The following is a 55,636-nucleotide window of genomic DNA, read 5'->3' as shown; positions in this document are numbered from 1 at the left end:
CGACGCGGAGTACGAGCGCCACTACCAGGGAGAGCTCGTCCGCACGCTCGGGGAGATCGAGAAGGCCGAAGGAGAGGCGTCGCTGTACACGATCGTCGATCAAACCCAGAAGCGCGCGCGGATGGCGGAGCTCGAGGCGCTGGCGAAGAACGTCAAGGAGCGCCTCATCGAGCGCGCCAAGTCGCTCGGTCTGGAGAAGGCCGAGTCGATCTTGTCGGCGCTCCCCTTCGGCAAGCAGATCGTCTCCGGGATCAAGGCGGTGAAGGCGCTCGTCACCGGGCACCCGCGCGAGGCGCTCGCCGCCGCGATCGACGCCGTGCCGCCGGGTCCGATCCAGGAGGGCATGAAGAGCGCCGTCAACATCGGCTTCGCGATCGAGAAGCGCCTCCGGTAAGCGGTCGCTGGTCGCGGGCGCCGCGCGAGCGTAAAGGTGTAGCCATGAACAAGCCCCAAGAGATCGAGCTCTGCGGTGTGTGCGGCGGGGACGGGACGATCGACAACGCTTGGGGGCAGCGCGCGAAGTGCCCGAGCTGTCACGGGAACGGGAAGCGCCGGGTGGACACCGGGTTCCACGACGTGACGAAGACCAAGCCTTCGCACCACGGCGTCCCGACGAATCGTCAGGGCGTCGTCGTGAAGGAGACGAAGCCGACGACGCCGATGGGCATCCTCTTGATGAACGAGGTCGAGAAGACGGCGCTCAGCGCGGACGCGAAGGCCAAGCTCGTGCTCGAGATCTACGAGCACGAGGCGAGTCACGGTCAGGTGACGAAGACGTTCGTGAAGAAGCTGCGCAAGGGCGCCGGCATCAAGGCCGGCGGCTGAGCCTCACCCGCCGTCGGCGCGGACGGCGCGCCCGTCGGCCCAGGCGCGGAGCGCGCCGATGCGCTCGGCCATCGTGACCGAGAGCGGCGTCGTCGCGCGGCTCTCCGCGAGCAGGTGCTCCGCGCCGAGCTCGACGTTCGCCGAGAACGCGGCGTGGAGCGCGGCGATGACCGCCTGCTCGATCTCGGCGCCGCTCCACCCCTCCGTCGCGAGGACGACCTCGCGCACCGTCCCTTCGTCGACGATCCTCCCGCGCGACGCGAGGTGGATCCGAAAGAGCTCCGAGCGCGCGTGAGGATCGGGGAGGTCGACGAAGAACAGCTCGTCGAAGCGTCCCTTGCGGAGGAGCTCGGGCGGCAGCGCGGCGACGTCGTTCGCCGTCGCGACGACGAAGACGCGCGCGCGGTGCTCCTGGAGCCAGGCCAGGAGCGAGCCCATGAGCCGCGCCGACACGCCGCCGTCGTTCTCGCGCGAGCTCGCGAACGCCTTCTCGAGCTCGTCGATCCAGACGACGAGCGGCGCCATCGACTCGATCGTCGCGAGCGTGCGCCGGAGCGTCTTCTCCGTCTCGCCGATGTACTTCGAGAACAGGTTCGCCGGGTCGAGGCGGACGATCGGGAGACGCCACTCGCCGGCGACCGCCTTCGCGGCGAGGCTCTTGCCGCAGCCTTGCACGCCGATGAGCAGGACGCCGCGCGCGGGCGTGAGGCCGAACGCCTTGGCCGCGTCGGGCTCCTGGAAGGCGCGCGACCGCGTCCGGATCCACTCCTTGAAGGTCGCGAGGCCGGCGACCTGCGAGAGATCGGTCGGCGACGCGACGTAGGAGAGGACGCCCGTGCGCTCGAGGATCTCGCGCTTCGCCTGGCGGATCTCCTCGATGTCGTCGGCGTTCAGCTTGCCGTCGCGGACGATCCCGCGCGCGACGATGCGCCTCGTGTCGGCGAGGGAGAGGCCGCGGAGGTGCTCGTAGAGGTCGCGCGTGTCGTCGGCGTCGAGCTCCACCTGCACCTCGCGCCGCATGCGGAGCTCGTTGATGACGCCGTGGATGATCTGGCGATACTCGGTGAGGCTCGGCGGCGGGAGGCGGAGGTGCGTCGCGAACGACTCCAGATCGCGCGGGAGCTCGATGCTCGCGCCGGACACGATGAGGGCGCCGTGGTGCTGCAAAAGCTTCCGGCAGACGTCCTTGAGCCGCGACACGACGCGCGCGTCCCGGAGCGGCTCGTCGAACCCGCGCAGGTGGTAGAGCGACGGCCGGTTCGCGCGCTCGATGAGGGCGAGGCACTCGAGGGGATCGTCGCTCTTGTCGGCGGGGCGATCGCTGTCGGCCGGGGTCAAGCCGACGTGTGCGCGCCACGCGAGGACGGGGAGCCGGAGGCGCATCGCGGCGGTGTCGATCACGGAGATGAGGCGGTCCTCCTCGACGTCCTCGCAGACGATGAGCGAGTCGTGCGACTCGAGCAAGAGCGTCAGCGCCTGCACGTTGGCCTCGTCCGGCGGCACGCCCCAGCGCATCGACCCTGAAAGCTACCACGCGCGCTAGCTTCGTTTCGGGCGGGTTGTGATAGCCCTAAAGGGTGGCAGCTTCGCGCTTTCGCACGCTCTTTGGTGCGCTCTTCGTCTTGCTCGTCGCCTCTTGCAGCGGCGGGGGGTGCAGCGGGTGCGGCGCCGGTTGCGGAGGGATGACGCCGCTGCCGGGCGGGTTCCCGGCGAACCGGTCGGTCGAGAACGCGGCGACGGTGCGCATCTCGAAGCCCGGGCTCGCCTTCGTCGAGCAGAACCTCGCCGGCATCGCGTCGACCGCGCTCGAGGCGCCGGGCGGCATCGTCGACTTCCCGGTCCCGACGTTCGACTTCGACAGCACGGTCTCCGGTCGCGCCTGCCCCGACGGGCCCGATCCCACCGCGAGGCCGCCCCGCTGCATCGCGCAGGCGAACGTCGGCGCGGCGAAGTTCCAGATCGACGCCGTCACCCCGAACGCGCTCCGCGTGAAGGCGACGCTCCCGCTCAAGCTCGACGACATCCCGGTCGCGATCACCTCGCCGTCGATCGGGACGGTGCACATCGGCTACGGCGCGAACACGAGCTGCGACGCCGAGAAGCCCAACGTCACGCCGAAGGACCTGCCGCTCACGATCACGATCCCGATCGCGGCCGAGACCGTGTCGCCGCGGCAGGGCTACTCGAAGGTCGACGTCGACGGCGCCGTCGTCGACCTCAGCGAGCTGAAGAGCGACGACGTCCGGATCTGCGCGACGTGCGGCATCTTCCCCGCCAGCTTCTGCAACTCGGTCCTCAACTCCGCGTTCCTCAAGGGCGCCATCGTCGACCGGATCAAGGGCAGCCTCGACGAGCAGCTCAAGACCGCGCTCAAGGACTACCTCTGCACCGCGCCGAACCCCACCCTCGTGCCGGCGTGCCCGCTCGACTCCGCGCCCGACGCCGAGAGCAAGTACTGCGTCTACGACGCCGACAAGACCAAGTGCGTTCCGACGCTGCTCGGGACCGACGCCCACGTCGACCTCGGCGGCTTCCTCGCCTCCGTGTCGCCGACGACGGCGGGCGGCATCGACTTCGGCGTCGCCTCGTTCGGGCCGATGAAGCCCCTCCCCTCCCTGCCCGAGGCGGCCGGGCGCACGCCGAACGGCATCACGCTCGGCATGGTCGGCGGCGTCCTCCCGCAGCCGCTCTCGAAGTGCGTGCCGCAAGCGCTCGCCCTCCCGCCGACCGGGATCCCCGTCCCCGACGAGCTCGCCCCCGCGGCTGCGGAGCCGGCCGGGACCCCGCACGTCGGCGTCGCGCTCTCCGGGCGCTTCCTCGAGTACGCGTTCACCAACGTCTACAACGCCGGCCTCCTCTGCCTCGGCGTGTCGACCGAGCAGTTCGATCTCCTGAAGAGCGGCATCCTCTCGATCCTGATCCCGTCGATGAAGACGCTCACCTTCGACCAGGCCGACGCCGCCGCCGCGATCGCGACGCGCCCGCAGAAGCCGCCGGTCGTGAAGCTCGGCGGCGGAACCGATCCGAAGACGGATCCGCTGCTCACGCTGGTCGTCCCGAGCCTGGCGATCGACTTCTACGTCTGGAGCTTCGATCGCTACGCCCGCGTCTTCACGTACACCGCGGACCTCACCGTGCCGGTGACGCTCATGACCGCGAGCGGCGGCATCGTCCCCTCGATCGGCGAGGTCACCGTCACGAACGGCGTCGTCACGAACGGCGACACGCTCCTCCTCGACAACCCGGCGACGGTGGCGGAGTCGGTGTCCGCGATCGTCGGATCGCTCTCGCAGCAGCTCGTCGGCGCCGGGCTCGCGCCGATCAGTCTGTCGGGCGCGGTCTCGAGCCTCGGGCTCGACCTCGCGGTCGACAAGATCGCGCGGCTCCAGAAGGGCAGCGACGAGTTCGTCGGCGTCTTCGCGACCTTCACGAAGCCCGCGCCGAAGCTCGTCCCCGACACGAGAGGGAAGCTCATCGGCAAGGAGGTCGATCCGAAGGGCCTCGACGGGAGCCACCTCCCCGCCCTCGCCCTCGCCTTCGAGTCGTCGATCGCGGATCGGCCGATCGAGTACTCGTGGTGGATCGACAACGGCACCCGCTCGCCGTGGTCGCGCGAGGCGAACCCGGTGCTCCGCACGCAGCAGCTCCTCCTCCAAGGACGCCACGTGCTTCGGGTCACGTCGCGCATCGTCGGCGACGTCGCGAGCGAGGACCCCACCCCCGCGGAGATCCCGTTCACGATCGACGGGCTCGCCCCGATCGCGAAGCTGACGCACGAGGACGGCGCGCGCCGCGTCGAGGCGTGGGACCTCGTCAGCACGAACGACGCGCTCCGCGCCCGCGTCCGTACCGGCGACGGCGCGTTCGGCGCGTGGCAGCCGCTCGCCGCGCTGAGCCTTCCGGCCGGCGACGCGATCGAGGTCGAGGTCGCGGACGAGGAAGGCAACGTCGCGGCGCTGCGCGACGCCGCCCCCGCGCCGCGCGCCGCGAGCGGGTGCTCCTCGTCCGGCGGCTCCGCGTCCGCCGGCGGCGTGCTCCTCCTCGCGGCCGCGCTCGCCCTCGCGCTCCGGCGCCGCCGCGTCGCGCTCGCGCTCGCGGTCGCGGGGTGCGGGAGCGACGCCGAGACGAAGACGCAGTGCGGCTCCGATTGCAACCAGGCGTGCCTCACCGGGCTCGCGACCGGACAGCCGGGCGCGTTCCTCTCCGTCGCGAAGGCGAACGACGGCGCGGTCTGGGCGGCGGGCTACAACGACTCCGCGATCACGAACGGCGAGGCGATGCCGTTCGGCGATCTCGTCGTCGGGAAATACGACCCCGGCACGAAGGCGGTCGCGTGGCAGACCGTCGACGGCGTGCCGGCCCGCAGCGACGGGACGTGCGCGACCTACGGGCGCGGCGAGTGGCGCGGCGGCGAGACCGCGGCCGGCGACAACGTCGGGCGCTGGGCCTCGCTCCAGATCGGCGCCGCGGGGCAGCCGCTCGTCGCGTACTACGACGACACGAACCATCGCCTGAAGCTCGCCCTCTTCGAAGAGAACGCGTGGAGGACGTTCGTGCTCGCGGAGGACAAGGGCGCCGACGTCGGGCGCTACGTGAAGATGGTGATCGACCAGGACAAGCCGGTCATCGCCTTCATGCGGACGGAGGAAGGTGTCGGCGGCAACACGCGATCGAAGGTCGTCCTCGCGCGATCGAAGACGAGCACGCCGCGCGAGCGCGTCGACTTCACGTTCGAGGACATCGCGGTCGACGAGGACGGGCCGTGCGGGCCGTCGACCTGCGGGAGCGGCAGCGTGTGCATCAAGTCGACGGGCACGTGCCTCCCGGTGTCGAACGGCTGCGATCGCTGCGAGGACGGCGAGGCCTGCGTCGAGGACGTGACGCCGGTGTGCCTCGGCAAGGCCTCCGAGGTCGAGGCGTACCCGAAGGGCATCGGCGCCGGGATCAGCCTCGCGGCCGGACCGTTCGGGCTCGGGCTCGTCGCCTACGACGGCCACCACGGCAACCTCGTCGCGCTCATCGATCGCGGCGCGGTGCCGTGGGATCGCGTCATCCTCGACGGCGAGACGGGCTCGCGCGCGGACAAGACCCAGATCGACACCGGCAACGCGGGGGCGTCGGCCTCGCTCGCGATCGACGACGGCGGCAAGTGGAGCGTCAGCTACGTCGACGCGACGAGCCAGACGCTCCGCTACTTCGAGGTCGTCGGCGGCAAGCCGGGGCGCCCCGAGATCGTCGACGACGGGAGCTCGGTCGACGGCCAGGCGTTCGGCGACGGGCGTCACGTCATCGGCGCGGACTCGCAGGTGCGCGCGCAGGGCGACACGATCACGATCCTCTACGCCGACTCGACGTCGCTCGGCGCGCGCCGAGCGGTCGGCCGCGGCGACGCCGCGAGCCGCACGTGGGAGCTGTACTCGATCAAGAAGCCCGACACGCGCTGGATCGCCTTCCCGCGCTTCGCGGGCGACGACCTCATGCTCGCGTGGTGGCGCAAGAGCTCGGCCGAGACCCGCTCCGTCGAAGGCAACGTGTTCGCGATCGAACCCTGAGCTCAGAAATGGACGCGGTGCGTGCGCGCCGCTTCCATCACGTTCGTCTGGAGCGCCATGAGCTCCTCGTCGCGCGCGACGATGCGGTCGTACTCGTCGACATCGACGCCGCAGCGGCCGCAGGCGAGCTCGATCGCGCGGCGGCGGCCGTCCTCGGTGCCGCCGTCGGGGTTGCCGCTCGCCATCAGCTCCTCGGCCTTGCGCAAGACCGACACAGCCTTGGCGCGTTCGGCCACGCCGTGGCCGATGTCGGCCGAGACGTTGGCTCGACCGTACACGCCCTCGGTCATGTCGCCGCCGAACGGGTCGGCGCGCTCGATCACGCCTTGTCCGAGCGGACGGCGCGGATCGGTGAAGTCACGGCCGGGCTGGCGCTCCGGCGTCGGCTGGCTCTCGGGGCTCTTGTTCATGCGGCCTTTCGCAGCAAGGCCCGTGCACAAGAATAGTGGTCTCAGGCGAGTCGTTCAGGTAGACGAATGGGGGCGCGGCAGGATGGCAGACCCCGAGAAGACCGCTGAGAAAACGTCGGAGAAGGAGCTGCCCGTCGCGGCCCCTTCCAAGCCCGCGTCCGTGAAGCACCTCCCGGTCGGCCCGCCGTCGGAGCCGTTCTTCGAGGCGCAGCGGAAGGCGGCCGAGAGCGCGCCCTCGCTCGACGAGCTCAAGGTGAAGGCCGAGGCCGAGCTCGCCGCGGCGGAGAAGGAAGCCGCCGCCCACGCCGCCGATCCCGTCGTGCGCGAGTCGGCGCGCGACGTCGCGGCCGGGCTCCCGAAGAGCAGCCCGCACCTCGAAGCCGCGGTCGCGAAGGTCACGTCGCAGCCGCCCGCGTCGACGCCGGCGGTCCCGGCGAAGCCGCCTGAGGACACGCGCCCGCTCGCAGCGTACGAGCTCGTCGCGCGATCGGCGCGGCTCGCGGACCTCGTCGCGCTCACGACCAGGATCGTCGGCGACGCGGCGCGCGCGCGCGCGAGCGACTGGGTCTTCACCTCCAAGGTGTCCGCCTCCGCCGGCGAGATGAAGCTCACGCGCGAGGACGCGGACACGCGCTTCGGCAACGCGCTCGACGTGCTCGGCACCGGCGGCGAAGGCGAGGCCGAGCGCGCGCTCGCCTGCGCGCTCTGGGCGCACGCGGTCGCGGAGTCGCCGCGAAAGGAGGCGGCCGACGAGGACCGCCTCGCCGGCGACATCCTCTGGCTCGCGACGCACAGCACGTTCGACGCGACGCCGTTGCTCGACCGCGCCCTCGGCGACGAGGCGGCCGACCTCTGGGTCGCGATCGCGGACCGCGTCCGCCGGATCGACGCCGGTCGCCCGGGCGCGATCGGACGCGGCGAGGCCGTCGTCGGCGCGGCCGCGCTCGCGGCGTCGGGGTCGGCGAAGGCCAAGGCGCTGTGCGAGTCGCTCGCGAAGGACCTCAAAGATCCCGTGCTGCTACGGGTGCTGGCGACCGGAGATCACGCGACACCGGAAGAGGTCCGGCTCGAAGGTGAGTGGTTGCCCGCACCGCGCGGGCTGGTGGCGACGACCTTGCTCGCGTTCACCGGGATCCTCTTCGCGCTGTATACTGCAAGGATGGTCGCGCGCTTCGCCCTCGCGTATCGGCGGCCGACGGAGATCTCGCTCTCCGAGTCCGGCGTGCGCGTGAAGACGCGCATCGAGATGCTCGGCCGCGTGCTCCGCGAGCGCGAGCACGTCATCCTCCGCTCCGGCCTCGTGCGCGTCGTGCGCGAGGTCCGCTTCCCGCGCGCCGCGTTCTACGCCGGCCTCCTCGCGCTCGCGATCGGCAGCTGGATCGGCGTGCGCACGTTCGTCGACGGCGTGCGCGCGGCCTCACCGTCGCTCCTCCTCGTCGGCCTCGCCGTCGTCGCGGTCGGCGTCGGTCTCGACTTCGTGCTCGGCTCCGTCCTCCCCGGCGCGCGCGGTCGCGTCCGCCTCGCCTTCGTCCCGCGGACGGGCGCCACCGTGTGCGTCGGCGACATCGACGCGCGTCGCGCCGACGACGCGCTCGCCCGCTCCCTCGGGCGGCGCTGATGCTACGGCGTGCGGCGCAGTTGGCCGCGCTCACGACGACGTTCGCGGCGTGCAACGCGCTGACCGGTGTCGGCGATCTCGCGGAGGACCCGTTCACCGAGGCGGGCAGCGACGCGCCCGCGCCGGTCCCGACGACGACCGCGACGGGGACCACGACGACGGAGCCGCCGCCTCCGCCGCCGCCCGACGACGGCGGCTCGGACGCGGTCGCGGACGTGGTGGCCGACACCGGCGCGGACACGGGGCCGGCCGACACCGGAGCCGATACGCAAGCGCCGGTCTGCACGCCGACCGCGACGCCGGTCCGCTACCCGCTCCAGACCGCGAGCGACGAGGTCGGGTCTCCGAGCTGGTCCGAGCGCAACGGCGCGCGCGCGCCGAACGACGACACGCGCGCCCACACGAACGGGGACAACCCGAACACGCTCTCGCTCCGGGTCTACGGCTTCGGGCTCCCCGCGAACGCGCGCATCCTGGGCCTGGTCGTCGAGATCCACCGGACGACGGACGGCCCGACGAGCGACTCCGCGGTCACGCTCTCGAAGGGCACCGCGAAGAACAACGGCCCGTGGCCGGAAGGTCCGCACGACGGACCCTACATCAAGACGACCTACGGCAGCGCGACCGATCTCTGGGGCACGACCTGGAGCGCGGACGACCTCAACTCGGCCTCGTTCAGCGTCAACCTGAAGACGACCGGCGACGGCGACGGCCACGTCGACGCGGTCGGCGTCATCGTCCACTACTGCTTGCCGCAGTAGGCGGTCGATGGGTCAACGCGCGCCGAGGCGCTCGCCGAGGACGGCGTCGAGGCGCCCCGCCGTCGCGCGCGCCTCGATGCGGAGCCCCAGCGCCGAGGCGCCCGCGCAGGCGCGCGCGCTCGCGGCGTTCTGGCCGTGCCCGCGATCGAGCTCCTCCCCGCTCCCCGCGTCGAAGATGCGGAGCTCGAGGCCGGTCCCCTCCCCCTCGACGCCCGCCGCGACGCGGAGGCAGGCGCCCGCCGGGATGTTTGCATCCTGCACGTAACGCTTCGCCGCGTCGAGGGAGGCGGCGCGCACGCGGCCGGGCGCGCCGTCGAACACGGGGCCGAAGCGGCCGAGCATGCGGGAGGCCGCGAGGGGGTGGGCGGCGAAGGCGGCGTCCTTCCAGCGCTCGGGGCGCAGCATCACGGCGTAGGGGCCGGGCCGCCCGCGCGTGCCGAGGTCGAGCCGCGCCTTGCCCTTGCCGCACGCGAACAGGGTCGCGCCGTCGGCGCCGTCGCCGCTCGCGAGCAGGTTGCCGGCGCCGTCCCAGATCGCGCCGTCGACGAGCGCGAGCGGGGCGCCCGCGACGACGTCGACGCGCGTGCAGGCGTTGGGATCGAGGTCGATCGGCAGCGTCGCGCGGCGCCCGAGCTGGAGCTGGCCGCTCTGCGTCGAGGTCGCCGCGCCGTAGCCGGCCTTCACGAGCGCCTTGTCGCGCGCGGTCTTCGCGGCGTCGAGCGGCTGGCCGGCGCTCGCCCACGCGACCTCGGGGCGCGCGGTCATCTCCTTCGGATCGCCCTTGCTCTTCGAGACGACGACCGCGACGAGGCCGCGCCCGACGTGCGGGCGCACCTGCATCGAGCCCGCGACGGGGGCCTGCGAGCACACCGTCACGCTGCGGATCGGGAGCGTCTCCTTCGCGCGGGCGACGAGGCGACCGTCGGCGTCGAGGACGTCCACGTCGACGACGGCGACGTCCTCGTCCGGCACCACGAGCGCGTCGGTGCAGCCGTTCTCTTCGATCGTGAAGCCGACGGTGGACACGGCGCGGGAGTCGACGGCGACGGCGACTCGGCGGAGCTCCTCCCACGTGCCGCCGAGCGCGGCGCGATGCTGGCGGACGCGATCGTCGAGGCCGGGCCAGGTCTCGGGCGATTTGGGCGACGCGCCGTGGGCGTTCGCGGCGCGCGCGACGGCGTCGGCCTTGTCGCGCGGGACGAGCTGGGCCGCGATCACGCAGAGCCCCTCTCCCGCCGCCGCGTGCGCCGCGACGTACACGCGGTCGGGGTGGGGCGGGCAGATCATCACGGTGGGCTTCGGGTCCGGGCCTTCGTCGACCGCGACCGGATTGCCCTCCTCCGCGAAGGCGGCGAGGTCGATGTCCTCGAGCGAGGCCGACGAGCGCGCGTACGCGAGGAGGCACGCGTCCTTGGGGATCTCGACGAACGCGCCGACGCGCTCGCCCTCCGCCATCGGCGATGACGCGACGATCGCGAGCGCGCCGGCGCCGAGCTGCGACGCGCGGGCGGGGAGATCGCCGAGGAGCGGCCTCGCCTCGAGCGGCCCCGCGACCACGCGCGGCGGCTCGCGGTACGGTTCGACCGGCGGCCGCGCGACCGGCCGCGCGCACGCGGAGAGGACGAGGAGCACGAGCGCCCGCTTCATCGGCCGCCTCGCTTCATCGCGGCGCCTCCAGCCCGGTCCGTCGCGCGCTTCATCGCGGCGCCTCCAGCCCGGTCCGTCGCGCGCGTCATCGGCCCGCCTCCCATTGCGCGCTCTGTACGCGGAAGAGGGCGAGGCCCCACGCGACGCCGGTGCCGCGCGCGAGGACCTCGAGCCGCGCCGATTCGTTCGCGCGGACGCAGAACGCGCCGAGGGCCGCCTCCTCCGTCGCGCCGCGCTCGTCGGTCGACTCGCGCGCGCCCACGATCGCGCGGAGCTGGAGCTGACGCGCGTGCCCGCGCGCGACGCCGACGACGGCGACGTAACAGCCGCCCGTCTCGACCGCGAGCGGGATCGGCGTCGACCCGGTCGAGCCCTGCGTCATGAACACGGGAGCGTCGGGCGGCGTCGCGACGTGGCGGAGGAACATCGCGCGCGCCATCTTGCTCCGGGTCGCTGCGCCCCAGAGCGAGGGCAGCTTCTCGGGGAGCGGCCACGTCGCGCGGTTGACGAGGACCTCGGCGTGGGGCGGCGAGCCGACGAACACGAGCGTCACCGTCGTCTTGCTGCCCACGCACGTCTCGAGACGCGCGTCGGGGGCCTCGGTGCGGTCGCGCGCGAGGACGCGCTCGGAGTCGCGGAGCTCGGCGTCGACGTCGAGGCGGAAGCGACGGCCGGGGCGCTCGCGCCCGAGCTCCTTCCCGAACACCTCGATGCGATGGCACCCCGCCTCGAGCTCGAGGTCGGACTCGCCGGTCCCCTCGTCGCCGGCGCGGACCTTCGCGCGCGCGCCGCTCGTCGCGCCGTCGCGCCGGGCGCGGACCTCGGCCGCGTCCGCCCGCACCGCGGGATCGCCCAGCGCCGGGAGCGCCCCCGCCTCCGGCGGCGCCGGCACCGCGCCGCCCGCGCGCTCGGGGAGGAGCGTCGCGAGGGCCGGGAGCGGCCTGCCTCCGCGGCCGACGACGACCTCGAGGCTCCCGCGCCCCGCCTCGGCCGTGACGACGACGTGGCGCACGGCGGGGCGGTCGGGATCGCAGCGCCGTAGCGCGAGCATGCCCGCCGCGCTCGCGGCGCGCGCGTTCGGCTCGGGCGGCAGGAGCGGATCGACCGGCGCGTCGGAGAGGCGCGCGCGGAAGCTCAGGCCTCGCGCGCCGACGACGGCGATCTCCGTGCACTCGGAGGCGCCTTCGGCGGCGGGGATCGGGATGACGACGGTCTCCTCGTCGAAGATGAAGCGCGACGGCAGCGAGGTCACGCGCGCGCCCGCGCTCTTCCACTCGCTCTCGACGCGCGCGGCGACGGTCCGCGCGCCGGCGTGCTCGATCGGATCGGCGGCGGCGGCCGCCCGCGGCAAGGCGAGCGCGAGCGCGAGGGCAAGGGCGCGACGCATGCCGCAAGAACGTAGCACTACGCGATCGTCAGGTTCGTTTCGACGAACCGCTTCGCGGCCGGATCCCAGATGAAGAGCTTGCGATCGTCGACCGCCCCCGCGCGGACCGACGTGACGAGGTACGCGAGGTCGTAGGCCGGCGCTTCGCCGCCCATCGTCGCGGCCGCGGCGTCGGTGTCCGAGAAGTACGCGCCGACGTCGAGGTGCGAGTGATAGAGGACCTTCACCGGCCTCCCGTTCGTCGCTCCGGCGCGGACGGCGCGCTCGAACTTGAGCGGATCGACGTCGAAGTACATGCGCCCGGTGCGCGGGTAGGTCTCGGGATCGAGCGCGTGGAGCTTGTTCGCGCGGTTCTCGAGCGGGACGACCTCGTCGACGCCGAGCGGGTCGTCCTCCGGTCCGAGCAGGAGGCCGCAGCTCTCTTCGTCGCGGGCGTAGGCCGCGCGCGCCTCCTCGTCGACCTTGTCGATGACGGCCTGCGCGATGCGGAGGTTGCCCTGGATCCAAGGGTTCTTCATCGAGTCACCAGACGTACTTCTTCTCCCACCGGAGCGGCGAGAAATAGCGGTCGCCGCGATCGGGCACGATGACGACGACGCAGCCGGGCTGGCCTTCCTGCTGCAGCCGCTCCGCGATCTTCACCGCGCAGAATACGTTCGCGCCGGCGGAGTGCCCGACGTGGAGGCCCTCTTCGCGCGCGAGGGCGTCGGCCATGTCCCAGCCGTCTTCGGTCGTCACGTGCACCGTCTCGTCGTGCACGGCGCGGTCGTAGATGGCGGGGACGAGGCTCGACGCCATGTGCTTCAGGCCCTCGAGCCCGTGGAGCGGCGAGTCGGGCTCGACCGCGACGCAGCGGATGGGACGATGGTGCTCCTTGAGCCGCCGCGCGGTCCCCATCATCGTGCCGCTCGTGCCGAGGCCGGCGACGAAGTGGGTGATGCTGTCGCCGACGTCGCGCAAGATCTCGGCGCCGGTGCCGTGGTAGTGCGCGAGCGGGTTCCCCGGGTTCGCGTACTGGTCGGGGTAAAACCACTTCTCCGGGTCTTCGTCGACGATCTTCTTCGCGAGGACGATCGCGCCGTCGGAGCCCTCGAGCGGGTCCGAGTAGATGATCTCGGTGCCGAACGCGCGCGCGATGTCTTTACGCGCTTTCGATACGTTCGACGGCATCACCAGTTTTACCGGAATGCCGAGCGCGGCGCCGAAGAGCGAATACGCGACGCCGGTGTTGCCGCTCGTGGAGTCGATGAGGGTCTTGCCCTTCGTGAGGCGCCCGTCCGCGAGCGCGTCCTGGATCATCCGCAGCGCGGCGCGGTCCTTCACGCTGCCGCCCGGGTTTTCGAACTCGAGCTTCGCGTAGACCGGCACGTCCGGCGCGTTCTTCGTCACGACGCGGAGGCGGAGGAGCGGCGTGTCGCCGACCGCCTCGGTGACGGACTCCATCCGGCGCGTGCGAAGCCAGCCGCTCATCCTTCGTCCCGAACGGCGCGGCGGAGGACGAGGAGCGCGGCGTAGGCGCCGGCCGCGACGTCGCGCGCGGCGTCGTGGCGGAGGCCGAGGTCCGGGATCGCGGCCGCGGCGGGCGCGTCTTCGACCTGCGCGCCCGCCGCGCGGAGGTAGCGCTCCTCGATCGCGCGCGCGAAGCCGTGCGTCGCGAGGCCCGTCCGCGTGGCCTCGATGCGCGCCTGGCCCGCCGCGCCGACGTCGGCGAGCCGGACCTGCCGGCCGTAGCGACCTGCGTGCGTCACGCGGCTCAGCCCCCCGCGATCGCAGGGATGATGCTGATCTGGTCGCCGGCCTTGAGCTCGGTCGCGAGGCCGCCGCTGAAGCGCACGTCCTCCTCGCCGACGTAGATGTTGATGAAGCGGCGGACGCCCTTGTCGTCGAGGAGGCGGTCCTTGAAGCCGGGGTGCTTCTTGTCGAGGTCGGCGATGACGTCGCCGACGGTCGCGCCGTCGGCGCTCACTTCGTCGGCGCCGCCGGTCAACGTCCTCAGGGCGGCGGGGATCCTCACGATGGTAGGCATGCGTTCACTCCTTCGACGTAGCGCGTCGGTTGGATGTCGGTGATGCGCTCGGCGTCGCCGCAGAGCGGACAGTCGGGGCGGCGGCCGATGCGGCGGCGCCGGTGGGCGAGGGATTTCCCGTCGAACGTGAAGAGCTCGCCGCCGGCGTCTTCCCCCGCGAGGAGGCGGAGCGCCAGGTCGGCCTGCGCCGCCGCGACGACGCCGACGACGGGGCCGATGACGCCGGCCTCGGCGCAGTTCGGGGCGTCCTCGAGCGGGACGTCCTCGAAGAGGCAGCGGTAGCAAGGCCGCGCTTCGGCCCCGACCGCGAGCGCGGTGCCGTGCCAGCGCACCGCGGCGGCGTGGACGACGGGCCGCCGCGCGATCCGGCACGCGTCCGCGGTCAGGAACTTCGTCGCGAAGTTGTCGCTGCCCTCGACGACGAGGTCGTAGCGGCGCACGAGCTCGACCGCGTTGTGCGGGAGGAGCCTCGTCTCGTGGCGCTCGACGTCCGCGCCGTCGGCTCCGAGGCGCTCCGCGGCGACATCGACTTTGGACTTTCCCACGTCTTCGTCGGAAAAGAGGATCTGGCGATGGAGGTTCGTGACGTCGACGGCGTCGTCGTCCGCGATGCCGAGCGTGCCCACGCCGGCGCGCGCGAGCGCCATCGCGGCGGGGCAGCCGAGCCCTCCGATCCCGACGACGAGCACGCGGCTCCTCCCGCTCATTCGGGGAAGTACTCCTCGAGGCTGAAGTAGCGCTCGCCGGTGTCGGGGAGGATCGTCACGACGTTCTTCTCGGGGTCGCCGAGCTCGCGCGCGACGCGCATCGCGACCGCGACCGCGGCGCCGGCGCTGATGCCGACGAGGAGGCCTTCTTTCCTCGCGAGCAGCGTCTTCGTCCGCCACGCGTCCTCGTCGGTCACGGTGCGCACCTCGGTCACCGCGCTCGGGTGGTAGTTGCGCGGGACGAAGCCCGCCGCGAGGCCCTGGATCTTGGTCGGGCCGCGCTCGCCGCGCGAGATCGTCGCGCACGCGTCGGGCTCGACCGCGACGACGCGCACCTGCGGGAAGCACTTCGTGAGCTCGGGGCCGACGCCGGAGACGGTGCCGCCGGTGCCGACGCCGGCGACGAACGCGTCGATCGTGAGGCCGCTCATCGCCTGGAGGATCTCGAACGCGGTCGTCCGCGCGTGCACGCTCGGGTTCGCGGCGCTCTCGAACTGCTGGGGCATGAACGCGCCCGGCGTCTCTGCGACGATCTCCTTCGCCCGCGCGATCGCGCCTTCCATCTGGTCTTCGGCGGGCGTCAGCACGATCTCGGCGCCGTAGGCCTCGAGCAGCTGCCGCCGTTCGAGGCTCATGCTCTCGGGCATCGTGAGGATGCAGCGGTACCCCTTCACCGCGCACACGAGCGCGAGGCCGATGCCGGTGTTGCCGCTCGTCGGCTCGACGATCGGCCCCGGCTTCGAGACGAGCCCGCGCGCCTCGGCGTCCTCGATCATCGCGCGGCAGATGCGGTCCTTCACGCTGCCGCCCGGGTTGAGGTTCTCCATCTTCGCCCAGACCGCGGCGCGCGGCTCGGCGTCGAGGCCGTCGCCCCACGCGCCGCGGAGGCGCACGAGCGGCGTCTGGCCGACGAGGTCGAGCATCGACTGGGCGATCACCCCTCGTTTTTATGCGTACGGACGGGCGGCGCCAAGCACGTTGGGCTTGCCCATCGCATAGGACGGCTGCACGCTGGTGGGCGATGCAGGGCTCCGACGCCGCCCGCTCGCTCCACGACGAGCATCCTGCGATCGACCTGCACGCCGACACGCTGATGTGGTCGCGCTGGATCGGCTACGACATGCACAAGGCGCACGAGCCGCCGCTCCCGTTCGCCGCCCTCGGCGGCCACGTCGACCTCCCGCGCATGCGCGAGGGCGGCATGGGCGCCCAGTTCTTCGGGCTCGTCTCGCTCCCGCTCGCGGACCGCCCGCGCGGGATGGCGCGCACGTGCATGGAGCAGATCGACGCGCTCGATCGGCAGATCGCGCATCGACCGGGGGCGATGCGCCTCGTCAAGACGGCGGCCGAGATCCAGGAGTGCAACGAGGACGGCGTCATCGCCGCGCTCCTGGGGATCGAGGGCGCGCACGCGCTCGAGGGCGACCTCGACAACGTGGGCGTCTTCGCGCGCCGCGGCGTCCGCTACATCGGGTTCCTCCACTTCAGCTCGAACGAGGCGGGCTTCCCGGCCTACGGGCGCGGCCAGCGCGACGAGGGGCTCACGCGCTGGGGCCACCAGCTCGTCGAGCGCTGCGAGGCGGAGGGCGTGATCGTGGACCTCGCGCACATCAACAAGCGAGGCTTCATCGACGCCTGCCGCGTCGCGCACAAGCCCCCGATCGTGAGCCACACCGGCGTGCTCGGCGCGTTCGAGCACTGGCGCAACGTGGACGACGCGCAGCTCCGCGCGGTCGCGGACAAGGGCGGCGTCGTCGGGGTCATCTTCTGCCCGCGCTTCGTCGGGGGCGACGGGCTCGAGCCGGTCGTGAAGCACCTGAAGCACATCGTCGACGTCGTCGGCGAGGACGCGCCCGCGCTCGGGAGCGACTGGGACGGCTTCATCATCCCGACCAAGCCGCTCAAGGACCCGCGCGGCCTCCCGCTGCTCACGGACGCGCTCCTCGAAGCGGGCTTCTCGCGCCGCGCGGTCGGCAAGATCCTGCGCGACAACGCGCTGCGCGTCCTCGCCGAAGCATGACGCACGACCTCACGGCCGACCTCGCGGCGACGAGCATCCTCACCCTCGGCGCGAAGGGCACGCTCGAAGGCCGGCCGTTCGAGCTCACCGGCCGTCGCTGCTTCCGCGGGCGGCGCGGGAACCTCTGGAACGAGTGGACGCTCTCGGACGTCCCGTGTTTCCTCTCGGAGGCGGCGGGCTCGTTCACGCTCTTCCGCGAGGGCTCGCTCGTGTCGGCCGCGGACGCGCTCCTCCCCGGCGATCGCCTGCCGTGGATCGTCGTCGAGCGCGGGACCGCGACGCGGCTCGCGGACTGGGGCGAGGTCGAGCCGCCGCCCGAGCCGTACGACTTCCTCGACCTCTGCGAGGTCGCCCCCGCGCCGCGGCGCGCCTCGGTCGCGCAGGGCCGCACGTTCCTCGGCCGCGCGATCGACCCGCGCGCGCTGGGCCTCGCGCTCGCGCCACATCCACCCCGCCTCGTCGCGGTCCCCGACGTCTCGCCGCCGAGCGGGATCGAGCCGTGGCTCGTCCCCGGCGATCGCGGCGCTCTCGACGGCGTCGAGTACACGGTCCTCGGCCTCGTCGCGCGCGTCAACGAGGAGGGCGAACGGTGGCAGGAGTACTGCATGTACAGTGCAGGCATCGGCCTGCGCTGGCTCGTGGCGGGGGCGGACGGCCGCTGGTCTTACGTCGCGCCGGTGGAGGCGGGGACGATCGCGGAGGACCTGACGGACCCGCCGTTCTTCACGAAGCTCGAGTGGGCGAGCGGCGAGCTCCCCTGGCGCGCCGAGCGCGGCGAGCTCACGTGGCAACAGGAGCATGGCGACCTCACGCTAGAACGCGTCCTCGGCACCGAGCTCTCCTGGTCCCGCGCGACCCCCCTCCCCTCCAACACCATCGCCCGAGCCTTCGACAAACGCGCGCTCCCGCGCCCCCGGTGACGTCAGCGCTCCACGTGGAAGCCGCGCGCCTCGAGGCGGCGTTGGAGGGTGCCGGCGTCGTCGCCGTGGAGCTCGATGCGGACGTGTCCGTCGTCGGCGTGCACGGTGACGACGGTGCCGGCGTGGGGGCCGGCGCCGAGCTCCATCTGCACCGAGCCGCGCCGGCGATCGCCCGCCCACGCGATGCGCTTCACGAGCTGCGGGAGGAGCTCCTCCATCGACACGCGCGCGCGCGGCGCGATCTCGTCGGCCGCTGCGACCGGCGCCGCCGCGACCGGCGTGAACGCCGGCGGCGCGAGCTGCGCGAAGCGGCGCGTGTCCGGATCGAGCGGGTCCGCCTCCGGCGGCCTCCGCTTCCCGTCATCGACGAGGAGATCCGCATCTTTCGCGTCCTTCGGGGCAGCGACCTTCGGCGCGGCGACCTTCGGCGCGGCCCCCATCTCCGGACCCTTCTTCGGCGCCGGCCCGCTCCGAGCCGGGCAAGCCTTCATCGTCTTGGCAAAAAGCTGCGCGAAAGGATTCGAAATGACGTTTGAAATCGGCCTCGAAGCAGGCGTCTTGGTCACAGGGCGAGCTCGAGCGGATGTTCGGGTCGGAGGCGCGGACATGGCCACCACCTTCGACCGAGCGCCCGCCAGGTTGCGCCCAATCCGATGCGGCACCCCGCCCAGCTCGTCACCGGGGCCGCTCCAGCGGCGCGCAGCGCCCCCGTCTTCGGGGGCCCTGGTGACGAGCGGGGGTGTCGGGGGCGCAGCCCCTGACCGGGAAAGATTGAAGCGGTGGACCCCTCGGGCTACCGTCTCTCCCGTCTGGGGACACCTGTGCTCCCTGGGCACGACGATTTGGCGCCCCCCCTCGGACCGATAGCTCTGGCCGTCACCGCGGCCGCCGTCGGCTCGCTCTTCGCCGCTGCGGATGCGGCGCTGACCTCGCTGCCCGAGGCGCGCCTGCAGACCCTCGTCGAGGACAAGGACCCGGCGTTCACGCGCTACGCGGAGTCGCGGCTCCGCCTCCTCTCGCGCTGGCTCGTCGTCCGCGTCACCGCGATCAGCCTCGCCGCGGTCGTCCTCGCCGACACCTTCAACCCGTTCGCGCGGCCCGCGATCTCCGCGCTCGTCGCGGTCGTCGTCTCGGTCCTCACCTACGCGACGTTCGCCGAGATCTTCGGGACGATCGCGCGCCGCCGCCCGGAGGAGGTCGGCCGCCTCGCGCTGCGACTCCTGAAGCCGTTCGAGCTCGTCGTCCTCCCCGTCGCCGAGCCGCTCGCGATGCTCGCCCGCTTCGTCGGCACGAAGGTCCCCGACGCGCCGACCAACGCCGACGCGCGGCTCACCGAGACGGAGGTGGAGTGGATCGTCGCCCAGGGCGAGAAGGCGGGCGCGCTCGAGAAAGAGCCGGCGACGATGATCCGCAACGTGCTCGACTTCAAGAACCTGATGGCACGCGAGGTCATGGTCCCGCGCCGGCACATGTCCACGATCCACATCGACCTCTCGCTCGACCAGGTGCTCGAGCACGTCATCAAGGACGGCCACTCGCGCTACCCCGTCTACCGCGACACGCCCGACAACGTGATCGGCCTCCTCTACGTGAAGGACCTGTTCGACGTCGTCCGCGCGGGCATGCTCACCGCGAAGAAGCTCGACGACCTCATCCGGAAGCCGGTCCTCTTCGTGACCGAGGGGCAGGGCGCGCTCAGCGTGCTGCGGGAGATGCGGAGCCGCCGCCTCCACCTCGCGATCGTCACCGACGAGTTCGGCGGCACCGGCGGCCTCGTGACGCTCGAGGACATCATCGAGGAGATCGTCGGCGACATCCGCGACGAGTACGACACGGACGAGGCGAACATCACGAAGCTCGCCGACGGCCGCTTCGTCGCCGACGCGGCGATGCCGATCGAGGAGCTCGAGAAGGCGATCGGGACCAAGCTCCCCGAGGAGGGCGACTTCGAGTCGATCGGCGGCCTCGTCGTCCACCGCGTCGGCCGCGTGCCCGAGGTCGGGGCGACGGTGCAGCTCGACGGGTACAAGCTGATCGTGCGCGAGGCGAACGAGACGCACGTGATGAAGGTCGAGATCGTCCGCGCCGAGCCCGAGCTCGCCCCTCCCGCCGAGACCTCCGCGCCATGAGCGAGGACCCCACGAGCGAGGACCCGTGAGCGGCGACCGTATCCCCGCGCCGAAGGCGAGCCGGCCCGCGGTCGGCGTGCGCGCGCGCACCGCCGCGACGCCGCTCTCCGCCGCCGACATCGACTCCGCGAGGCTCGTCGTGCTCTCGGAGGCCGACGCGTCGTCGCTCGAGTCCGCCGTCGCCGCGCTCCCCGATCCGGACGAGCTCGATCCCGGGAGCCTGGTCGTCATCCCGGCCCAGGTCGAGGAGCCGAAGTCGCTCGCGCGGAGCGTCCTCGCCGTGTTCGGGCGCGCGAAGACGGTCGCGCGCACGCGACGTTGCACCGCCCTCGTCGCGCGCGGCTACGTCGAGGTCGGCGCCGCGGTGAGCGACGACGGCGACCTCGCGTGGGGCCGCGCCCCTTCTACTGAACCTTGTTGAGACCGGTGACGAGCCGGTCGGCGCGCTCGAGGAGGCCCGGCTTGGGCTCCACCACCGAGCCGCCCTCGGGCCCCTGGACGGGCTGCTCGCCGCGGATCGCGTTGATCATGTTCGTGAGCTGACTGACGAGCTGGCCGATCTGGCCCGACGTCTCGCTCGGCATCGCCGCCTCGATCGAGCGCGGCACGACGTACGCCGCGCCGGGCTTGTCGAAGCTGGTCGCCTTCGGGGCGGTGACGCCGCCCTTGCTGATCGGATCGATCGCCGTGAACTCGGCCGGCATGTTCGCGGTGAGCTCGATCGGCGTCTTGAGCGGGGCGAGCACCGCGTACGGGTTCTTCGCGCCGTCCCGGTTGAGGAGGACGATGAAGGTGACCTGCGGCGGCTTGTTCGCGGCCGCGTTCGCGAGCTGCTCCGTCATCGGCTTCTGCAGCTTCGTGAGGAGGCCGATGAGCGCGTTCCGGCGGTCGTTGAGCGACTGGACGCCGGTGATGTACTCGATGAGGCCCGACGTCGTCTCGGTGCTGAACCCGCTGAAGCGGACGCCGGCGAGCTTCGATCCGTCGAAGTCGACGTTGAGGGCGCCGAGCTCCTTCGCGAGCGTGTCGGGGAACTTCTTGTCGCGCCCGAGCGTGTTGCGGCCCGCCTCGACCTTGTCCGCGATCGTCTTCAGCGTCTCGCGCGACGTGTTCACGTCGGCGGCGAGCGACTTCGCGTGCGCGGTGGACTGCGTGCGGCCCTTGTTCGTCTCTTGCGCGCCGCCGGCGATGTAGCCGACCGCGCCGAGCACGACGCCGACGACGAGGCCGGCGACGAGGCCCTGCTTCCGCGCGCCCTTCCGCGCCTCCTGCACCGTGAGCTCGTCGACCTCGATGCGCTGCGGCTGCGGCGGCGGCACCGACTTCGCGCGCGCCGGATGCGCCGGCGCCATCGCGGCGGCGAGCGGGTTCGAAGGGTCGAGCTTGATGCCCGGAGCCTGGAACGCGGGTGGCGGACCGACGGGGATGCCGGGCGGAACCGGCAGGCCTCCCCCGACGCGCGGCGCGGTGGGTGTCGGCGCGGGGATCCCGGCCGGTCCGGGCCCGAGGTTTGCGGTCGTCTGACCGATGCCCGCCGCGACGCCGCCGGGGACGGGCGCCGGCACGGGCATGCCGCCGGGCATACCGCCGGCTTGGGGCGGCGGCGGCGTGGCTCCGCCGGCGGCACCTTTGCCGAGACGTGCCTTGAGATCGATCTTCGGCTTCTTTTCGTCGGCCATCGAGCCCCCAGGGAGGGATGTGAAAGCGCGCGTCACGATAATCTTTTTTCCTCCCGCTCCGCAACTAAGGAGGAGCCGGCCGGTTGGACGCGCGACGGACGTTCCACTTTGGACGGACTCTCGCCACAGGCGAAAGTTTCAACAAGTGTACAATTCAGGCCCGGATGAGGGTGCTCGTCATCGACAACTACGACTCGTTCACCTTCAACCTGGTCCAGTACCTGGGCGAGCTCGGGGCCGAGTCGAGGGTGGTGAAGAACGACGAGGTCGACGCGGCGGCCGTCGCGGCGGCGGCGGTGGACGGGGTCCTCGTCTCCCCCGGGCCGTGCACGCCGTCCGACGCCGGTGTGTCCCTCGCCGCGATCACGCACGCGAAGGTCCCGCTCTTCGGCGTGTGCCTCGGCCACCAGTCGATCGGCCAGGCCTTCGGCGGCAAGGTGGTCCGCGCCGAGCGCCTGATGCACGGGCGCACGTCGCCGATCCTCCACGAGGGCAAGGGCGTCTTCGCGGGCCTCCCCTCGCCCTTCGAGGCGACGCGTTATCACTCCCTCCTCGTCGAGCGGAGCTCCCTCCCCGACTGCCTCGAGGTCACGGCCTGGACGGCGGAGGGCGAGATCATGGGCCTCGCGCACAAGACGCAGCCGATCGAGGGCGTGCAGTTCCACCCCGAGAGCGTCCTGACTACGCACGGCAAGCAGCTCGTCGCGAACTGGGTCGCCCGGCTCGCGCGCGCATGACGACCTTCGCCGAGACCTTCGCGCTGATCGAGCGCGGCGCGCTGGGCCCGGCCGAGGTCCGCGCCGCCTTCGCGGCGATCCTAGCGGGCGCGTGGACCCCGGTGCAGATCGGCGCCTTCGCGACGGCGCTCCGCCTCCGCGGCGAGGGCGCCGACGTCATCGTCGCCGCCGCCGAGGCGCTCCGCGAGGTGATGACCCCGGTCGCGCACGAGCACGAGGTCGTCCTCGACACGTGCGGCACCGGCGGCGACGGCGCGCACACGATCAACGTCTCCACCGGCGCGGCCGTCGTCGTCGCGGCGTGCGGCGTGCGCGTCGCGAAGCACGGCAACCGCTCCGTCTCGAGCCGCTGCGGGAGCGCGGACGTGCTCGAGGCGCTCGGCATCCCGACCGATCTCGCGCCCGAGCGGCAGGCGGCGGTCCTCCGCGACGCCGGCATCGCGTTCCTGATGGCGCCGGCGCACCACCCCGCCCTCCGCCACGCCGCCGCCGCGCGTCGCGAGCTCGGCGTCCGCACGATCTTCAACGCGCTGGGCCCGCTCGTGAACCCCGCTCGCGCGACGCACCAGCTCGTCGGCGTCTACGACGACGCGCTCCGCCCGGTCGTCGCCGCCGCGCTCGGCCGCCTCGGCGTCACGCGCGCGTGGGCGGTGCGGAGCGAGGACGGCCTCGACGAGGTCTCCCCCGCCGCCCCGACGCGCGTGAGCGTCCTCGACGGCGGAGCGGTCGAGGAGCGCGTCGTCACGCCGGCGGACTTCGGCGTCGAGCCGGTCGATCTCCGCGCCCTCGGCGGCGGCGACGCGGCCGAGAACGCGAAGGCGCTCGAGGCGATCCTCTCCGGCGCGGCGCACCCGGCCGCCGGCGCGGTCGTCCTCAACGCGGCGGCGGCCCTCGTCGTCGCGACCGGCGCGAAGCCGCGCGACGCGACGGACGAGGCGCGCACCGCGATCCACGAGGGCCGCGCGCGCGAGAAGCTCGAGGCGTGGCGAGCCGCGGTCCGGAGCCCATGAGCGGCGTGCTCGAGGCGATCCTCGCGCAGAAGGCCGTCGAGATCGCGGAGCTGCGCGCGCGCGAGCCGCGAGCCCGCGCGGAGCCGCGCGGCGCGGAGGTGCTCGCGCGCCTGCGGCGTGCGCCCGGCGAGCCGCTGCGGCTCGTCACCGAGATCAAGCGGCGGAGCCCGAGCGCCGGCGCGCTCTCCACCGCCCTCACCGTCGCCGCGCGCGCGCGCGTCTACGCCGCCGGCGGCGCGGCGATGATCTCCGTCCTCGCCGACGCGAAGTTCTTCGACGGCGGGTGGCCTTTCGTCGCCGAGACGCGCGCCGCCGCGCCGGACGCGCTCGTCCTCGCGAAGGAGTTCGTCCTCGACGAGCGGCAGATCGACGAGGCCGCGGCGTGCGGCGCGGACGCGGTGCTCTTGATCGTGCGCATCGTCTCGCCGCCGCGCCTCGCCGCGCTCGTCCGCCACGCCCGCGCGCGCGGGCTCGAGCCGCTCGTCGAGATCGTCGACGAGCCCGAGCTCGCCGCCGCGCTCGCGGCGGACGCGACCGTGATCGGCGTCAACGCGCGCGACCTCGACACGCTGCAGATGGACGCCGCGCGCGCCGAGCGCGTGCTCGCCCAGATACCTGCAAAATGCATCAAGCTGCACCTCTCCGGCCTGAAGGACGCCGCCGGCGTGGCGGCGGTGGCGCGGAGCGGGGTCGACGCGGCGCTCATCGGAGAGGCCTTGATGCGGCTCGACGATCCGGCGCCGCTTCTTCGCGCGATGCGGGGCGCGACGGTAAGCTGAGCGCGTGGACGTCCTCTCGTGGATCGACGCGTACCTCGACCACCTCCGGGTCGAGCGCGCGCTCGCGCGGAACACGCTGGAGGCCTACGCGCGCGACCTCGGCGAGCTCGCGAAGCACGTCGACGGCGAGGGCGACCCGAAGGCGATCGATCCGGCGCAGGTGCTCGACTTCGTCCTCGCCGCCAGCCGGCGCGGGAAATCGGCGCGCTCGAGCGCGCGGCAGCTCTCCGCGGTGCGCGGCTTCTTCAAGTTCCTCGTCCGCGAGAAGGCGATCGCGGCCGATCCGAGCGAGCTCGTCGAGCGGCCGAAGCTCGGGCGGAAGCTCCCGCGCGTGCTCTCGTACGACGAGGTCGACCGCCTCCTCGCCGCGCCACCGAACGACAGCCCGAAGGGGATCCGCGACAGCGCGATGATCCACCTCATGTACGCCTCCGGCCTCCGCGTCTCGGAGCTGTGCGGCCTCGCCCTCGGCGAGCTCGATCGGCGCGTCGGCACCGTCTCGCCGCTGGGCAAGGGCGGCAAGCGGCGCGTGGTGCCGGTGGGCCAGGTGGCGCTCGAGCGCATCGAGCGGTACCTCGAGCTCGTTCGCCCGCTCAACAAGGGCGCGACGAAGGACAAACACCTCTTCCTCTCGCCGCGGGGGACGCGCCTCACCCGGCAAGGCCTCTGGAAGCTCCTCAAGGCGTACGCCCGCGCGTGCGGGATCGTCACGCCGATCTCCCCGCACAAGCTCCGTCACTCCTTCGCGACCCACCTCCTCCGCGGAGGCGCCGACCTCCGCGCGGTGCAGGCGATGCTCGGGCACGCCGACCTCGGGACGACCGAGATCTACACGCGCGTGGCGCAAGATCACGTCCGCGCCGCCTTCGAACGCGCGCACCCGCGCGCCTGACCCGCAGCAGTGATAGCGTCATCATCAGCGTGAAGACGCCGTTCGAAGTCATCGAACCGACCGTGGAGGAGACTCCCGTCATCGTCGAGATCCCGCACGCGGGACTCACGCTCGACGGCGTCGCCCTCGCCACGCTCGCCGCCCCCGCCCGCTCGATCGGGCGCGACGCCGACCTCTGGGTCGACGAGCTCTACCAAGACGCCCCCACCCGCGGCGCGACCACGCTCGTCGCGCGCACCTCGCGCTACCTCGTCGACCTCAACCGGAGCGAGAAGGACGTCGACTCCGAGTCGGTCGAGGGCGCGCCGGCCAACGCGCGCGCGACGCGCGGCATCGTGTGGCGCCTCACGAGCGAGGGCTTCCGCGTCCTCGACGCCCCGCTCTCGCGCCGCGAGCTCGATCGGCGCCTCGAGGCGTACTACCGGCCCTACCACCGGACGCTCGCCGATCTCATCGATCGCAAGCGCGCCCGCTTCGGCCACGCCGTCGTCGTCGCGGCGCACTCGATGCCGAGCATGGGCCGCGGGCCGAACGGCGACGCGCCGACCGCCCGCGCCGACGTCGTCCCCGGCACGCGCGGACGCACGAGCGCCGCCCCCTCTTTCATCGAGGTGGTCGACCGCCACGCGCGGGCGTCGGGCTTCTCCGTCGCGCACGACGATCCCTACCAGGGCGGCTACACGACGGCGTACTACGGCCGGCCGTCGGCCGACGTCCACGTCGTCCAGGTGGAGCTCGCGCGCCGGCTCTACATGGATGAGGTGTCGCTCCAGAAGACGGCCGGCTTCGAGCGCGTCCGCGCCTTCTGCCGCGAGCTCGTCGCGCAGCTTGGAGGATTGAAAGCATGAGCCGTCTCCTCCCTCTCGTCCTCGGCGCCTTCGCCCTCGCCGCTTGCGGTCTCCTCACGGACCTCGACGGCTTCACCGGCGGCTCCGGCGCCGATGCCGGTCCTCCCGACGCGACCGGCGACGCGCCCGACCCGGGCGGGCCGATCGCCGACGGCGGCGACGGCGACGCGGTGGACGCCGAGGCCGGGCCGGCGACACCGCCCGCGCCGCCCACGCTCGTCGTCGCGGGCGGCTACGACTCGATCGGCGACAAGGACCTCGACACGGTCTACAGCGCCGTCCTCCATGCCGACGGCGGTCTCGGTCCGTGGCGGCCGGGCCCGACGCTCCCGAGGCCAGCCAAGCTGTACACGCGCCTCGCCGCCGTGGGCGACACGTTCTTCGTCCTGGACCCGGCGCAGGTCGTGAGCTCGAAGCGCACCGACGACGGCGTCGGCTCGCTCACGATCGAGGCGACGCACCCCGATCAATACAACGCGTGCGCCGCGGCGATGGGCGATACCCTCCTCGTCACGGGTGGCGTGAGCGATGGCGTTCCCACCGCGAAAGTGCGCGCCGCGCGGCGCGGCTCGCCGCTCGAGTGGAAGGACGCGACGTCGTTGCCGGTGGAGCGTCAGCTCCATGGGTGCGCCGCGAGCGCGGGCTTCGCGTACGTCGTCGGCGGCAAGAACAAGGACGGCCAGCATCAGGACTCCGTGTTCATGGCGCGGCGCGGCGAGAACGGCGTCCTCGGCGCGTGGACGGCGACGACGCCTCTCCCCGCCACCAACTACTGGCCGCGCGCGGTCGTCATGGGGAATTTCCTCTACGTCGTCGGCGCCGACTGGGACGCGCCGATCGCGCGCGCGGCGGTGATCTTCGCGCCGATCGGGCAGGACGGCACGCTCGGTTCGTGGAAGCTCACCACGCCGCTCCCGAAGTACGTGAGCACGGCGGCCGTGGCCGCGCACGGAACCCGCATCGTCATCGCGGGCGGCTGGGATGACAAGTCCTTGACAGACGTGCTCATCGCCACGGCCGATCCGGCGACTGGTGACCTGTCCGGCTGGACGCCGGTGACGCCGCTCCCCGTCGGGGCGAGCGAGCTTGGGGGCGCCTTCGTCGCCCCGCCGTAGCGCTTGACACTGTGCGCCTTTTCAGCCATTTTGCGCGCCGTTATGGCGAAGAGCGACATCACCGGTAAGCGCAAGCTCAAGGCGCAGAACGTCTCGCACTCCAACATCAAGACGAAGCGCTGGCAGAACGTGAACATCCAGCAGCGCCGCGTCTGGGTGCCCGAGCTCAACCGCTTCGTCTCGCTCAAGCTGACGACGCGCGACATCCGCACGATCGACAAGATCGGCGTCCTCGCGTACGCGAAGCGCCACGGCGTCAAGCTCTAGCCGCGCCCCCGCCGCCCTTTCGAAGCCGCGTCCGAGACGCGGCTTTTGGCGTTTGTGCGACCCAGCCTTAGCTTCGGAGGATCGAGGCGGTCTGGTTGGCGTGGGTCAGGGCGACGAGGCGGGCTTCGCCGTGGGCGTCGATGACGCGGCGCTCGAGGTAGCCCTCGATCGCCTGCGCGAGCATGTCGTAGGCGTCGGACGCGCCGTAGGAAGCGAACGCGATCTCCGGGGCCGCGCCGGCGATCATCGCGATGGGGGCGGCGGCGGGGCGGACGTCGCCCGGCTTCACGCGCGTCTCGCCGCGGCGGACGGGCTCCGCGAAGAACGGCGCGCGGAGGCCGAGCTCCTCCAGGTAGCGGCCGTCGGTCGCCTCGTCCCAGCACGCGAGCGCGAACGTCGCGTTCCGGTCCACCGCCGCGACGGCGCGCACGCGGGCGACGTCGACCTCGCCCGCCGGCGCCGCGAGCCTCCGGTCCTCGACGTGCGCCCACGGCACCGTGACGATGCCGGCGTCGCCGCGCGCGACGCGGATCGCCTTCTGCACGTCGGGCTGCGCCGAAGCGAGGTCCTCCGGCGTGAGGAGGCCGCCGTTCGTGCGCCCGAACGCGTAGACGAGCTCGCCGCCGAGCGCCTTGTCCTCGAAGGCGCGCTGGCCGCGGCTCTGGATGCGCGCGAGGACGTCGGCGCGCGCGGTCCCCTTCGCGAGCGCGACCGCCGGCGCGACGACGGCGTGGAAGGTCGCGCTCCCCATCGTCGCGAGGGCGACCGACATCGCGGCCGGGAGCCAGGGCACGCCGACGCGGGCCGCGTCCGGGATCTCCTCCGCCGATTGGAAGCCGCGCGGACGCGGCGCGCCGAGGCCCGGCTGGCGCACGCGCCCGTCGACCGCGAGGAGCCCCGCGCCCGCGCCGCCGACGAGGAGCTGCACCGGACCGAGCAGCGTGCCGGGCGAGAGCGCGCACGCCGCGAAGACGCCGGCGATGACCGCGTCCACCGCGTTGCCCTTGCCGAGGAGCTCGTTCGTGACCGCCTCGACCTCCGGCGACGGACCGACCGCTGCGCGAGCCTTCCTGAGCGCCATTCGCTATTCCTCGTCGTCGTCGTCGTCGTCGTCGCGAGCCGCGGCGCCGCGCGGGCGGATCAGGCGGCCCATCCCGCCTCGAGTCTTCGAGCCCGCCGCGCGGACCAGCGCCCGGAGCGTCTTGGCTTCCTTGAGCGCGCCGTCGGTCTCGATCACGACGTACGCGTCGCGCCGCTCGCCGATCGCGCGCGCGACCTTCTCGAGCGCGGCGGTGCTGTAGGCGCGGGTTTGACCGAGCGCGCGGAGGCGGCAGAAGGCGACCGGGCCGACCGGCACGACGTCGCGCACCGGATCGCACGCGAGGACGACGCCCCATTGCTTGGCCTGCACCGCCGCGTCTTCGTGCTCCCAGAGGCCGCTCGGCTCCCAGACCACAGTCGACGCGTCGCGCGGGATGCGCTCGAGCAGCTTCGCGACGCGGTCGCGCGAGACCTTCGACGGCGTCACGTCGCTGTGGGTCGGGAGGACGATGACGCGCGACTCGAGCACCTTCGCCGTCGCGAGCATCGCCTCGAGCTCCGCCTCGAGCGCGTCGGAGGCCTTCACCTTTCCGACGGCGGGGCCGGCGACGACGACGAAGTCGAAGTGCGGCGGCACGCTCTTGCGCCACTTCTTGAGCGTGGCGGACAGAGGCGCGCGCTTCAGCGTCGCGGCGCTCTCGCCCTTGATCTCGAGCAGGTCGAAGCGCTTCGCGTAGGCCGTGAGCGCACCGCGCAGCTCTTTCGTTCCGATGTGAAGGCGCGTCGCCATGGCGAAAGGGCGGCGACCATATCACTAGCCGTTGCCGAACTGGAACCACTGCGTCGGATGCGCGCGAAGGAACCGGGTCATCGCGGCGGCGACCGTCGCCGCCGCGCGGTCGACGTCGGCCTCCGGCGCGCGCCGCGCGATCCATTGCGGCTCGAACGCCTCGACGAGGTACGAGCGATGCCCGCGCCGCGCGCAGAAGACCGGGAGGACCGGCGCGCCCGACGCCGCCGCGAGCCGGAACGGCCCCTCCGGCAGCTCCCCCTCCCTCCCGAGCAGCGGCACGCGGCGGGTCCTCATGCCGGGCACGACGCGATCGAGCTGGAGCGCGACCACGCCGCCGCCGCGGAGGTGGCGGAGGAGCGGGAGCGAGGCGAGCGGATCGTCGCCCACGCGCGCGATCTTCACGCCGCTCCGGCGCCGCGCCTCGTCCTGGATGTCGCCCGCGCGCGCGTCGGGCTCGGCGTGGGTGACGAGCACGAGGTCGAGCTGGAAGTCGGCGCCGAGGAGCGGCCCGACGATGTCCCATCCCGCCGTGTGCGCGGTGACGAGCACGACCCCGCGCCGCGCCGCGATCGCCGCGCGGACGTGGCGTTCGCCGTGGATCAGCGCGCGCGGGCGCTTCGGTCCGCCCGGCGCCTCGTTCGAGAGCACCTCCGCGACGCACGACGCGAACGTCCCGAACGTCGCGAGCACGTCCCGCGCGTCGCGGAGCGGCGACGTCGGACCACGCACGCGATGGAGGTTCGCGCGCACCGATCGCCGCGCGGACGGGACGATCGCCGCCATCGCCCAGCCGATGAAGGGCGGACCGTGACGCAGCCACCACTCGGGGCCGCTCGACCCCCAGCGCGCGGCCTTGCGCCAGAACTCCCGCTCGTGCGGGGCGGCGCGATCATGCGTTCGCTCGGTCTCCACGCGCGAGCCTCCAGTTTGCGCCGGCTTCGAGCGCGGGCACAGACGCGCGGTGCACTTTTTTAGAAAAACCAATGATTATCGAGAAATAGAACGGCTCGAGGCCGCGGCGCGCCGATCGGATAGGCTCCGACGGCCGATGATGATGCGACCGCGCTCCGGGCTCGCCGTCCTCGCGGTCGCGACCGCGCTCGGGACCACGTTCGCTTTCATCAACGCGCGTCTCTTCGCGCGCGCAGCGGAGCAAGGGCACTACGAGCTCGCGACGAAGGTCGCCTCCGTCCTCCACTGGCTGTGGTGGGGCCTCGTCATCCTCTCGGCTCTCGGCGCGGTCGCGGCCGCAGGGACGTGGGCGCGCACGGCGGGGCGCGTGGCGGCGGGGGCGTTCGCGGCGAACCTCGTCGCGCGCGGTCTGCAGGAGATCGCGATCCACCGCATGCGCACGACCGGAGACTTCGAGTCGTCCTTCCTGCGCGTCGCCGGCAGCGCGGGCATGGTGGCGCGCGGAGCGGCGTTCGGCGCGCTCGTGTTGATCATGCTCGCCGCCGGTCGCGCGGCCCGCGCGCGCGCTCCGTCGCTCGTCGGCGCGGTCGCGGCTGGTCTGCTCGCCGTCCTCGACCTGCTCGCCGCGGTCGAGTGGCTCGTGCGCGCCGACTCTGCGACCTACAACGCGATCTGGACGGGGCTCAGCCGCGTCGCCTCGCTCGCGTTCGTGGTCGGCGCGGGATGGCTCGCGGTCGCGATCGGGCGCGCGACGCCGGAGGAGCCGGGCGCGCCGGCGTCCGACTCGCGGCTCGGACGGGAGTGGCGGACGGTGGCGGACGGCATCACCCTCTACCTCGGCGCGGTGGCCGTCCGTGTCCTGTGCGCCCTCGCGTCGTACGGCGCGCTCGCCGAAGCGAAGTCCATGGCGGGCTCCTACGGAGCGCTCCGCGGCGTCGGCGACTCGATCGTCGGCATCGCGTTCGTGAGCGCCATCGCGACGTTCGCGGCGATCGGCGGACTCGTGATGATCGGCCGCGCGCCCGCGCCGTCCGCGGACACGCGCATGTACACGTCGGGCGCGAGCGTCTGCCTGGTCTTCGCGCTGCTCCTCGACGCCGCCGGCACGAGCCTGACGGCGAAGGCGCTCGGCGGCAGCCTCTCCGCCGCCTTCACCGCGATGGACGCGCTCCCCATCTTCGCCGCGGTGAGCACTGGCCTCGGCGTCATCACGGCGAGCTGCATCCTCCTCGCGCTCGCCCGCATCGCGGACGACCTGACGCTGAGCGCCGTCGCCGCCCGCGCCCGCCAGGCGGTGCGGGTGGCGGTCATCGCGGGCAGCGCCGGCACGCTGCTCCAGCTCGCGATGAAGGCGATCCCGAGCGAGCTCTTCATCATGGGCGCGCTCGTCGTCGCGCCGGCGCTCCTCTTCGCCGCGATCCAGCTCCTTCGCGTCATGCTCGCCGTCGGCGGCGCGATTCGAGCGCGCACAGCGCCGTGACCGCGAGCGCGCCGGCGACGTAACACGCGACGTCGTGCCAGGCGAACGTCGTCCCGAGGACGAAGCGAAAGAAGCGCGGCAGCTTCCCCGCGACGCCGGTGAGCTGGAACACCTCGAGCGCGAAGCAGATCGCGAACGCCGCGAGGCCGACCGCGCGCGGGCCGAGCCCGGGCCGCGCGGCGAGCACGAGGAAGCCGATCATCACCGCGTAGATCGCGTCGCCGAAGCTCTTGTCCCAGAGCGCGAGCCCGATCGGCGCCCTCCGCGAGAGGAGCCCGAGCCCGATCGAGAGGGCCGCGCCGGCGATCGCGAACCGACGCACGCCGTCACTCCGTCAGGCACTCGCGGAGCGAGGCCTTCGCGCGGTGCAGGAGCACGTCGACGTAGCCGCGGGTGATGCCGAGCTCCGCCGCGACGTCTTCGCCCGCGCGCTCCTCGAGGAGGCGCAGCATCACGACCGAGCGCTGCGTCCCGCACAGGCGCTCGACGCACGCGTGGAGGCGGACGTGCTCCTCGGCCGCGGCGACGAGGTCCTCCGGCGAGGCTGCCTCCGACGCCGTGTCGTGCTCGGCCTCGTGCGGTCGCGCGACGTGGTGGCGGCGGCGGCGGTTCCGCGCCGTGTTCCGCGCGATGGTGGTGACGTACGGGAGCCACTCCGCCGCCCGGACCGGCGCGTCGCCGCGATGGAGGAGCTGGAGGTGGGTCGCGAAGGCCTCTTGCGCGCACTCGACCGCGTCCTCGGCGGAGAGCCCCTCGCGCCGGGCGGCGGAGACGACGTCGCCGCGATGCGCACGGATGAAATCGGTCAGGGCGTCGAGGGGTTCCATGGCTCGCACGAGGCAGAGGTGCCAGGCTCCTCCGATCTTACAGCGCGCTTTCATGAAAGATGCCGCTCGCTCGCGACCTGTCTCGGCATGAGCAAGATCCCTTTCGTCACGGCAGAGTCCTTCGAGCGTGAGGTCCTCCGGTCCCCGGTCCCTGTCCTCCTCGACTTCGGGGCGGCGTGGTGCGGCCCCTGCCGCGTGCTCGAACCGATCGTCGAGAAGCTCGCCGCGCGGGAGGGCGCCCGCGTGAAGGTCCTCGCGATCGACGCCGACGCCGACGCCGCGATCGCCTCGAGGTACCGCGTCCGCGCGCTCCCCACCGTCATCACGTTCGTCGGCGGCGAGGAGCACAAGCGGCACACCGGCACCGCGAGCCTCGACACGCTCGCCGCGCTGCTCCCGACCTGACGCTCCCATCGTACGGGTGGGAGCGACGAGGGCGGCCTCGTCGTGCGGCGTGCCCGGCGCGAGCACGAGGTAGGCGACGATGTCGTCCTCGCCGAGCTCCGACGGCACGCCGACGACGGCGGCCTCGACGACGCCGGGGTACGCCGCGAGCACGTCCTCGATCTCCGCCGCCGCGATGTTCTCGCCGCGGCGGCGGAGCATGTCCTTCTTCCGCGAGACGAACGTGAAGACGCCGTCTTCTTCACGGACGACGTCGCCGGTGTGGAGCCAGCCTTCGTCGTCGATCGCGGCCGCGGTCTGCGCGGGATCGCGGAAGTAGCCCGCCATGATCGCGGGGTTCCGGAGCCACGTAGGGATCGTCTCCGGGAACGCGGTCACGCGTCCTTCACGCGAAGGTGACGAACTCCTTGCCCTTCATCGACGCGGCGAAGCCGTCCGTCGCCTCGTTCGTCGTCTTCCAGCCCGGGAGCGCGCGCATGGTGCTCATCCAGCGCTCGACGTTCGGCCACTTCTTGTAGCTCACGCCGATGATGTCGCCGGCGGCGAGGATCTCCGCGCCGAAGTAGTCCGCGATCGTGATCTCGTCGCCGCAGAGGAACTTCTTCGCGCCGAGGACGTGTTTGTCGAGGCGCTCCATCCACGTCTCCGCCTGCGTCTTGCCCCACTGGAGCGTCTCCGCCTGGCCCGCGTCGGTCGGGCGCTTGTGGTGCGGGAAGAGCTGCGGGTACACGAGGTGGTAGGCGAACTCGCGGTAGTGGCCGGTGTTGAACCAGTCCATCACCTCGTTCACGCGCGCGCGCTTCTTGAGGTCCTTCGGGTAGGCGGGCGAGTCGATCTTGTCGGCGAGGTACTTCAGGATCGCCGAGGACTCCGTGAGCACGAAGTCGCCGTCCTCGAGGACGGGCACCTGGCAGTTCGGGTTCAACGTGGAAAACGGCGGTTTCACGTGTGCGCCGGTCATGAGGTCCACGACGACGGGCTCGTATTTGATGCCCGCCTCCGCGCAGAAGAGGACGACGGGACGGGACGCGGTCGACACGGGATGGAAATGAAGTTTCATGGCAGGTCTCCCAACGAAGCGCGGATGCTAAGCTCGGTCTCCGCTTGCAACAAGGGACGCGCTTCTCGGTCCGCCGCGGTGCGGCAAAGGTCGTCTTCGGGGCCGGCGTCTCGCTCGACCCTCGCGCCGAGCTCGAGGCCCTCGGCGCGAAGAAGGTCCTCGTCGTCTGCACGCCCGGCCGCGCCGCCGACGCGGCCGCGCTCGCGAAGAACCTCGGCGCGCTCGGCGCGACCGTCTACGCGAAGGCGCGCGAGCACGTGCCGCGCGCGACGGTCGACGACGCCCACGCGGCGGCGGAGGGCGCCGACGTCCTCCTCGCGCTCGGCGGCGGCTCCGCGATCGGCCTCGCGAAGGCGCTCGCCCTCCGCGGCGCCGCGCGCGTCGTCGCGATCCCGACGACGTACTCGGGCTCGGAGATGACCCCGGTCTACGGCATCACCGAGGACGGCGCGAAGAAGACCGGACGCGACGAGCGCGTGCGCCCCGTCCTCGTCCTCTACGATCCCGATCGCCTCGCGAGCCTCCCCCGCCCCGTCGCGGTCGCGAGCCTCTGGAACGCAGCGGCGCACGCGGTCGAGGCGCTGTGGAACGATCCCTCCGACCGCGGAACCCACGCCCTCGCCGAGGAGGCGCTCACCCTCATCGTCCGCGCTCTCCGCGGCGCGACCAGCACGAGCGGCACCATCGGCGCGAGCGGCACCATCGGCGAGGAGGCGCTCGAAGGGGCGTACCTCGCGGGGCTCGCGTTTGCGGATGCGGGGGCGGGCATCCATCACAAGCTGTGTCACGAGCTCGGCGGCGCCTTCGGGTTGCCGCATGCGCGGACGCATGCCGTGCTCCTTCCGCACGTCGTCCGCTACCAGCGCGAGCGCGCCCCTGCCGCGATGGCGGCCCTCGCGCGTGTGCTCGGCGTCGTCGACCCCGCCGCGGAGCTCACGCGGCTCGCGCGCGCGACCGGCGCGCCGACGAGCCTCGAGGAGCTCGGGCTCCCGCGCGGCGCGATGGAGGACCCGATCGTCGAGGCCGCGTGGCCCAAGACACCGAGCCCGATCAAGGAGACGAGCTTGCGCGGACCCGAGGACGTACGAGGCCGGGGCGGCTACGGCGGCGCGCACGAATCGGAGGCGCTCCCGGGCGCGATCCCGGAGACGCAGAACGCCCCGCGCCTCTCGCCGTATGGCCTCGTCCCCGAGCTCGTGAACGGGATGCCGTTCACCGTTCGCAACGTCGAGAACTCGCGCGTCTGGCTCTACCGCGTGCGCGCCTCGTTCGATCACGGCGAGCTCGTCGAGCTCCCGCCGGGCCCGTTCCTCTCCCCGCTCGATCGCGTGGAGCCGAACCGCACGCGCTGGCGCCCTCCGCCGATCCCGTCCGCGCCAGCGCGCGTGGACTTCGTCGACGGCCTCGCCACCCTGGGCGGCGCCGGCGATCCGACGTCGGGCTCGGGCTACCTCGTCCACCTCTACGCCGCGAACGCCGACATGACCGATCGCGCGTTCTCGTCCGCCGACGGCGATCTCCTCCTCGCGCCGCAGACCGGCACCCTCGAGTGCCGGACCGAGCTCGGGTGGCTCCGCGTGCCGCCGGGATCGATCGCGGTGATCCCGCGCGGGATCCGGTTCGCGATCGGCTTCGCCGAGGGCGAGGGGCGCGGCTGGATGCTCGAGGTCTTCGGCCGCCGGCTCCGGCTCCCGGAGCGCGGCCTCATCGGCTCGAACGGCCTCGCCGACGCGCGTCACTTCTACGCGCCGGTCGCCTCGTACGAAGATCGCGCGTGCGACTTCCAGATCGTGACGAAGCTCGGCGGGCGCCTCTACGCCGCGACGCAGAAGCACTCCGCCTTCGACGTCGTCGGGTGGCACGGCACGCACGTCCCGTTCTCGTACGATCTGTCGCTCTTCAGCCCGATGGGGTCCGTCCGGTTCGATCACCAGGACCCGTCGATCTTCACCGTCCTCACCGCGCCGCTCGACGATCACGGCCGCGCGATCTGCGACTTCGTCGTGTTCCCTCCGCGCTGGGACGTCCTCGAGCACAGCTTCCGCCCGCCGTTCGCGCACCGCAACGCCGCGAGCGAGATCAACTGCGTCGTGAAGACCCCGGAGCCGGAGCACGGCTACGAGCCGGGGGTGACCTTCCTCTCGCCGCTCCTCACGTCCCACGGCGTGACGACGGAGACCTACGACGAGACCTGGTCGCTCGCCGAAGCCGACGCGGAGGGCCCGCGCCGACTCTCGGACGACTCGGTGTGGATCATGTTCGAGTCCGCGCTCCCGTTCCGCCTCACGGAGTGGGCGCGGAGGACCGAGCTCGTCGATCGCGACTTCGGCAAGCTCTTCGAAGGCATGCGCTCGCGCTTCGATCCCGCGAAGCGCTGAGCCCCGAGCTAAGGCTCCGCGTAAGGGACCGCCTTCTCCGCCGCGTCCCAGATCGCGCCCATCGCGGGGGCGCGCATCTCCTCGAGCACGTGCCCGACGAGGCCCGCGCAGCGCGCGAGCACCGCGAAGCCGCGCATGATCTCGGCGGGGACGCCGACGTCGAGGAGCGCGGCCGCGACCGCGCCGGTCGCGTTGATCGTGATGTGCTTGCCGTACTCGGCGTCGACCGCGCGCCCGAGCGCGAGGAGCGCGTCGACGTGCTTCTTCGGGAGCCCGTGCGCGTCGAGCACGGCGAAGATGCGCGGCGGACGCGGATCGTCCGGCTTGTGCTCGGGGTGCCCGAAGCCCGGGAGCGGCCGCTTCGCCGCGCGGTGCTCCTTCGCGATCCGAGCCGGGTCCTCGCCCGCCGCGACGCGCGCGACGAGCGCCGCCGCGCCCTCGACCGTGCCGACGAACACGCTGCCGACCGCGAGGAGCCCCGCCGCGACCGCGGACTGCAGCGCCTCCGGCGCGCTCGACGCCACGAGCCGCGTCGCGAGCACGCTCGGGGTGAGGCCGTGCTCCATGAGCGTGACGAGACACGCGTCGAGCACGGCCGCCTCGGCCTTGGTCGGAACGCGCCCGACGACGTGGAAGTACGTCATCTCCGTGAACGTCAGCTTGCCGATCAGGTCCTCGCACAAGCTCTTGCCGCGGATCGTGATGTCCTTCGCGTCGTGCGTCGCGATGCTCGTCGTGACCGGTCTCTCGCTCATGGCCGCTTCTCCCGCTTCTCCAGCTTTTCCAGCTTCTCGAGCTCGTGGCGCTGCACCTTGCCCGACGCGCTGCGCGGGAACTCCTCGAGCGCGATGAAGACGATGTCCTTCGGTTGCTTGTATCCTGCAAGCTCCGCGCGGCACCGCGCGTAGAGCTCCTCCGCCGTGAGCGCGGCGTCGCTCCGCGCCACGAACGCGACCGGCACCTCGCCCCACTTCGCGTCGGGCCGGCGCACGACCGCGGCCTCCGCCACGCGCGGATCGGCGAGCAGCACGCGCTCGATCTCGGCGGGGTACACGTTCTCGCCGCCGGACTTGATCAGGTATTTCACGCGATCGACGAAGTCGAGCGTGCCGTCCGCGTTGCGCTGGAACACGTCGCCCATGTGGAACCAGCCGCCCGCGAACGACGCCGCGTTCGCCTCCGGGTTCCGGAAGTACCCGCTGAACAGCGTCGGCCCGCGCATCCACAGCTCCCCCGGCGTCCCGTCCGGCACGTCGTCGCCGTCCGCGTCGACGAGGCGGACCTCGCAGTATGGGCTCTGCTCCTTCGAGAGGCGCTCCGGCACGACGCCGATCGGGATCAGGTTCGAGGAGCACGGCGGGCAGCCGGTCTCCGTCGCGCCGAAGGTGTTGCCGTACGGCGCGCGGAGGAGCGTCGTGATCTCCGCGAGCTCGTGCGGCGGCACGAGGTCCGCCATCACGCCGGCGATCTTGATCCCGCGCGGCACGATCGCGCGGCGGCGGAGCTCCTCCGCGAACGAGGCGATCATCCCCGGCATGAGCAGCAGCCAGCCGAGCTTCTTCGTCGCGACGATGTCCGCGAGCCTCGCCGCGTCGTAGCCGGGCAAGACGTAGACGGCGCCGCCGGACATGAGCGTGCCGAGCGACCACTCCGTCGCGCCCATGTGATAGAGCGGCGGCCACGCGACGGTGTCGTCGTCGCTCGCGAGCCCGAGCTCCGCGCGCATGGTGAGGTTCCGCACGATCTCGGCGCGATGGCTGAGGACCGCGCCCTTCGGGAGCCCGGTCGTGCCGCTCGTGTAGAGGATGATCAGCGGGTCCTCGGGATCGACCGCGTCGTCGATCGGCGCCGGCGTCGCGGCGGCGAGGGCGGCCTCGTAGGCGTCGCCGAGCACGAGGTCGGCGGCGAGCTTTTCTGCGTGGAGCGGCGACGCGAACGTGACCTTGGGCTCCACGAGCTCGAGGCAGTGGCGGAGCTCGGCGGGCGCGAGGCGCCAGCTCTGGCACGCCGTGATCGCCCCGATGCGCGCGGCGGCGAGGTGGACCTCGAGGTACTCGAGGCGGTTCTCGGAGAGCACGGCGAGCCGATCGCCGCGCTGGACGCCGCGGCCGCGGAGGAAGCCCGCGAGCCGCGCGCTCCGCTCCAGCACCTCGCCGTAGGTCAGCGCCCGCGTCCCGTCGTCGAGCGCGACGCGCCCGGGATGCACGCGCGCCCGCGCCGCGAACAGGCTCGCGACGGTGCTCTTTGCTGCGCGCTGGACGGCGTCCACCGGCGTACCATAATCGCAGCGTGCTCCTCCCTACCACCGTCGTCGGCAGCTACGTGCAGCCGGAGTGGCTCGTCGACCGCGCCAACCTGAAGTCGCGTCTCCCGCCGCGCGTCCGCGCGAGGGAGGTCTGGAAGATCCCGCCCGCGCACCTCCTCGAGGCGCAGGACGCGGCGACGCCCTCGAAGACGTTCATGATCGGCGTGCTCGATCTCGGGGACGCGAACGTCGAGACGCCGGAGGTGGTCGCGACGCGGATCCGCCGCGCGCTCGACGTGCTGCCGCCCGAGCGCGTCATCGTCGCGCCCGACTGCGGGATGAAGTACCTGTCGAGGGAGACGGCCTTCGGCAAGCTCTCCGCGATGGTGAAAGGCGCCGCCGTGGTCCGTCGAGAGGTGGTCCCTTCGTGAAACGTCTGCTGCCGTTCGTCGCTCTCCTCGTCGCGGCTTGCGAGGATCCCTACGTCCCGCCGCCGCCGCCTTCGGGCGCGCGCCCGTGCGATCCGCTCGCGGCCTCGCCCGAGCCGCTGGCGCTCGCGACGGTGATCGCGGCCGGCAGCGCCGCCGACGGCACGATCTACGTCGTCGACAAGACGCCGGCGCCCTCCGCCGGGGTGGCCGGCGAGCGGCGCGCGTTCGTCTCCGCCGGCACGGCGCTGAAGCGCGTGAAGGTCGCGGCGGTGCACGAATCGGAGGAGGAGCTCCTCCTCTCGCTGAACGACGCCGCGGACCTCCAGCTGAAGGTCGAGCACGAGGGCTTCGACGGCCCGGCGACGCGGATGGCCGTCTTCCGCGGCGTCCTCGGCGAGGCGACGACCTTCAACCCCGAGATCGACGGCGAGGTGCTCACGCCCGTCGCCGCCGACGCGTACGCGGGCCTCACCCTCGAAGACCTCCCCGCCGTCGACGTGCTCTACGCCGCGACCGCGAGCGACGGACGCCGCTTCCTCGTCCTCCATCCCACCGGCGTGGTCACGACGGAGACGCTGCGCGTGTTCCTCGGGCCGCCGGACCGCATGGTCGAGTACACCGTCCTGAGCGCGGCGTTCGCGACGTTCACGACCGTCGTGTTCGACGTCGACGGCATCCAGACGGTCGCGACGCTGACGACGGCGGAGAGCAACCCGATGTCCGGCGCCGCGCGCCTCGAGGACGGCGCCGGCATCATCGCGACGCTGACGCCGCTCCCCGGCTCCCCCGGCGAGGTCGTCGACGGCGCCGCGCCCCCGAAGGCCCCCGCCGCGACCTTCACCACCGGCCTCTCGTTCCTCTGCTTCTGATCGGACGCGAACGTCGCGTCTGGCCCACTCTGGCACGCCGCGACCTTCCCGAAATCCGCGGAATTCCTCGGAACGACGATCGGTCCGATTTTTGCTTTCGAGGATTCGATCATGCTTCGCACGCTCGCGGCTGCGCTCGTCCTCGTGGCCCTCGCCGCGTCCGCCTGCACCAGCGGCGGCTCGGACGAAGCCCGCGGCCTTCATGCATGCAACCCGCTGGTTGCGGATACGAAGCCGATCGCCCTCGGCGCCGTCGTCGCGGGCGGACGCGCCGGCGACGGGACGGTGTACCTCGTCGATCGCGGGCCGGCGGGGCCGTCGGAGCAGCTCCGCGTCTTCATCGGCGGCGCCGGCGGCGTGCGCCGCGAGAAGGTCGCGGGCTCCGGCGGAGGTTCCGACTTCATCGCGCTGATGGTCGGCGACGCGACCTCGGACCTGCAGGTTCGGATCGACCTCGCCGGCGGCGCCGCCACGACGATGGCCGTCTTCCGCGGCGCCCCCGATCCAGCGACGAAGTCGTTCGATCCGAGCTCGCAGGGCGAGACGTTGACGCTCCTCTCGCCGAGCGAGATCGCGGCGCTCGCGGTCGAGAACATCCCGGCGCAGGTCACGGTGGAGTACGACGCGACGACGCCGGACGGCCGCCGCTTCGTGCTCCTGCGCCCCGACGTCGACTGGTCGTACGAGGACTTCCGCGTCTTCTTCGGCCCCCCGTCCGCCGCGATCGAGCGGAAGGTCACGAACGCCTCGCGCGGCTCGTCGACCTACCTCACGTTCGACGTCGACGGCGTGCCCCACCATGCCTACCTGCCGACCCAGTTCTCGAGCCGAAACCTCGGCGCGCCGAACCTCGCCGCGGACGACGGCAGCCGCCACGAGCTCCGCTACCTCGTCCCGAACGTCGAGTTCGACCCCGCCGCCGAGGGCGTCGCGCCGTGGGCGCACCAGCGCACGACGCCCGCCCCCGAGCCGGCCGCGGGCGTCACGTTCCAGTGCCTCTGACGTCGATCAGATCCGGAGGAGCTCCGGGTTCTTCTCGAGCAGCCGATCGAGCCAGGCGTTCGCGACCTTCTCCTGCATCGAGTTGGCGCGCAGGCGGTCGTGGAGGTGCTTGAAGTCGACCGCGTCGAGCTCCTGGTCCTGGTTGTAACAGGAGAAGACCAACGTCTCCTTCCCCGTCTTCGGATCGGTGTGCTTCTGGAGGCACTGCGCGCAGACCTCCTTCATCATGCACTGCATCGGCGAGTTGATGCTGCCGATCGCGACGTGGAGCGGATCGAGGAACGGCTGGAGGACGCCGTGGCGCGCCTCCTTCACCGCCGCCATCATGCGGTCGGAGCCGATCGCGATGATGCGGTTCACCTTCGGCAGCTTCACGAGCCGCTCGCCGAGCTCGCCCTTGCCGTACGCCACGCACGCCTGGACGATGTTGCCGCGGAAGTGCCGGTCCTGCGGGCGCCGCGGCGCGATCTCCGCGCCCGTGTCCGTGCACCAGATGACCTGGTCCGTGTACGCCTCGATGTCGTCCTGCTTGAAGAGGTCCTCGCCCTTCTTGTAGCCGGCGAAGTAGAGCACCTCGTTGCCGAGCGCCTTCATCGCGCGCGCGATCGAGAAGAGGACCGCGTTGCCGAGGCCACCGCCGAGGAGGAGGCTCGTCTCGCTCTTCTGCACGTGCGTCGGCGTGCCGGTCGGGCCCATCAGGACGATCGGCTCGCCGGGGCGGAGCGCGGCGCAGAGGCGCGAGCTGCCGCCCATCTCGAGCACGATCGTGCCGAGGAGGCCTTTCTCTTCGTCGATCCACGCGCCGGTGAGGGCGAGGCCCTCCATCCCGAGGCGCGTGCCCGCGACGACGGGCGCGAACGACTCGAAGTTCTGGAGGCGATAGAACTGCCCCGGCTTGAACTTCCGCGCCGCCATCGGCGCCTTCACCACCACCTCGACGATCGTCTTCGTGAGGCGGTTCACCTCGACCACGCGCGCGACGAGCGCATCGTCGAGCGAGGCGAAGAAGTCGGCGAGCCGCGCGTTGCGCGCGGGCTGCCCCACCGTGTCGTTCGCGAGCGCCTCCACCTCCGGGAAGAGCCGCCCCACGTGGAGGAAGCCGTGCTTCGCGCTCGCCATCGCCTTCACGACGCTGCCGGCGTAGAACGGGTGGTTGTCGCCGTAGAACGAGACGAGCTTCCGCCCGTCCTTCGCGTAGCTCGTGAAGAACGCCTCCGACGACGAGCGGCCGTCGACCTTCGCCAACGTCGCGACGTCACCCTCGACCGTCGCGGAGAAGGCCTGGAAGTACTGCTTCTTCGCGTCGAGCGCGAACGTGCCCTCGTACTCCTTCTCGTACATCGTGTTCGGCGAGGTGCCGGCCGCGACGCAGACCGTGCGCGCGGGGAGCTCCACCTCTTCGGGGAGCGTGCCGTCGTCGCTCTCGACCGGCGCGTGCGCGCGGCGGAACTTCACCGCCTTCACGTGGCCGTACGGGTCGAGCACCGCCTCCGTCGGGGAGAGGTTCTCGACGTAGCGCACCCCCTCCTCGAGGCTCTTCTGCACCTCCTCGTGGTTCAGGCGGTACGCCGGCGACTCGAGGACGGAGCGGCGGTAGACGAGCCAGACCCCGCCCCATTTGTCGAGCAGCGGCTGGAGGAGCGGGTCACGTCCCTCCTTCGCCGCGAGGGCGCGCTCCTCCTCGAGCTCCTTCGCGTGCTGGAGCTGGACCTCGAGCTCGGCCCACTCCTCCTCGTCGAACATCGCGCGCACCGCCTCGGGCCCCTGGGTCGCGACGAGGTCGTGCACGCGCTGGGCGACCTTCTCGACCTGGATCGGGTAGTACGCGAGGAGCTCCGTCGCGGTGTCGATCGCGGTGAGGCCGCCGCCGATGACGATCGCGGGGAGCTGGATCTGCAGGTTCGCGATCGAGCTCCGCTTGTAAGCGCCGGTGAGCTGGAGCGCCATCAGGAAGTCGGAGGCCTTGCGGATCCCCTTCGCCAGGTTGTTCTTGATGTCGATGATGGTGGGGCGGCCCGCGCCCGCCGCGAGGGCGACGTGGTCGAACCCGAGCGACCACGCGTCGTCGAGCGTCATCGTGCCGCCGAAGCGGATCCCGCCGTAGATGCGGAGGAGCTGCTTCCGCGCGAGCGTGATGTAGAGGAGGGTGAGGAAGTTCTTGTCCCAGCGGACGGTGATCCCGTATTCGCTGACTCCGCCGAATCCGAGCAAGACGCGCTCGTCGAGCTCTTCGTACAAAGTGCCGAAGTCCTTGATCGGCAGCGGCGGCGTCCACGTCGCCCCGCTCCACGAGCCGGTGAGCTCGGCCGGGAGCGGCTCGATCTTGAGCCCGTCGATCGCGCTGACGCCGAAGCCCTCGCGCGTGAGGTGGTGCGCGAGGGTGTAGCCGGCGGGGCCGAGCCCGACCACGAGGACGTTCTTGCCGTTGTACGGGAGCGCGTACGGACGCCGGACGTCGAGCGGGTTCCAGCGCGTGAGGAGGCCGTAGATCTCGAGGCCCCACGGGAGCGAGAGCACCTCGGTGAGCACGCGCGTCTCGATCTGCGGGATGTTGACCGGCTCCTGCTTCTGGAAGACGCAGGCCTTCATGCAGTCGTTGCAGATGCGGTGACCAGTGCCGGGGCACATCGGGTTGTCGATCGCGACGATCGCGAGCGCGCCGAGGGCGTCGCCGCCGCGGCGGACGACGTGCATCTCGCTGATCTTCTCGTCGAGCGGACACCCGTCGAGCGCGACGCCGAGGGGGTTCTTCTTGATCTCGTTCGTTTTGTTGTCGCGGAGGCCCTTGCTGCACGAGTCCTTGTCGCGCTCGTGGCAGTAGAGGCAGTAGTCGATCTCCTGCTCGATCTGGCGCGGATCCCCGCGGCGATCGGTGAGCGGGAAGCCGTCGCGCTCGCGGCGCTCGTGGTCGGGGCCGACGAAGAGCTCCTGCAGCTTCGGCTCCGGCCGCCGCAGCTCGACGAGGTGCTGGTGATCGACCGTCTTCGCGACGCGGAGCGACGGCCAGTGAAACGCGTGGTCGTGGTGGTCCTTGCGGCGATGCGCGAGCCACGCCTCGATCGCGTCGAGCGCGAACGCGACGACCTTGTGCTGCTCGGCGTCGGTCGGCGCGCCCTCCTCCGCCACCGCGCACGCCTCCTCGCTCACGCGCGACGCGCTGAAGCTGCTCGCGAGCGCCCTCCGCACGATCGAGGCACGCTCGCGGAGCTCGTCCGTCCACGCCGCGCCGCCGGCCTTCGCCGCCTTGCGCGCGGTGTCGTCGACCTGGACGAGCATGATGACCGCCTTCGCGACCGCGAGCTCCTCGTCGGGGTAGCTCTGCGTGCCGCGGAGGATCGCCTCCGGCCGCTGCGGGAACATCGCCGTGATCGCCGCGGTCGCGACCGCGCCCGCCTCCGCGAGCGTGCCCTTCCAGGCCTTGCCCGCGCTGTCCTTCAGCACGCGCTTCTTCGCGAAGTCCGCCTTGAAGACCCAGAGCGGCTCCCGGTCCTTCACCTCGGACGCGAGCTCCGCGATCTCCTTCTCGACGCCGAAGAGGCGGCCGACGAAGCGGCTCACGTGCGGAGCCACCGCGAGGATCGCGGTCGAGATCTCCTCCGGCTTCGCGAACGCGCCCGCGCGCCACGAGGCGTAGAGCTTCGCGTCCTCGGGCGCGGTCTGCTCGAGCTCGGTGCAGAAGGCGCCGTAGAGGTCCTTGAGGCGCTCGGGGACGAAGAGATCGGAGAAGCGGAAGCCCGCGATGCCCATCGGCATGTCGGACGACGGCAGCCCCTCCGGCGGCGGGAACGACTTGCGGGTGACGCGGAAGCTCGTGGCGGCGGACACGGTGGCGCTCTCTCAGTCTTCGTTCTTGTCGTCGGCGCCGGGCTGCGCCGGCACGAACGCGGTGTCGGCCAGCTTTCCGCCCTTGAAGCCGAAGTAGACCTCGGCCTGATCGAACATGAACTTCTGGCCCTCGGGCGACGTGAGGTCGACGCGGTACGTGTTGATGTACTTGACCGAGTCCTTGATCCACATGTCCCAGGCCTCCTTCGAGACCTCCTCGTAGATCCGCTTCCCGAGCTCGTTTTTGTACGGGGGCTTCGCGAGGCCGGGCAGGTCTTTCCCGAGCTTCCGGCAGTGGACGATGCGTTCTTCGCTCATGGCTGAACGCGCATTTAGTCCCATGCCGCGCCGAGCGCCAGCCCATGCCGCTCACGGGACCTCGAAGCAGAGGAGGTGCTGCTCGGTGGAGCACTCGACCGTGCCCGCGTTCGTCCAGTTGTAGTCGACGTGGCCGAGCTTGCCCGCGCTCGCCTTGCGGCCGCTCTCCTTGCTCTCGAAGCCGTTGCAGGTCTCTCCCACCGAGCCGCTCCCGTTCGTGCCCGTCCACGCGGTCGGGCCGGTCGCGGCGGCGCCCGACTCATCGAGCGTGAGCTCGGACCGAAGCGACGACGGGTTCGAGGTCAGCCCCGCCGACGTCGCGACCTCCACGCCGGTCGCCGAGTACCAGGTCTTCTCCGCGGGGACCCACTCGTACGCCTTGCGCTCGCTCGTCGAGATCCACGCGCGGAACGTCCCGCTCCGCCGGAGCGTCTGCCCGAGGTCCCCGCAGATCTTGTCTGCGCCGGCGGCGCCTCCGAGGGCGCCGGTGTGCCGGCTGCTCGACACGAACGCGTAGAGCCCGCCCGCCGGCAGCGGCGAGCCGGTCCCCGACGCGTCCGCGCCTCCTCCGGAGGAGGAGGACGACGACGACGAGCCGGAGGACGAGGACGACGACGAGCCGGAGGAGCCACCGGAGGAGGAGGACGACGACGATGCTCCACCGTCGAGGACGACGACCGCCGTGGGGCGCAGGTCCTCGCCGACGCAGTGAACGAGACCGATCGCCAGGACGACGAGGGCGGGCCGCTGAACCATGCGCCCGATGTTACCCGAACGGCAGCCCGAGCTGGTGCGGACGCGTCGTGTGGACGTCGAGGGCGATCGGCGTCGCGTCCGGGAGCACGCTCACGTCGATCCGGCGCGCGCGGGCGGCGACGACGTCGAGGGCGCGCGCGGGGCTGTTGTTCGTGCGGGAGAGGTGGCCGAGCCAGAGGCGGGCGAGCCGCGACCCGACGAGGCGCGCGGCGAGCTCCGCCGCCTGCGCGTTCGAGAGGTGCCCGAGCCCGCCGCCGACGCGCCGCTTCACGACGTCGGGATAGTCGCTGAATGCGAGCATTTCGGCGCAGTGGTTCGCCTCCAGCAGCGCGGCGTCGCACTCGGCGAGCAGCGCGACGAGGTCGTTCGTGACGCGCCCGACGTCGGTCGCGACGCCGAGCGCGCGGACGCCGTCGTCGACGCGGAGCGCGACCTGCATCACGTCGTGCGGCACGTGGACCGACGCGAAGGCGAGCCCGCCGACGCGGAAGGCGCGTCCGATCGGGTAGCGATGGACCGTGACGTCGGCGGCGGGGGCGTCGATGCCGGCGTGGAGGTACAGCGGCGCGCCGAACGCCGCAGCGAGCTGCGCGGCGTGTCCGAAGTGATCGCCGTGCTCGTGCGTCGCGACGATGCCGTCGAGCTCGCCGGGGGCGAGGTCGACCCCGAGCTCCGCGAGCCGCGCGGCGACGATCCGCGGCCCGAGGCCCGCCTCGACGAGGACACGCGTGCCGTTCGCGTCGACGAGGAGCGCGTTGCCGCCCGATCCGCTCCCGAGCACGTAGACGCGCATCGCGATCGCGGCGCAGCGTAGCAGCTGCCCGACCTTGGATACACGCGCGGCCTGTGCTTTTCTGCGGCCCCGCGTGACGACGAAGCCATGCCCCCACTGCGGCTCAGCCGTACCTGTCGAATCACGGTTCTGCGGGCAGTGCGGGACCACGATCGACCCGGAGGTCACGCGCCGCGTGCCGATCACGGTCGACGAGGCGACGGCCGATCCGCCGGCGGCGGCGGAGACGCAGAAGACGACGAAGGTCGGCAACCCCGGCGACTTCGCGAAGACGATCACCGACAAGGACATGTCGTCGGTCGACTCGATGCTCGCGAGCCTCGAGTGGAACCCTCCGGCCTCGGACCCGAAGCTGCCCGCGGCGCCGGAGCCCACGGCGCCGGAGCCCGCGCCCGCGCCGGCCCCGTCCGAGCCGCGCGGGCCGATGTTCGGCAAGACGATGATCGGCGGCTCGATCACCGCCGCCGACGTCATGGCCGAGGCCGAGCGCACGCGGAAGGTCTCGCCCGACAAGCCCACCGTCGTCGGCACGCCGGTCCTCGACCAGCCCGCCTTCGAAGACGCGCCCGCGCCCGAGGCTCCCCCCCGCGCCGGCGCGCCGACGCAGCTCGGCGTGGCGGTCTCTCCGCAGCCGGCCTTCGACGCGCCCGCGCCCGCCCCCGATCCGCAGGCGTATCGCCCCGCCTTCAAGACGATGCTCGGCGTCGCGCTCCCGGGCATCGCTCCGATCCGCGACTCGGAGCGCGGGATCCTCGCCGCGCAGAACGCCGGAACGCCGCCGCCCCCCGCGAGCAGCGCAGGCACGCTCCACGGCGGCATCGGCGCGCCGGGCTCGAACCCGGCGGTCCCTGCCGCGGCGAGCTCGCGCCCACACACGGCGCCGCTCGCCGCGACCCCCGCCGCGCCCGGCTCGAATCCGCACACGGCGCTGCTCGCCGCGATCCCGGCCGCGCCCGGCTCGCATCCGCACGCCGCTCCCGCCGCGCCTGGCTCGCATCCGCACGCTGCTCCGGCCGCGCCCGGCTCGCATCCGCAAATGCAGCCGCCTCCGCCGATCGTGCCGCCGCCCGCGCCGCTCGTCGAGGAGCCGCTGCCGCAGGCACCGCGGGTCGAGCCGAAGCGCGGGGTCTCGGCTGTCGTCCTCGTCGCGATCATCTTCGGGCTCGTCTTCGCCGGCGGCCTCGCGGCGGCGTTCGTCCTCCTGCGCGGCGGCGCCCCGCTCACCGCGAAGGCGCGGCTCGACGAGAGCGGGAAGGAGTCGCTCGAGATCCACTGCGAGTCCTGTCCCGACGGCACCACGATCACGCTCGGCGCGTCGACGTCGACCGTGACCGAGAAGAGCGCGCTCCTCGCGTTGCCCGCGCCGCTCTCGATCGGCGACAACGACCTCCAGATCGCGATCGATCGACCCGGCGCGGGGCGCGACGAGAAGGTGCGGGTCCACGTCCCGATCGCCTATCGCGTGAAGGCGGACCTCACGACCCTCGGCGCGATGCCGCCCACCGTCACCGTGCGCGTCGAGGCGACGCCGGGCGCGGAGGTCACCGTCGACGGCAAGCCGACCACGCTCGACGACGCCGGCAAGGGCTTCTACGCGCTCGACATGTCGGAGGAGGCGCTCGGTCCTTCGGACGAGCAGACGGCGATCGATCGCAAGATCCCGTTCACGGTGAAGCGAAAAGGGAGCGCGAGCCCGGAGGCGGGCGAGCTCACCGTCCGCGCCGCGATCGTCCCGCTCCACCTCGACGCGCCCGGCCCGGAGCTCGTGACCGATCGCACGACGGGCAACGTGGCGGGCCAGACGAGGCCGGGCGGCACGCTCACGATCGACGGGCAGAGCGTGCCCGTCGACGCGACGGGCCGCTTCGCGATCCGCGCCGAGCTCCCGAGCGAGGGCGACAAGACGCTCACGATCGTGGCGTCGGCGCCTCCCCTCGCCCCGCGCACCGTCCGCGCGAAGGTCACGCGCGTCGCCGCGCTCGAGGCCGCCGCGCAGACGTTCGACGCCGCGAGCCCGCTCGGCTTCGACGCGTACGCGGCGGACCCGGCGTCGAAGGTCGGTCAGGCGGTCGCGATCGACGGCGAGGTCCTCGACGTCCGCGTCGCGCAGGGCTTCTCCGTGATGGTGGTGGAGGAGAAGAAGACGTGCGCGGCGGGCGGCGGCTGCGTGCTCCGGTTCACGCACGGCGAGGAGATCCGCGCCGCGCGCGGCGACGCGATCCGGGCCTACGGGAAGGTCGCCGGCACGGTGGCGTGGAACGGCAAGCAGGTCCCCGCGATCGTGGGTACGCTGGCGATCCCAGTGCCGAAGGGAGCGAAGAAGTGAGGACCGTCGCGACGATCGCGGCCGCGACCGCGATCGCGGGCGCGCTCTTGCTCGCGCTCACGCTCGGCTCCGGCGACGCCGAGGCGCAGAAGATCGATCCGCGCCGCCCGAGCGTGCTCGTCGTCGGGCCCCCGCGCGGCGCGGCGCCGATGCAGCGGCTCGACGCGCGGCGGAGCGGTCTCTCGAAGACGTTCCTCCCGAGCGGTCCGCTCTCCATCGCCTGGCGGAAGCCGACCGGCCTCACGATCGATCATCCCCCGCTGATCGCGGCCGACGGGAGCCTCGTCGTCGTCTCCTCGCGCGGCGACGTCGGCTTCTACGACGACCGCGGCGACGAGAAGGCGACGATCAAGGTCGGCGCGGCGCAGGTCGGCCCCGCCGCGATGACGTCCGACGGCACGATCGTCTTCCTGTCGACGAGCGGCGACGCGATGGGCGTCCGGCGCGGCGCGTCCCCGCCGATCCGCTACACGACGCGCATCGGCGGCGAGCGCAACACGCGCGCGGCCCCGCTCGCGCTCGACGACGGCGGCGTGGTCGTCGCGACGCTGACGGACCTCGTCGTCCTCGACGCGGAGGGCAACGTCCGCGCGCGCGTCACGCTCCCCGAGCAGCCCGCCGCGCCGCTCGTCGCCGCGGGCGACAAGGTCCTCGCGGTGACGTCGACGGGCGCCGTCTTCGGGTGGACGCCGGGACACGACTCGGTGCGCCTCGGCTCGTTCGGCGCGCCGATCGACGGCGGCGCCGCCCTCACGACGCAGGGCACGCTCCTCGCCGTCATCGAGGGCAACCACCTCGCGGAGGTCGACGTCGTGCGCGGATCGCGCGCGACCTGGTCGATCGCGTCGCAAGGCATCTACCTCGGCCCGCCCGCCGTGCGCGAGATCCCGGGCGGCACCTCGATCGCGATGCTCGGCGCGATGACGCATACGCTCGGCTTCGTCCTCGCGCTCGACCCCGCGGGGCAAGAGCTGCTCCGCGCGCCGGTCGCGAAGTTCCAGCCGAACGTCCTCCCCGACGGCGGGATGCCGCCGCTCCAGACGCCGCCGCACACCGGCATGATCATCGACGCGCGCGGCGCGATCGCGTTCGCGACCACGGACGGCCGCATCGGCACGATCGCCCCCGACGGCGCGCTCGACACGCTCGGCGACACCTTCTGCGCGAAGGGCTCACGCGGCGGCGTCGCCGGCCTGACCCCCTTCGGCGCCAACGCCTTCGCCGTCGCCTGCGAAGGCGGCCTCATCGCCCGCATCGCCGGCGGCAACACGCCGCCCCCCCCGGCCGCCAAGCCCAGCCCTTCCCCCACCCCATCGTCGAGCGCCGACTCGGACAAGCTCCGCCGTCGCGAGCCGTGAGCCTCAGGCCTGGCGACCGGCCCCTATTTTGCCTATAGTGCACGCATGATCACCATGACGGACCGCGCGGCCGACAAGGTCAAAGAGATCGCGCTCGCGGAAGACCTGACGAACCAAGGGCTTCGCCTCCGCGTGGTCGGCGGTGGGTGTGCCGGGTTCACGTATGACCTCTATTTCGAGGATCAGACGACCGACATGGACGAGGAGTTCGAGTCGAAGGGCGTGAAGCTCTACGTCGACCCGCTGAGCTTCCAGTACCTGACCGACACCGAGATCGACTACGTCGAGGGCGTCCACGGATCGGGCTTCAAGTTCAACAACCCGAACGTGACCGGCAGCTGCGGCTGCGGCTCGTCGGTGAAGTTCTGAAGCGATTCGTAGCCGCGCTCGCGCTCCTGGCGCTCGCGTGCGCCTGCGACAAGAAGCCGGAGCCGCCGCCATCGACGGCCGCGCCCGCCGTCAGCGCGTCCGTCGACGTCGGCTCGCTCGGGATCGGCAAGCCGGCGCCGGAGCGCGTGGTCGCGCTCGGCGATCTGCACGGCGACCTCGACGCCGCGCGCCGCGCGCTCCGCCTCGCCGGCGCGATCGACGACAAGGACAAGTGGATCGGCGGCAAGCTCGTCGTGGTGCAGACCGGCGACCTCGTCGACCGCGGCGACGACGATCGCACGATCCTCGACCTGGTCGAGCGCCTGAAGGGCGAGGCCAAGGCGGCCGGCGGCGAGTTTGTCGCATTGAACGGAAACCACGAAATCATGAACGCGCAGCTCGACTTCCGGTACGTGACGCCGGGCGGCTTCTCCGCGTTCAACGACGTGTCGTCGAAGAGCGACGAGGTGGCCGAGGCGGCGTCGAAGGTCGAGCCCTCGCAGCGCGGTCGCGCGGCCGCGTTCCTGCCCGGCGGCGTCTACGCGAAGCTCCTCGCCGAGCGGCCGCTCATGGCCCGCGTCGGCGACTCGCTCTTCGTGCACGGCGGCATCCTCCCGAAGCACGTCCGCGCCGGGCTCGATCGCGTGAACACGGAGACGCGCGAGTGGCTCAAGGGCGAGCGCCGCAAGCCGCCGAAGGAGATCGAGGCGGTCGACGGCCCGCTCTGGACGCGCATGTACTCGGAGGCGCCGGGGGCGCAGGAGTGCGCGACGCTCGCGGAGACGCTGAAGCTCCTGAACGCGAAGCGCCTCGTGATGGGGCACACCCCGCAGAAGCCCGACATCGCGCCGTGCTGCGACGGCCAGGGCTGGCGCATCGACACCGGGATGTCGAAGTACTACCAGGGCAACGTCGAGGTCCTCGAGATCCGCGGCGACGCGGTGAAGGTCCTCAAGGAGAAGTAGCGACGTCGTCGAGCCGCTGAAGTACGGCGTCGGCGCGCGGCGCCAGTACGGCTCGCAGTTCTCGCAGTGGGACGACGAGCTCGAAGGCCGGCTGAAGGGCGAATGGGAGAGCGACACGGGCCACGGCACGTGGAACGACGTGAAGGCCTACGTCCGCCGCGGCTGGGAGAAGGTCACGAGCTGAGCGCCGTCTACTCCCCCTCTACGCCCCGCGGCGGAGCCACAAGGCGTACGCCGCGAGGGCGGTGATGAGCACGTACGTGATCGTGACGCCGATGAAGCGATAGGGGTTCGGCGCCTTCCGCGGCATGCCGATGACGTGGAGGACGCGCCCGAGGAACAGCGCGCCGCCGGCGGCGTGGAGCCAGAGGCTCGCGCCGCCGCACAGCTCGACGACGAGGAGCATCACGAGCGCGAGCGGCACGAACTCGGCGTTGTTGGAGTGGGTGCGGACCGCGACGAGGAGCTCCTTCGAGCCGCCTTCCCCGAGGGAGACTCCGGCCTTCGTGCGGTAGCGGACGACGTTGAGGCCCAGCGCGACGTTCAGGAGCGCGTTCAACGAGCCGTAGAGCGCAGTGACGGTCGGGATCGTCATCGCGCCATCATGTCAGCGATACGGATCTCCCCGCAAACGCGCGCGCAATCGATCTTCGATCGCGACGACCACGCGATCGATCGCCGCCTGCACCACCTCGGGGTCGGTGAGCGGCGCGAAGCGGAGGCGGACGCCGCCGCGCACGATCGCGAGCGAGCGGAGGGCATCGAGCGCGGGCTCGTCGAAGAGGGGCGCGACCGCGTCGGCGAGGTCGCTCTTCGCGCGCGCGTCGCTGCGCTGCTGCGGGGTGACGAGGAAGGTCGCGGGCTCGTCGTGGTCGATCGCGATCTCGGCCTCGGCGCCGATCGGCGCGCTCCCGTCGAGCCCGGCCCTCACGACGACGGCGCGGCCCGCGACGCGGCCGCGGTACCCGCGCTCGGCGGGAGCGTGCACGAGCTCGAGGCGCTTGGCCCATCGCGCGTAGTCGCGGGAGGCCGCGCGGGCGCGCCGCTCGTCGGCCGCGCTCGGCGGACGATGCTCGCGATCGGGGAACGGCCGCCGCCGCTGCCGCGGCGACATGAGCTTCCGCGCAAAGTCGACGACGCGCTCGAGCATCGCGCCCGATCCTAACGCGTCGCACCCGAGCGCTCCACGGTCAGCCGGCGATGACGACGTTGCCCAGAGCCCACGCGTGTTTGAGCTCCCGCGTCGGCGGTGGACCCGGCTCCGTCGTCGCCTCTGCCGGGTCCCGCTGCCCCGAGCGGCTCATCTTCATCGCTCGCGCCGTGACGATCTCGGGCTCGCGTTCGGCGTGTCCGCTCGCCGGCTTCCCGCTCCTCATGTTCTCCGCGGCCGCCTGGGCGTCGTCGACGAGGCCTTCGGGCGCCGCCGACGCGGTGGCCTCGGCGTATTCGCCACCTCCCGGAAGCGCGTAGTGGAGGCTCGAGGAGTTCGCGTAATTTTGGATGGAGCTCATGGGTGACCCGCGCTTCGGCCCGCCGGCGGGTCGGTTGCGAATATTCGCTCATCCTGATAAGCAGATGCCGTGGAGCTCGCGCGCTACGTCGGGACGCTGAACCTGCTCGGCGACGAAAATCGCCTGCGGCTCTGCGCACTTCTGCGCGAGCGGGAGCTCACGGTCTCGGACCTCGTGCGCGTCACCGGCATCTCGCAGTCGCGGGTCTCGACCCACCTCGCGCGCCTGCGTGAGGGCGGCTTCGTGCGCGACCGCCGCGACGGCCAGCACGCGTTCTACGCGCTCGCGGTCGACACCCTGCCGGGCACCGCCAAGGTCGTCCTCGACGAGGCGACGCTCGCCGGCGATCCGACGCTCGCCGGCGACAAGAAGCGGCTCGCCGAGCTCGGCCGCTTCCCCGAGTCCGTCGCGGGCGAGATGGAGCGCCACTACTCGCCGGGGCGGACGTGGCAGTCGCTCGCGGTCGGCCTCGCCGCGCTCCTCGACCTCGGCGACGTCCTCGACGTCGGCTCCGGCGACGGCGCGGCGGCGAGCTTCGTCGCGCCTTACTGCCGCTCGCTCACGTGCGTCGACACGAGCGCGCGGATGATCGAGGCCGCTCGGAGACGCCTCGGCAAGACCAAGAGCTTCCGCGCGGAGGTCGCCGACGGCGCCGACCTCCCCTATCCCGACGGCTCGTTCGACGCGGCGCTCTTGTTCCACACGCTCACGTACGCGGCGGATCCGCGGCGCGTCGTCGAGGAGTGCGCGCGCGTGCTCCGTCCCGGCGGCCGCGTCGTCGTGCTCTCGCTCGATCGCCACGAGCACAAGGACCTCACCGCGTCGTACGGCGAGCGCCACCCCGGCTTGTCGCCCGCCGATCTCAAGAAGCTCCTCGCCCGCGCGCGCTTGACCGCGGTCCACGCCGACGTCGCGTGCCGCGAGACGAAGAAGCCGCACTTCAGCACCGTCCTCGCCACCGGAAAGAAGAAATGACCGCCCTCACCGCCCTCGAAGAGCTCCTCCAGAAGCGCATCGTCGTCATCGACGGCGCGATGGGCACCACGATCCGCACCTACGGCATGAAGGAGGCGGACATCCGCGGCGCGCGCTTCGCCGACTCGAAGAAGGATCTCCTCAACAACGGAGACCTCTTCAGCCTCACCCAGCCGGAGATGATCCTCGACATCCACCGCCGCTTCCTCGAGGCGGGCGCGGACATCGTCGAGACGAACACCTTCGGCGCGACGAGCATCACCCAGAGCGAGTTCTTCGTCGACGATCCGCGCGAGCGCGGCGGCAAGAAGGACGCCGCGTTCTTCGAGAGCATCCTCGAGGACAAGTTCCTCAACGACCTCGCCTGGGAGATCAACGAGGTCTCCGCCAAGCAGTGCCGCCAGGCGGCCGAGGACGCGGAGCAGAAGGACGGCAAGCCGCGCTTCGTCGCCGGCGCGATCGGCCCCCTCACCGTGTCGCTCTCCAACTCCCCCGACGCCGAAGACGCGAGCTTCCGCGTCTGCACCTTCGACCAGGTGAAGCGCGCGTACAAACACGAGGTCCGCGCCCTCATCGCGGGCGGCGTCGACACGCTCCTCGTCGAGACGATCTTCGACTCCCTCAACGCGAAGGCGGCCCTCGTCGCGATCCAGGAGGTCTTCGTCGAGGACGGCGTCCGCCTCCCGATCCAGGTGTCGGCCGCGGTCGGCCGCGGCGGCGAGACGATGATCTCCGCCCAGACCGTCGAGGCGCTCTGGAACGCGATCGCGCACGCGAAGCCGCTCTCGGTCGGCCTCAACTGCTCGCTCGGCCCCGACCTCATGCGGCCCTTCCTCGCCGAGCTCGGCGTGAAGGCCGCGGCCGCGATCTCCTGCTACCCGAACGCGGGCCTCCCGAACCCGCTCTCGCCGACCGGCTTCGATCTCGAGCCGCCGGACATGGGGCGCTTCCTCGCCGAGTTCGCGAGCGCGGGCCTCGTCAACATCGCGGGCGGCTGCTGCGGGAACACGCCCGAGCACATCGCCGCGATCGCGAAGGCCGTCCTTGACCTGCCGCCGCGCCCGCTCCCGCGTTCGGAATCGACTCCGGTCGAGACGCGACCGCTCCGCCTCTCCGGCTCGCTCCCGTTCACGCAGCAGCCGGGCGTCTTCATGATGATCGGCGAGCGCACGAACGTCGCCGGCTCCCCGAAGTTCGCGAAGCTGATCAAGGAGGGCAACTACGAGGCCGCGGTCGCGATCGGCCGCCAGCAGGTCGAGAACGGCGCGAACGTCATCGACATCTGCATGGACGAAGGGATGATCGACGGCGTCTCCGCGATGACGAAGTTCGTCGCGCTGCTCTCGAGCGAGCCCGAGGTCGCGAAGGTCCCCTTCATGATCGACTCCTCTAAGTGGGAGGTCATCGAGGCGGGGCTCCGCGGCCTCCAGGGCAAGGGGATCGTGAACTCGATCTCGCTGAAGGAGGGCGAGGCGGTCTTCCTCGCGAACGCGCGCACGATCCAGCGCTTCGGCGCCGCCGCGGTCGTCATGGCCTTCGACGAGGAGGGCCAGGCGGCGACGCTCGCCGACAAGATCCGGATCTGCAAGCGCGCCTACGAGCTCCTCCGCGGGATCGACTTCCCGGCGGAGGACATCATCTTCGATCCGAACGTGCTCACCGTCGCGA

Annotated in this window: 54 protein-coding genes (2 of these 54 running past the window's edge); 27 read left to right on the top strand and 27 right to left on the bottom strand. The window is 72.3% G+C overall.

All coding sequences use genetic code 11. The features are described from left to right. Both KF837_23220 and KF837_23215 read left to right on the top strand, forming a co-directional pair. Nucleotides 1-394, top strand: the final stretch of a protein-coding gene (locus KF837_23220) for a hypothetical protein (protein MBX3230252.1). 818 nt of this gene lie to the left of the window's left edge; the window shows 394 of its 1,212 coding nt (coding positions 819-1,212); its start codon lies beyond the left edge, outside the window; it ends in the stop codon at nucleotides 392-394. 44 nt (nucleotides 395-438) lie between these two features. Further along, nucleotides 439-825, top strand: coding sequence for a molecular chaperone DnaJ (locus KF837_23215; GenBank protein MBX3230251.1), 387 nt, complete (start codon nucleotides 439-441; stop codon nucleotides 823-825). 3 nt (nucleotides 826-828) lie between these two features. On the opposite strand, the gene KF837_23210 is transcribed toward KF837_23215, so the two are convergent. Beyond that, nucleotides 829-2,340, bottom strand: a complete 1,512-nt coding sequence (locus KF837_23210) for an AAA family ATPase (GenBank protein ID MBX3230250.1) — start codon at nucleotides 2,338-2,340, stop codon at nucleotides 829-831. A 167-nt stretch (nucleotides 2,341-2,507) separates the two neighbouring features. Here KF837_23210 and KF837_23205 point away from each other — a divergent pair, with 167 nt between their 5' ends. Beyond that, complete coding sequence (locus tag KF837_23205; protein ID MBX3230249.1) at nucleotides 2,508-6,377, top strand: hypothetical protein; 3,870 nt, start codon at nucleotides 2,508-2,510, stop codon at nucleotides 6,375-6,377. Between the two features lie 2 nt (nucleotides 6,378-6,379). Here the strand turns inward: KF837_23205 and KF837_23200 are convergent, their stop codons facing one another. Then, nucleotides 6,380-6,787: a hypothetical protein gene (locus tag KF837_23200; protein ID MBX3230248.1), complete on the bottom strand. Its 408-nt coding sequence runs from the start codon at nucleotides 6,785-6,787 to the stop codon at nucleotides 6,380-6,382. 160 nt (nucleotides 6,788-6,947) lie between these two features. On the opposite strand from KF837_23200, the gene KF837_23195 reads away from it, so the two are divergent. Both KF837_23195 and KF837_23190 read left to right on the top strand, forming a co-directional pair. Next, nucleotides 6,948-8,405, top strand: a complete 1,458-nt coding sequence (locus KF837_23195; protein ID MBX3230247.1) for a hypothetical protein — start codon at nucleotides 6,948-6,950, stop codon at nucleotides 8,403-8,405. Further along, a complete protein-coding gene (locus KF837_23190) occupies nucleotides 8,405-9,166 on the top strand; it encodes a hypothetical protein (GenBank protein ID MBX3230246.1) in 762 nt (253 codons plus the stop codon). The genes KF837_23195 and KF837_23190 overlap by 1 nt, the downstream gene beginning before the upstream one ends. A gap of 12 nt (nucleotides 9,167-9,178) precedes the next feature. Here the strand turns inward: KF837_23190 and KF837_23185 are convergent, their stop codons facing one another. From KF837_23185 to cysK, 8 genes are all read right to left on the bottom strand, one after another. Continuing rightward, complete coding sequence (locus KF837_23185) at nucleotides 9,179-10,813, bottom strand: hypothetical protein (protein ID MBX3230245.1); 1,635 nt, start codon at nucleotides 10,811-10,813, stop codon at nucleotides 9,179-9,181. An 85-nt stretch (nucleotides 10,814-10,898) separates the two neighbouring features. Further along, entirely contained in the window at nucleotides 10,899-12,200 is a 1,302-nt protein-coding gene (locus tag KF837_23180; protein MBX3230244.1) for a hypothetical protein, read from the bottom strand. Nucleotides 12,201-12,217: 17 nt separating this feature from the next. After that, complete coding sequence (locus tag KF837_23175) at nucleotides 12,218-12,718, bottom strand: Mov34/MPN/PAD-1 family protein (GenBank protein MBX3230243.1); 501 nt, start codon at nucleotides 12,716-12,718, stop codon at nucleotides 12,218-12,220. A gap of 4 nt (nucleotides 12,719-12,722) precedes the next feature. After that, nucleotides 12,723-13,670: a cysteine synthase family protein gene (locus tag KF837_23170; GenBank protein MBX3230242.1), complete on the bottom strand. Its 948-nt coding sequence runs from the start codon at nucleotides 13,668-13,670 to the stop codon at nucleotides 12,723-12,725. Further along, on the bottom strand, nucleotides 13,667-13,948 hold the full coding sequence (locus KF837_23165; GenBank protein MBX3230241.1) for a hypothetical protein: 282 nt from the start codon (nucleotides 13,946-13,948) through the stop codon (nucleotides 13,667-13,669). The genes KF837_23170 and KF837_23165 overlap by 4 nt, the downstream gene beginning before the upstream one ends. Before the next feature lie 5 nt (nucleotides 13,949-13,953). Continuing rightward, on the bottom strand, nucleotides 13,954-14,226 hold the full coding sequence (locus tag KF837_23160) for a MoaD/ThiS family protein (protein ID MBX3230240.1): 273 nt from the start codon (nucleotides 14,224-14,226) through the stop codon (nucleotides 13,954-13,956). Continuing rightward, nucleotides 14,211-14,933, bottom strand: a complete 723-nt coding sequence (locus KF837_23155; protein ID MBX3230239.1) for a HesA/MoeB/ThiF family protein — start codon at nucleotides 14,931-14,933, stop codon at nucleotides 14,211-14,213. The genes KF837_23160 and KF837_23155 overlap by 16 nt, the downstream gene beginning before the upstream one ends. After that, complete coding sequence (cysK, locus tag KF837_23150) at nucleotides 14,930-15,856, bottom strand: cysteine synthase A (protein MBX3230238.1); 927 nt, start codon at nucleotides 15,854-15,856, stop codon at nucleotides 14,930-14,932. The genes KF837_23155 and cysK overlap by 4 nt, the downstream gene beginning before the upstream one ends. 98 nt (nucleotides 15,857-15,954) lie before the next feature. On the opposite strand from cysK, the gene KF837_23145 reads away from it, so the two are divergent. Then, nucleotides 15,955-16,953, top strand: a complete 999-nt coding sequence (locus tag KF837_23145; protein MBX3230237.1) for a dipeptidase — start codon at nucleotides 15,955-15,957, stop codon at nucleotides 16,951-16,953. Then, nucleotides 16,950-17,873, top strand: a complete 924-nt coding sequence (locus KF837_23140) for a DUF4178 domain-containing protein (GenBank protein ID MBX3230236.1) — start codon at nucleotides 16,950-16,952, stop codon at nucleotides 17,871-17,873. The genes KF837_23145 and KF837_23140 overlap by 4 nt, the downstream gene beginning before the upstream one ends. A 2-nt stretch (nucleotides 17,874-17,875) precedes the next feature. On the opposite strand, the gene KF837_23135 is transcribed toward KF837_23140, so the two are convergent. Next, on the bottom strand, nucleotides 17,876-18,313 hold the full coding sequence (locus tag KF837_23135) for a hypothetical protein (protein ID MBX3230235.1): 438 nt from the start codon (nucleotides 18,311-18,313) through the stop codon (nucleotides 17,876-17,878). A gap of 402 nt (nucleotides 18,314-18,715) precedes the next feature. On the opposite strand from KF837_23135, the gene KF837_23130 reads away from it, so the two are divergent. Together KF837_23130 and KF837_23125 are read left to right on the top strand one after the other, a co-directional pair. After that, nucleotides 18,716-20,002, top strand: coding sequence for an HlyC/CorC family transporter (locus KF837_23130; protein MBX3230234.1), 1,287 nt, complete (start codon nucleotides 18,716-18,718; stop codon nucleotides 20,000-20,002). A gap of 25 nt (nucleotides 20,003-20,027) precedes the next feature. After that, nucleotides 20,028-20,423 (top strand): hypothetical protein, encoded by a 396-nt coding sequence (locus KF837_23125; GenBank protein ID MBX3230233.1) that lies wholly within the window; start codon nucleotides 20,028-20,030, stop codon nucleotides 20,421-20,423. Here KF837_23125 and KF837_23120 read toward each other — a convergent pair. Next, nucleotides 20,407-21,681, bottom strand: a complete 1,275-nt coding sequence (locus KF837_23120; GenBank protein MBX3230232.1) for a hypothetical protein — start codon at nucleotides 21,679-21,681, stop codon at nucleotides 20,407-20,409. The two genes, KF837_23125 and KF837_23120, sit on opposite strands and share 17 nt — an antisense overlap. 164 nt (nucleotides 21,682-21,845) lie before the next feature. Between KF837_23120 and KF837_23115 the strand changes: the two genes are divergently transcribed. The 7 genes from KF837_23115 to rpmB all read left to right on the top strand — a co-directional run bounded on the left by KF837_23115 (nucleotide 21,846) and on the right by rpmB (nucleotide 27,329). Continuing rightward, complete coding sequence (locus tag KF837_23115; protein MBX3230231.1) at nucleotides 21,846-22,418, top strand: aminodeoxychorismate/anthranilate synthase component II; 573 nt, start codon at nucleotides 21,846-21,848, stop codon at nucleotides 22,416-22,418. Beyond that, nucleotides 22,415-23,428, top strand: a complete 1,014-nt coding sequence (trpD, locus tag KF837_23110) for an anthranilate phosphoribosyltransferase (protein ID MBX3230230.1) — start codon at nucleotides 22,415-22,417, stop codon at nucleotides 23,426-23,428. The genes KF837_23115 and trpD overlap by 4 nt, the downstream gene beginning before the upstream one ends. Further along, a complete protein-coding gene (locus KF837_23105; protein ID MBX3230229.1) occupies nucleotides 23,425-24,207 on the top strand; it encodes an indole-3-glycerol-phosphate synthase in 783 nt (260 codons plus the stop codon). The genes trpD and KF837_23105 overlap by 4 nt, the downstream gene beginning before the upstream one ends. A 4-nt stretch (nucleotides 24,208-24,211) precedes the next feature. Next, the gene (gene xerD, locus KF837_23100; GenBank protein ID MBX3230228.1) at nucleotides 24,212-25,099 is read left to right on the top strand and encodes a site-specific tyrosine recombinase XerD; all 888 of its coding nucleotides are present in this window, start codon (nucleotides 24,212-24,214) and stop codon (nucleotides 25,097-25,099) included. 89 nt (nucleotides 25,100-25,188) lie between these two features. Continuing rightward, entirely contained in the window at nucleotides 25,189-25,947 is a 759-nt protein-coding gene (locus tag KF837_23095; protein ID MBX3230227.1) for an N-formylglutamate amidohydrolase, read from the top strand. Next, the gene (locus tag KF837_23090) at nucleotides 25,944-27,062 is read left to right on the top strand and encodes a hypothetical protein (GenBank protein MBX3230226.1); all 1,119 of its coding nucleotides are present in this window, start codon (nucleotides 25,944-25,946) and stop codon (nucleotides 27,060-27,062) included. Before KF837_23095 ends, KF837_23090 begins: the two co-directional genes overlap by 4 nt. 42 nt (nucleotides 27,063-27,104) lie before the next feature. After that, nucleotides 27,105-27,329, top strand: a complete 225-nt coding sequence (gene rpmB, locus KF837_23085) for a 50S ribosomal protein L28 (GenBank protein MBX3230225.1) — start codon at nucleotides 27,105-27,107, stop codon at nucleotides 27,327-27,329. A gap of 67 nt (nucleotides 27,330-27,396) precedes the next feature. Here the strand turns inward: rpmB and KF837_23080 are convergent, their stop codons facing one another. The 3 genes from KF837_23080 to KF837_23070 are packed head-to-tail and all read right to left on the bottom strand — an operon-like array spanning nucleotide 27,397 to nucleotide 29,979. Next, nucleotides 27,397-28,410 (bottom strand): hypothetical protein, encoded by a 1,014-nt coding sequence (locus tag KF837_23080; GenBank protein ID MBX3230224.1) that lies wholly within the window; start codon nucleotides 28,408-28,410, stop codon nucleotides 27,397-27,399. Between the two features lie 3 nt (nucleotides 28,411-28,413). After that, the gene (locus KF837_23075; GenBank protein MBX3230223.1) at nucleotides 28,414-29,160 is read right to left on the bottom strand and encodes a DUF72 domain-containing protein; all 747 of its coding nucleotides are present in this window, start codon (nucleotides 29,158-29,160) and stop codon (nucleotides 28,414-28,416) included. Between the two features lie 24 nt (nucleotides 29,161-29,184). Then, a complete protein-coding gene (locus KF837_23070) occupies nucleotides 29,185-29,979 on the bottom strand; it encodes a lysophospholipid acyltransferase family protein (GenBank protein ID MBX3230222.1) in 795 nt (264 codons plus the stop codon). A 232-nt stretch (nucleotides 29,980-30,211) separates the two neighbouring features. Between KF837_23070 and KF837_23065 the strand changes: the two genes are divergently transcribed. Next, a complete protein-coding gene (locus KF837_23065) occupies nucleotides 30,212-31,555 on the top strand; it encodes a hypothetical protein (GenBank protein ID MBX3230221.1) in 1,344 nt (447 codons plus the stop codon). Here KF837_23065 and KF837_23060 read toward each other — a convergent pair. From KF837_23060 to KF837_23050, 3 genes are read right to left on the bottom strand one after another with little or no spacing between them, the layout of a single operon-like run. Beyond that, entirely contained in the window at nucleotides 31,509-31,877 is a 369-nt protein-coding gene (locus KF837_23060; protein MBX3230220.1) for a DUF2809 domain-containing protein, read from the bottom strand. The two genes, KF837_23065 and KF837_23060, sit on opposite strands and share 47 nt — an antisense overlap. Before the next feature lie 4 nt (nucleotides 31,878-31,881). Then, nucleotides 31,882-33,165, bottom strand: coding sequence for a sigma-70 family RNA polymerase sigma factor (locus KF837_23055; GenBank protein ID MBX3230219.1), 1,284 nt, complete (start codon nucleotides 33,163-33,165; stop codon nucleotides 31,882-31,884). 7 nt (nucleotides 33,166-33,172) lie between these two features. Then, nucleotides 33,173-33,847 (bottom strand): glutathione S-transferase family protein, encoded by a 675-nt coding sequence (locus KF837_23050; protein MBX3230218.1) that lies wholly within the window; start codon nucleotides 33,845-33,847, stop codon nucleotides 33,173-33,175. 44 nt (nucleotides 33,848-33,891) lie between these two features. Here KF837_23050 and KF837_23045 point away from each other — a divergent pair, with 44 nt between their 5' ends. Beyond that, nucleotides 33,892-36,225: a homogentisate 1,2-dioxygenase gene (locus tag KF837_23045; protein MBX3230217.1), complete on the top strand. Its 2,334-nt coding sequence runs from the start codon at nucleotides 33,892-33,894 to the stop codon at nucleotides 36,223-36,225. 8 nt (nucleotides 36,226-36,233) lie between these two features. Here the strand turns inward: KF837_23045 and KF837_23040 are convergent, their stop codons facing one another. Together KF837_23040 and KF837_23035 are read right to left on the bottom strand one after the other, a co-directional pair. After that, entirely contained in the window at nucleotides 36,234-36,980 is a 747-nt protein-coding gene (locus KF837_23040) for a citryl-CoA lyase (GenBank protein ID MBX3230216.1), read from the bottom strand. Beyond that, nucleotides 36,977-38,494, bottom strand: coding sequence for an AMP-binding protein (locus tag KF837_23035; protein MBX3230215.1), 1,518 nt, complete (start codon nucleotides 38,492-38,494; stop codon nucleotides 36,977-36,979). Before KF837_23035 ends, KF837_23040 begins: the two co-directional genes overlap by 4 nt. Before the next feature lie 20 nt (nucleotides 38,495-38,514). On the opposite strand from KF837_23035, the gene KF837_23030 reads away from it, so the two are divergent. The 3 genes from KF837_23030 (at nucleotide 38,515) to KF837_23020 (ending at nucleotide 40,772) form a co-directional block, all read left to right on the top strand. After that, the gene (locus KF837_23030) at nucleotides 38,515-38,901 is read left to right on the top strand and encodes a hypothetical protein (GenBank protein MBX3230214.1); all 387 of its coding nucleotides are present in this window, start codon (nucleotides 38,515-38,517) and stop codon (nucleotides 38,899-38,901) included. Next, nucleotides 38,898-39,770, top strand: coding sequence for a hypothetical protein (locus tag KF837_23025; GenBank protein MBX3230213.1), 873 nt, complete (start codon nucleotides 38,898-38,900; stop codon nucleotides 39,768-39,770). The genes KF837_23030 and KF837_23025 overlap by 4 nt, the downstream gene beginning before the upstream one ends. Nucleotides 39,771-39,881: 111 nt before the next feature. Beyond that, nucleotides 39,882-40,772: a hypothetical protein gene (locus KF837_23020; GenBank protein MBX3230212.1), complete on the top strand. Its 891-nt coding sequence runs from the start codon at nucleotides 39,882-39,884 to the stop codon at nucleotides 40,770-40,772. Nucleotides 40,773-40,778: 6 nt separating this feature from the next. Here KF837_23020 and KF837_23015 read toward each other — a convergent pair whose 3' ends face one another. From KF837_23015 to KF837_23000, 4 genes are all read right to left on the bottom strand, one after another. Beyond that, the gene (locus KF837_23015; protein ID MBX3230211.1) at nucleotides 40,779-44,525 is read right to left on the bottom strand and encodes an FAD-dependent oxidoreductase; all 3,747 of its coding nucleotides are present in this window, start codon (nucleotides 44,523-44,525) and stop codon (nucleotides 40,779-40,781) included. An 84-nt stretch (nucleotides 44,526-44,609) separates the two neighbouring features. After that, a complete protein-coding gene (locus KF837_23010) occupies nucleotides 44,610-44,915 on the bottom strand; it encodes an oxidative damage protection protein (protein ID MBX3230210.1) in 306 nt (101 codons plus the stop codon). 51 nt (nucleotides 44,916-44,966) lie between these two features. After that, nucleotides 44,967-45,671, bottom strand: a complete 705-nt coding sequence (locus tag KF837_23005; protein ID MBX3230209.1) for a hypothetical protein — start codon at nucleotides 45,669-45,671, stop codon at nucleotides 44,967-44,969. 10 nt (nucleotides 45,672-45,681) lie between these two features. After that, complete coding sequence (locus KF837_23000) at nucleotides 45,682-46,464, bottom strand: MBL fold metallo-hydrolase (GenBank protein ID MBX3230208.1); 783 nt, start codon at nucleotides 46,462-46,464, stop codon at nucleotides 45,682-45,684. A 175-nt stretch (nucleotides 46,465-46,639) separates the two neighbouring features. On the opposite strand from KF837_23000, the gene KF837_22995 reads away from it, so the two are divergent. From KF837_22995 to KF837_22980, 4 genes are all read left to right on the top strand, one after another. Next, nucleotides 46,640-48,790, top strand: coding sequence for a hypothetical protein (locus tag KF837_22995; GenBank protein ID MBX3230207.1), 2,151 nt, complete (start codon nucleotides 46,640-46,642; stop codon nucleotides 48,788-48,790). Further along, nucleotides 48,787-50,148 carry a hypothetical protein gene (locus KF837_22990; GenBank protein ID MBX3230206.1) on the top strand — a complete coding sequence of 454 codons (1,362 nt, stop codon included), beginning with the start codon at nucleotides 48,787-48,789 and terminating at the stop codon, nucleotides 50,146-50,148. Before KF837_22995 ends, KF837_22990 begins: the two co-directional genes overlap by 4 nt. 45 nt (nucleotides 50,149-50,193) lie before the next feature. Further along, nucleotides 50,194-50,517, top strand: a complete 324-nt coding sequence (erpA, locus tag KF837_22985) for an iron-sulfur cluster insertion protein ErpA (GenBank protein ID MBX3230205.1) — start codon at nucleotides 50,194-50,196, stop codon at nucleotides 50,515-50,517. A gap of 146 nt (nucleotides 50,518-50,663) precedes the next feature. Continuing rightward, a complete protein-coding gene (locus tag KF837_22980) occupies nucleotides 50,664-51,482 on the top strand; it encodes a metallophosphoesterase (GenBank protein MBX3230204.1) in 819 nt (272 codons plus the stop codon). Between the two features lie 202 nt (nucleotides 51,483-51,684). Here KF837_22980 and KF837_22975 read toward each other — a convergent pair whose 3' ends face one another. The 3 genes from KF837_22975 to KF837_22965 are packed head-to-tail and all read right to left on the bottom strand — an operon-like array spanning nucleotide 51,685 to nucleotide 52,993. After that, nucleotides 51,685-52,077: an MAPEG family protein gene (locus tag KF837_22975; GenBank protein MBX3230203.1), complete on the bottom strand. Its 393-nt coding sequence runs from the start codon at nucleotides 52,075-52,077 to the stop codon at nucleotides 51,685-51,687. Between the two features lie 12 nt (nucleotides 52,078-52,089). Further along, nucleotides 52,090-52,632: a hypothetical protein gene (locus KF837_22970; GenBank protein ID MBX3230202.1), complete on the bottom strand. Its 543-nt coding sequence runs from the start codon at nucleotides 52,630-52,632 to the stop codon at nucleotides 52,090-52,092. Between the two features lie 40 nt (nucleotides 52,633-52,672). Then, nucleotides 52,673-52,993, bottom strand: a complete 321-nt coding sequence (locus tag KF837_22965; protein ID MBX3230201.1) for a hypothetical protein — start codon at nucleotides 52,991-52,993, stop codon at nucleotides 52,673-52,675. 69 nt (nucleotides 52,994-53,062) lie between these two features. Here KF837_22965 and KF837_22960 point away from each other — a divergent pair, with 69 nt between their 5' ends. Next, nucleotides 53,063-53,968, top strand: coding sequence for a metalloregulator ArsR/SmtB family transcription factor (locus KF837_22960; protein ID MBX3230200.1), 906 nt, complete (start codon nucleotides 53,063-53,065; stop codon nucleotides 53,966-53,968). Next, nucleotides 53,965-55,636, top strand: the 5' portion of a protein-coding gene (gene metH / locus KF837_22955) for a methionine synthase (protein ID MBX3230199.1). It continues 2,081 nt past the right edge of the window; 1,672 of the gene's 3,753 nt are visible here — the first part of the coding sequence; its start codon is at nucleotides 53,965-53,967; its stop codon lies beyond the right edge, outside the window. The genes KF837_22960 and metH overlap by 4 nt, the downstream gene beginning before the upstream one ends.

The organism is Labilithrix sp., from assembly GCA_019637155.1.
Taxonomy (GTDB): Bacteria; Myxococcota_A; Polyangia; order Polyangiales; family Polyangiaceae; genus Labilithrix.
The sequence above is the reverse complement of the archived record's forward strand: the minus strand, read 5'-3'. Positions and strand labels throughout refer to the sequence as shown.

What these genes read in the sequence shown, in the direction of transcription:
- KF837_23215 (MBX3230251.1), top strand. Translation starts at nt 439, where the DNA reads ATGAACAAGCCCCAAGAGATCGAGCTCTGCGGTGTGTGCGGCGGGGAC.
- KF837_23210 (MBX3230250.1), bottom strand. Translation starts at nt 2,340, where the DNA reads ATGCGCTGGGGCGTGCCGCCGGACGAGGCCAACGTGCAGGCGCTGACG.
- KF837_23205 (MBX3230249.1), top strand. Translation starts at nt 2,508, where the DNA reads ATGACGCCGCTGCCGGGCGGGTTCCCGGCGAACCGGTCGGTCGAGAAC.
- KF837_23200 (MBX3230248.1), bottom strand. Translation starts at nt 6,787, where the DNA reads ATGAACAAGAGCCCCGAGAGCCAGCCGACGCCGGAGCGCCAGCCCGGC.
- KF837_23190 (MBX3230246.1), top strand. Translation starts at nt 8,405, where the DNA reads ATGCTACGGCGTGCGGCGCAGTTGGCCGCGCTCACGACGACGTTCGCG.
- KF837_23185 (MBX3230245.1), bottom strand. Translation starts at nt 10,813, where the DNA reads ATGAAGCGGGCGCTCGTGCTCCTCGTCCTCTCCGCGTGCGCGCGGCCG.
- KF837_23180 (MBX3230244.1), bottom strand. Translation starts at nt 12,200, where the DNA reads ATGCGTCGCGCCCTTGCCCTCGCGCTCGCGCTCGCCTTGCCGCGGGCG.
- KF837_23175 (MBX3230243.1), bottom strand. Translation starts at nt 12,718, where the DNA reads ATGAAGAACCCTTGGATCCAGGGCAACCTCCGCATCGCGCAGGCCGTC.
- KF837_23170 (MBX3230242.1), bottom strand. Translation starts at nt 13,670, where the DNA reads ATGAGCGGCTGGCTTCGCACGCGCCGGATGGAGTCCGTCACCGAGGCG.
- KF837_23160 (MBX3230240.1), bottom strand. Translation starts at nt 14,226, where the DNA reads ATGCCTACCATCGTGAGGATCCCCGCCGCCCTGAGGACGTTGACCGGC.
- KF837_23155 (MBX3230239.1), bottom strand. Translation starts at nt 14,933, where the DNA reads ATGAGCGGGAGGAGCCGCGTGCTCGTCGTCGGGATCGGAGGGCTCGGC.
- cysK (MBX3230238.1), bottom strand. Translation starts at nt 15,856, where the DNA reads ATGCTCGACCTCGTCGGCCAGACGCCGCTCGTGCGCCTCCGCGGCGCG.
- KF837_23145 (MBX3230237.1), top strand. Translation starts at nt 15,955, where the DNA reads ATGCAGGGCTCCGACGCCGCCCGCTCGCTCCACGACGAGCATCCTGCG.
- KF837_23140 (MBX3230236.1), top strand. Translation starts at nt 16,950, where the DNA reads ATGACGCACGACCTCACGGCCGACCTCGCGGCGACGAGCATCCTCACC.
- KF837_23135 (MBX3230235.1), bottom strand. Translation starts at nt 18,313, where the DNA reads ATGGGGGCCGCGCCGAAGGTCGCCGCGCCGAAGGTCGCTGCCCCGAAG.
- KF837_23120 (MBX3230232.1), bottom strand. Translation starts at nt 21,681, where the DNA reads ATGGCCGACGAAAAGAAGCCGAAGATCGATCTCAAGGCACGTCTCGGC.
- KF837_23115 (MBX3230231.1), top strand. Translation starts at nt 21,846, where the DNA reads ATGAGGGTGCTCGTCATCGACAACTACGACTCGTTCACCTTCAACCTG.
- trpD (MBX3230230.1), top strand. Translation starts at nt 22,415, where the DNA reads ATGACGACCTTCGCCGAGACCTTCGCGCTGATCGAGCGCGGCGCGCTG.
- KF837_23105 (MBX3230229.1), top strand. Translation starts at nt 23,425, where the DNA reads ATGAGCGGCGTGCTCGAGGCGATCCTCGCGCAGAAGGCCGTCGAGATC.
- KF837_23090 (MBX3230226.1), top strand. Translation starts at nt 25,944, where the DNA reads ATGAGCCGTCTCCTCCCTCTCGTCCTCGGCGCCTTCGCCCTCGCCGCT.
- rpmB (MBX3230225.1), top strand. Translation starts at nt 27,105, where the DNA reads ATGGCGAAGAGCGACATCACCGGTAAGCGCAAGCTCAAGGCGCAGAAC.
- KF837_23080 (MBX3230224.1), bottom strand. Translation starts at nt 28,410, where the DNA reads ATGGCGCTCAGGAAGGCTCGCGCAGCGGTCGGTCCGTCGCCGGAGGTC.
- KF837_23075 (MBX3230223.1), bottom strand. Translation starts at nt 29,160, where the DNA reads ATGGCGACGCGCCTTCACATCGGAACGAAAGAGCTGCGCGGTGCGCTC.
- KF837_23065 (MBX3230221.1), top strand. Translation starts at nt 30,212, where the DNA reads ATGATGATGCGACCGCGCTCCGGGCTCGCCGTCCTCGCGGTCGCGACC.
- KF837_23050 (MBX3230218.1), bottom strand. Translation starts at nt 33,847, where the DNA reads ATGAAACTTCATTTCCATCCCGTGTCGACCGCGTCCCGTCCCGTCGTC.
- KF837_23040 (MBX3230216.1), bottom strand. Translation starts at nt 36,980, where the DNA reads ATGAGCGAGAGACCGGTCACGACGAGCATCGCGACGCACGACGCGAAG.
- KF837_23020 (MBX3230212.1), top strand. Translation starts at nt 39,882, where the DNA reads ATGCTTCGCACGCTCGCGGCTGCGCTCGTCCTCGTGGCCCTCGCCGCG.
- KF837_23015 (MBX3230211.1), bottom strand. Translation starts at nt 44,525, where the DNA reads ATGCCGATGGGCATCGCGGGCTTCCGCTTCTCCGATCTCTTCGTCCCC.
- KF837_23010 (MBX3230210.1), bottom strand. Translation starts at nt 44,915, where the DNA reads ATGAGCGAAGAACGCATCGTCCACTGCCGGAAGCTCGGGAAAGACCTG.
- KF837_23005 (MBX3230209.1), bottom strand. Translation starts at nt 45,671, where the DNA reads ATGGTTCAGCGGCCCGCCCTCGTCGTCCTGGCGATCGGTCTCGTTCAC.
- KF837_23000 (MBX3230208.1), bottom strand. Translation starts at nt 46,464, where the DNA reads ATGCGCGTCTACGTGCTCGGGAGCGGATCGGGCGGCAACGCGCTCCTC.
- erpA (MBX3230205.1), top strand. Translation starts at nt 50,194, where the DNA reads ATGATCACCATGACGGACCGCGCGGCCGACAAGGTCAAAGAGATCGCG.
- KF837_22975 (MBX3230203.1), bottom strand. Translation starts at nt 52,077, where the DNA reads ATGACGATCCCGACCGTCACTGCGCTCTACGGCTCGTTGAACGCGCTC.
- KF837_22970 (MBX3230202.1), bottom strand. Translation starts at nt 52,632, where the DNA reads ATGCTCGAGCGCGTCGTCGACTTTGCGCGGAAGCTCATGTCGCCGCGG.
- KF837_22965 (MBX3230201.1), bottom strand. Translation starts at nt 52,993, where the DNA reads ATGAGCTCCATCCAAAATTACGCGAACTCCTCGAGCCTCCACTACGCG.